We start from the raw sequence: 57,671 nt of genomic DNA on the forward strand, positions 1-57,671 counted from the left end.
TCCTTGTCGTAGGTCACCAGGACCCCGGCTGCCAACAGAATCAGTATGACCAGCGTCAGCTTCAGGGACGCCAGCCTGGTCATCAGGTTCCAGAACAAGGCCATGGGTCAGCTCAAAATTTAAGGGGGCATTCACTGGTGGTAAGGGGCGGTGTCATGGCGGGCTGTCACACACATCCCGCATCCAGTCACGCCCACCCTCGCCAGTGGTAGGTCCGCAATCATTTTCCCCCCAGCTTGAATCTTGGTTGAAGTTACGGATTTTCAGATAGGCGTCGCGGTAGTAGGGGCCGTTGCTGTAGTTTGTGTTCACTTCGGTACCCGGCGCCAGGCCGGCTTCGGGCCCGACATCGTTAAGGTTGACCAGCAGCGCCTTGTTCTTCCAGCCGTGGGGAACCGCCACATGGCACCAGTTACAGCGTATCGGTGATTCGATTTCTCCCGAGTGGAGTGCGTGACCGTCCTCTCCCTCGGTCCGCCAGCCGGTGCCGCCACTGTTACCCCCGTAACTTCCGGAGTCATGGCATTTGAAACACAGGGTATTGCCGGTGCCTTCCCCACTCTCACTGTTGTAAGGGCCTTTGAGAATGAAGTTGTGCTGCGAGCCGTGGGGGCCCCAAGCCTGGCCGGCGGCGGGCTCGTGTTGGCCATTCGGGGTGCTGGCGCCGTGGCAGTCGGAGCAGTACATGGTCTGGTTGCCTACATTGGCGTTCCATGGAGCCTCGAACGAACCGGCATTCATGCCGCTGCGCAGGCCGGTGGTGCGGCCAGTGACATCCATTACCGGGTGCCAGGAGCGGTGATTGTTTGCGTTGTAGTCGGCACCGGCGGCGGTGCCCTGGTCGCCGGGCGCACCCTTGTGAGTGTCTGGCGCCTGGAACTCTCGGGCCTGGTTGGTGTAACGGGTGTAGTTGCTGCGTTCTGTGGCAGAAGCGGGAGTGCCAGGACCGCCCAGTGGCGGTCGGGTGGTGCCGCTGGGGTAGAGGTTGTCGTCCTGGTAGGCAAAATCAGAATGACATTTCAGGCAGATCTGATACTCCCGTGTGACATGGCCGCTGGTCACCGCCGTGCTGGCACCCTCGCCACCGTCACCTTTCTTGACGTCGTAGTCATTGGGCAGGTCAAAGAAACTTTCGCCCAGATAAGCGGGTTCCACCCCGAAGGTGCCGCGCAGTACTCCCGAGGCCAGGTTGCCAGTGGGCCCGCCGACCAGGTGGGTGCGCCGGTCGGTGCCAAGACCGTTGAACAGCGAATTGCGCATCAGCCGGTGGGGGTTGTGGCAGTCGGTGCACTCGGCGTGACGGTTATTCAGGTTGTTAAGGCCCAGGTTGGCCCGGGTCTCGGTAAAATCGGCGTCCAGGATATCGTGCACCTCGGTATTGGCCGGCTGGTTGGCGGTGGTGATTGGCATGCGTCGGGCCCGCTGAAAATCCTGGTGGATATCCGGCACCTCACCACTACCACCTTGCACAATGCTCTGAGTAGGGCTTCTATGGCACTGGTAGCACGTTTCCTCGATGGCAGAGCCGCCCGCCGCCTTGGGTGCGGTCAGGCCTCCGGGTGCGTCCGTACCTTCCCGGAGCAGGCGCCGGGCCCCCTCTGTGGTGTGGGGGTTATGGCAGTTGAGGCAGCCTGCCTGCCAGACCCTGAGGCCCTGATCAAACTGGCGCATGGTGGCGGCGTCAGCCTTGTAGGTCTCGTCAGCAACAGTGTCGTCGGCGTGAGCCGAGGTAGCCCAGGCGGCGCCCAGTTTGTCGTGGCAGGCCAGGCAGATCTGATCACTGGCTTCGGAGAAAGTCCCGCCGGTAGCCGGGTTGACCTGGAAACGGTTGACCCGCAGGAATTTGTTGAACTCCCCCTGCTCGCTGATATGCGGGTCGTGGCAGGTAGTACACTGGACCAGGCCGTCACCGCTGCCGTTGGGATCCAGCGGCAGGGTCGGGTTGTCGGTGGGGCGCACACCCAGGTGGGGGACAGCCGCCGGATCGCGCAGCTCACCGTCGGCGTTGGCCAGGGCGCTGTTGTAGGTGAACGAAATGGGGTGATCATTGGTCAGGTTGACCCCCAGGTCCCGGGTGTTGCCAGTGGTAACTCCGGCATCGCCGGGCATGGTGCCGTCGGCCGCGGTGCCCTGCATGGAGATGCTGCCATCGCCACCGCCGCGGCCCGGCTCGTTGAGTACCGCGCCTATGGCCAGGGTGCCGTCGTGGCAGGACAGGCACAGCCGTGAGGAGCCGATGGGCTCGGCAATATCAAGGGCCTGGATCGAAGAGGAGTCGTAGCTGGTGTAGGTTGCCTCGGAAAGATTCCGGTTCCACAGGGGCGCGGCGGCACTGGTGCTACTGCTGTGGGGAGTATGGCAGAACACACACATTTCTGACTGAGTGCTAGCTTTGACTTCCCCTGAACCGCTGAGGGACAGATTGTGCCGGGTACTGGCAATGTCGGAAACAGGCTGTGCCTCTGTGCCCGAGGCCAGAGCAAGCAGCACCAATATAACCGCCGGAAAATACAGCTTTAGGTTTTTACACATCAACAACTCACCCGGTCTTGCCAGTTCCCACGCACGCGCCCGCAGTCTGAATCCAGCTATTATAGGGCGCCTGCGTCAGGGATTCACCTGGTCAGGGGTCGCCGGGTCCATTTTCTTTCGGCTGATCCAGACTAACGCCCCGATCCGCCAGGTCATCCAGGGCTTCCTGAACCATGCTTTTCGATTCGCTGCCTGCGGCTAGCTGGTCCAGCAACTGTTGCCAGAGCTTACCCGCCTCCCCGTACTCCTTGCGCTGGTAGTGGGCGATGCCCGCCAGCCAGAGCGCCCGGCTGAAATCGGGGCGCATTTCCAGCGCCCGGGTGACCAAAGCCTCGGTGTTCTCATCCACTTTGCCGCCGGCGGCCTGCATCAGGTATTCGGCTTCGCTGGTGAGCAGCTCGGGCGAGTCGCCGAACTGCTGCCGGGCCTGTCCGAAGGCTTCTGCCGCCTTGGCCGGCTGTTCCATATAGGCATAGGAACGGGCCAGCATCAGCCAGCCATCGAGGTTGTCCGGGTCTTCCTGCAGACGTTCCTGCAGAAACTCGACCATACCCTCAAGCTCAGTAAAAGAGCCTTCCTGCGCACCAGCAGGCTCCTGCATCTTCGGGAGGTCAGACTGGCCAGCAGCGGAGACCGGCAGCAGGCACAGAGTCAATATAAGAGTCGCAAATGATATTTTCATAGCTTCAGATTATCAGCATGTACCAGGGTTGAACACAGACCTAGGTCCTACCCCGGGCTCACCCTTTAATGAATTCCTTCCGGTGCCGATTTGACTTATGACAAGAGCAATCGTCGAATGTTTTCGCTATGATAGGCGAAATTTTTGTGGACCCGTGTGATCCGTCGATCTTATGCCGGAACAGCTGATTCTGCTTATTTTTGCTATGGGACCCTGATGTCTGAGCCTTTATTACAGGCCGTAAATCTTCAATGCGAGCGGGATGGTCGAATGCTTTTTCGCGATCTTTCCTTCGCAATCGCGGCCGGAACGCTGACCCGTATCGAGGGCCCCAATGGTACCGGCAAGACTACCCTGCTTAGAATCCTCGCCAGCCTCAACGACAGCTATTCCGGACAGATCATGTGGCGGGGCCAGCCCCGGGCCTGGCGCCGGGAGGAGTTTCTGCGCAATCTGCTTTATATCGGTCACCGGCCCGGAATCAAGCCGCTACTCACGCCACTGGAAAACCTTCGGGCACTGATGGCCGGCCGCCAGCAGACCGAGGACGAGACCCTGAGGAGGGCCCTGGAGGGCACCGGGCTGGGCGGCTTTCAGGATGTTCCGTCGGGTCAGCTCTCGGCGGGGCAGCAGCGCCGGGTTGCTCTGGCCCGGCTGCTGATTTCGGAAGAGCCACTGTGGGTCCTTGACGAAGCATTTACGGCCGTTGATCACACCGGTGTGGCTGCCATTGAGGAGTTGTTGCTGCAGCGGGCCCGCCGTGGCGGTGCCGTGGTGGTGACCACTCACCATGACCTGCAACTGCCGGGCATGGCACGCATTACTCTTGGGGGCGTCGCGGATGACGGCTGAAGCCACAGTAACCATCACTATTCGCAGTGAAGACTCCGCTGTCGGTGTTCTGCCTGCCATGTGGGCGGTGCTGATGCGGGATCTGCGGGGGGCCTTCCGCCAGCGCCAGGATCTGCTCAACCCGTTGCTGTTTTTTGTCATGGTGGTCAGCCTGTTTCCTCTGGGAGTCAGTCCCGAACCCGCATTCCTGAGAGAAGCCGGCGCCGGTATACTTTGGGTGGCGGCACTGCTGTCCGTGCTGCTGTCCCTGGATCACCTGTTCCGCCATGATTATGATGACGGCACCCTGGAGCAGCTGGTTTTGCAGCCCCAGCCCCTGTTTCTTCTGCTGCTGGCCAAAACCCTGGCCCACTGGGTGGTGACGGGATTGCCCCTGGTATTGTTGACACCAGTTCTGGGAGTGATGATGCAGCTGGACGGGAACTCTATTCTGGTTCTGTGTCTAACCCTGCTGATCGGAACTCCGGTGCTGAGTTTTATTGGTTCCATCGGGGCGGCTCTGACGCTCGGGCTCCGGTCTGCAGGGGTATTGTTGTCGCTGCTGATCATTCCCCTGTACATTCCGGTGCTGATATTCGGTACCGGAACTGTGAGCGCAGCGACAGACGGGGCAGCGGTGTCCGCCTATATGGCGCTTATGGGCGCGTTTCTGGTGCTGGCGCTGACGCTCGCACCCTTTGCATCGGCGGCAGCACTGCGCATCAGTCTGTCCAACAGTTAAACCAGGTAGAAAGGTAAATCCCCGATGTGGCAAATTTTTCACAAACTGGGCTCACCCAAGTGGTTTTACGGTATCGCCTCAAAGCTGATGCCCTGGCTGCTCTGGCTCGGGGCCGGACTGTTGCTTGCCGGGCTGGTATGGGGGCTGGCCTTTGCTCCCAAGGATTACCTTCAGGGTAACAGCTACCGGATTCTCTATATCCATGTGCCGTCGGCATTCCTGGCGCAGTCGGTGTACCTGATGATGGCCTCGGCAGCGGTGGTGACCCTGGTATGGAGAATAAAGCTGGCGGATCTGTTTGTGCGGTCAGTGGCGCCGGTGGGTGCGATATTTACCTTTCTGGCCCTGTTTACCGGCGCGGTCTGGGGTAAGCCCACCTGGGGCACCTGGTGGATCTGGGACGCCCGGCTGACCTCCATGCTGATCCTGCTGTTTCTGTATTTCGGGGTGATTGCCCTGAGCTCGGCCATCTCCGATGAAAAATCGGCGGCCCGCTCGACGGCTGTACTGGTGCTGGTAGGGGTAGTGAATATACCTATCATCAAGTATTCTGTGGAGTGGTGGAATACCCTGCATCAGCCGGCAACATTCAAGCTGACGGAAAAGCCTTCGATGTCGCCTGATATGTGGGTTCCGCTGTTGCTGGCAGTGCTCGGCCTCTACCTTATTTTCGGCTGGCTGGCATGCCTGCGGATGCAGACAGAAATACTGACCCGCGAGTCCAGAACGCGCTGGGTTCAGGAACTGGTCCGGTCAGGGGAGGGATGAGCTATGGAATTTGATTCGATTGCCGCGTTCTGGTCTATGGAAGGGCACGGCCCCTATGTGTGGACCTGTTACGCGGTTTTTACTGTATGTCTGGTCGGGCTCATGGTCTGGTCAATGCGCCAGCGCCGGTCAGTCATCAACTCCCAGCGCCGCCGGGCGGGTCGGTCATCGGCCAGACAGGCCCCGGCAGCCGCAAGTTTCACCCCGGTTCAACCTTCGAGAGACTGACAAGCCATGGCTATGCATCCGCTTCGTAAAAAACGTCTTACCATTGTGCTGTTCCTGCTGGCGGGAGTGGCTGTTGCCGTGGGTCTGACAACCTACGCCCTGCGGCAGAACATCAACCTGTTTTACGACCCCACCCAGATCGCTTCCGGGGAAGTACCCCTGGACGTCCGTATCCGGGCTGGCGGGATGGTCGAAGACGGGTCTGTCAAGCGCGACCCTGAAAGCCTGAGAGTCCAGTTCAATGTGACCGACTTCAACTCGTCGTTTCCGGTGGAGTACGTGGGCATTCTTCCGGACCTTTTTGCTGAGGGGCAGGGCATAGTGGCGATGGGCCGCATACGTCAGGACGGTTTTTTTGTCGCCGACCAGGTATTGGCAAAACATGACGAGAACTATATGTCACCGGAGGTCAATGAAGCCCTGGAAAGAGCGAAGGCGGCCAACAAGAGCGCCATGACCGACAGCGTGACTGACAGTCTGCCCGGGCAGCAGCCAGTCGGCGCTTACTGAGTGGCAGCGACACCCAATATCAGATACACGCATTATTAGATGGGAGAAAGCTCATGTATCCGGAACTCGGACAGTTCGCGCTGATACTCGCACTGTTGCTGGCGGTGCTGCTGTCGATCGTGCCGCTGGCCGGCTCGATAACCGGGCGGGAAAGCCTCCAGCTCTTTGCCAGGCCACTGGCGGCAGGTTTCTTTGTGTTCACTGCGCTGGCGTTTGCGATTCTGACCCATGCCTTTATGGTGGATGATTTTTCCGTCGCCTACGTAGCCAATAACAGCAACAGCATGCTGCCCTGGTACTTCAAGTTCAGTGCGGTATGGGGAGGCCATGAGGGCTCGCTGCTGCTGTGGATTCTGATGCTGGCCGGCTGGACCCTGGCGGTTTCGGTGTTCAGCCGGCACCTGCCTACCGTTATGACTTCCCAGGTGCTGTCGGTGCTGGGAATGGTGTCCGTGGGCTTCCTGCTGTTCATTGTCCTGACCTCCAATCCCTTTGACCGGCTGTTGCCGAATGTGCCGGCCGATGGAGCGGATCTTAATCCCCTGTTGCAGGATTTCGGACTGATCATCCATCCGCCCCTGCTTTACATGGGCTATGTGGGTTTTTCCGTTGCTTTCGCTTTTGCCATTGCGGCCCTGATCAATGGCCGTCTTGATGCTGCCTGGGCGCGCTGGTCCCGCCCCTGGACTACCGTTGCCTGGGCCTTTCTCTCTCTGGGTATTGCCCTGGGAAGCTGGTGGGCCTATTACGAGCTTGGCTGGGGCGGCTGGTGGTTCTGGGACCCGGTTGAAAATGCCTCGCTGTTGCCATGGCTTTCCGGCACCGCCCTGATGCACTCCCTGGCGGTCACCGAGAAACGCGGGGTCTTCAAGAGCTGGACAGTTCTGCTGGCGATTGTCACGTTTTCGCTGAGCCTGCTGGGCACCTTCCTGGTGCGCTCCGGGGTGCTGACTTCGGTTCATGCCTTCGCCTCTGACCCGGAACGGGGTGTTTTCCTGCTGGGCCTGCTCGGCATTACCATTATCTCGAGCCTGGCACTATACGCCTTGAGGGCGCCGGTGGTGCATTCACGCTCCCGCTATGGCAGCTACTCCCGGGAAATTTTCCTGATGCTGAACAATGTAATGCTGGTAGCGGCAACACTGCTGGTACTGGTTGGCACGCTCTATCCCCTGGTGCTGGATTTCCTGGATCTGGGCCGCCTGTCCATCGGCGAACCTTTTTTTAACCTGACCTTCAGTCCCCTGGCCATTGCCGCCGGCCTGCTGCTGGGTGCCGGTATTTTCTCTCGCTGGAAGAAGACCGATGGTGGCTGGATCGGCCGTAAGCTGCTCTGGCCTCTGGCTGTGAGCATACTGGCGGCGACCGCTATCATGGTGATCTATGGCGGCTTCGAGCCCTGGGCGTTTGCCGGCTGCTTTACCGCAGTATGGATTACTGCCGCAACCCTGACGGACATCTGGGACAAGTCCGCATCGAAGAAGGGTCGCTGGCAGGGCATGCGCCGCCTGTCCCGCAGCTATTACGGCATGGTGCTGGGTCACCTGGGTGTTGCGATTACCATGCTGGGGGCCTCGGTGGTGTCCAACTATGGCATTGAGCGGGAAATTCGGATGGTGCCGGGAGATTCGGTGACCATGGCCGGCTACCAGTTCAATTTCCTGGGGATGACCCAGCGCCAGGGCGCCAACTTTACCGCGAATGTCGGCAATTTCGAGGTATTCCGGGATGGCCGGGCAGTTTCCACCATTCGCCCCGAGAAGCGCGAATATCAGGTTCGCCGTGACATGATGACCGAAGCGGGTATTGATGCCAGCCTGTCCCGGGATCTGTTTGTCGCGGTGGGTGAGCAGTTGTCCAGCAATGCCTGGGCCATCCGTATCCAGTACAAGCCGCTGATTCGCTGTCTCTGGCTGGGTGCCCTGTTTATGGCCTGTGGTGGTTTCCTGGCAATTTCCGATCGCCGCTACCGGGTACGGAGCAAGCTTGCCGCCAAAGTGGCGGCGCAGGAAGAGGCCGCCGGTGGCAAGTCTGCCCCGACAGAGGCGCTTTCATGAAAAGACTGGTGTTGTTTGTTCCGGTTGTGCTGGTGGTGGTCCTTGGCGTAGTGCTGTTTGCGGGTATCGGCAAGGACCCCAACCATCTGGAATCGGTGCTCATCGGCAAACCGGTGCCGGCCTTCTCCCTGGCGGCGTTGAAACAGCCTGGCCAGTCGCTGGATTCCTCGGTGTTCCAGGGCGAGGTGTCGCTGTTGAATGTCTGGGGTACCTGGTGCCCGGCCTGCCGCGATGAGCACGATGATCTGGTCTGGCTGGCGCGGGAACGCGGTATCCCCATTATCGGTCTGAACTACAAGGACAAACGCGAGGCAGCCATGGCCTGGCTCGACACCCTGGGCGATCCCTACCGGCTCAATATCTTTGACCCCGAAGGCAGGCTTGGTTTCGACCTGGGGGTCTACGGTGCCCCGGAAACCTATGTGATCGACAGTAAGGGCATTGTCCGTTACCGCCATGTGGGCCCGGTTGACGAAAAAGTCTGGCAACAGGATCTTGAGCCTGTTGTCCGCAAATACAGGGAGCAAGGCTGATGCGTCTATTGTTGCTGGCGATTACCCTGGTTCTGCCAGTCTGGGCCGCAGCCCAGCAGGAAAATCCGGCCGCGGTCTACGAGTTTGACTCCAGGTCGCAGGAGGTTCGCTTTCAGAACCTGCTCGAGGAGTTGCGCTGTCCGAAGTGCCAGAACCAGAACATCATCGACTCCAACGCGCCCATCTCCAAGGATATGCGCGAGAGGGTCTACCTTATGATGCAAGAGGGCGCCAGCAACGAGGAAATTACCAACTCCCTGGTGGCCCGTTTTGGTGAATTTGTGCGCTACAAGCCAAAGCTGGAGAGCCGTACCCTGTTGCTCTGGGCAACGCCGGTCCTTGCCGTGCTGATTGGCGTGCTGGTGGTTGGTGGAGTTTTTATCCGCTCCCGCCGCCACGGCGCACAGGCTGCCGAGCTGAGTGATGAGGAGCGGGAAAAAGCTTCCCGTGCGCTCTCGAATTACGACTCGGATGCTTCCCGCTGAACCTATTTCCTGAGTAACCAACGACATAGTTATGATTGATATTTTCTGGATTACCACTGCTGTTCTGATCCTTGTGGCCCTGGCGTTTATCGCCTATCCACTGATTTCCTACGAGCCGGGCAAGCGTGCCGAAACCGATGTCCGCAACCAGAACCTGCTGGCCTACCGGACCCGTATGGCCGAGCTGGATGGTGACTATGAAGCCGGCAATATTGATGAGGAAACCTACCAGCAGCTCAAGGACGAACTGGCCGGGGCCATGCTGGACGATGTACCGGATGCAGACCAGGGGGTTGTCAATACAGCACCGCAGGAAGGTCAGGGACGCGCAGGCGCGGTGGCGATTGTGCTGGTCTCGCTGGTCGCCATCCCCGTGACGTCGGTTTTACTGTATCAGCAGTGGGGAGCCAAGGCTGGTGTCGAACAGTTCCGCGCCATGCAGGAAATGAGCGCCCAGGGAGGCGGGGGCAGTATGGCCGACATCCCCGATCTCGCCGCCCGCTTGCGGGATCGGCTCGAAGCCAGTCCTGACAACCCGGAAGGCTGGGGCATGCTGGCCCGGACCTATATGCAGATGGAACAGTACGCGGATGCAGCCTGGGCCTACCAGAGGCTCGCTGACGTCCTTGCGGCGGATTCTCCGTTCCGCGCTGTGTCGCTGGGGTTGTCAGCCCAGGCCGGCTTTTTTGACAGTCAGGGTGAGATAACTCCCACCGTCCGGAGCAGGATTAACGAAGCCCTGGCGATCAACCCCGACGAAGTCAATGCCCTGGGCCTGCTGGCCTTCAGCGCTTTTCACAAGGGTAATTTCGAGGAAGCGATAAGCCGCTGGGAGCGGATTGTCGAAGTCGAGCCGGACCATCCGCGCATTGCCGATATACGCCAGGGCATTGCCCGTGCTTATCAGGAACTCGGTCGTGAAGCACCGGCGCCGGTCGCCAGTTCCCGGCCAGTCGAGGATGAAGCCGGTAGCGCGGGTGTAACGGTACGGGTTGAGGTGGCTGATGCGTTCAACGATGATATTCCCCGGGATGCCGTTCTGTTCCTGTTTGCCCGGGAAGCCGGTGCCGCAGCAAATTCACCCCCGCTGGCGGTGGCACGGCTTTCCGCTGCGGAGCTGCCTGCGGTAGTAAGACTGGATGACCGCTACGCCATGCGGCCGAGTGTGAAGGTATCCACGGCCTCGGAGGTAATGGTCGCGGCCCGGGTCTCGCGCTCAGGTAATGCCATGCCTGAAGCAGGTGACTGGCAGGGCTCCCTCGAAACGCCGATTGCAGTCAGCGACGAGGAGAAGGCGCCGACAACTCTGGTGATTGATCAGCAACTGACAGACTGAATGTCTTCCAGGTCCGTGCTTTTATTGACAAACTTGATCAATGTCAAGAAAACAGCAATATGTCCAGATGGGGTAGGACCTAGGTCTGGCAAAGAGAAGACCTAAGGACCTCAACTTCGTTGCCTCAATAACGTTAATATCCGATAATCATACGTGTCATTCCTCCTGTCGGATCTGGAATTGACAGCTCAGGCTTTGCATCTGGTGCAGAAGTAGCTGGAAAGGTGACGATTGAAATATGGTTAAAGGGCGTTCGTTGTTCTCTCTTTCAGGACTGGTGCTGAGTGTGTTGCTCACCGCCTGTGCCTCGGCGCCGCCGGAGGCGCCGCAGAAAGAATACGTCTTTCCGCCACCCCCGGATCCGGCGCGGTTCGTGTTTGAGACTACTCTGGTCAGCACGGCACAGGTGCAGGACGTTGACAGCAAGAGTCGCTTCCGGATGATGGTCACCGGTGAGAGACAAAAGGGCAAAATGATGCCCAAGCCCTTCGATGTCGCCGTTTGTAAGGGCCGTATCTATGTCAGTGACACCGTGGCGCGGCGTGTGTTTGTTTTTGATCCGGTCGAGGGGGTCAGTTTTGATATCGGTGGCAGTCGGCCCGGGATTCTGAACAAGCCCATGGGGGTGGCGGTGGACGCCAACTGCAACCTCTATGTGGCGGACATGTCCCAGTCCCGGATTGTGCTTTATGACCGGGACGGTGGTTACATTACCGCCATGGGTGGCTCGTCGATGTTCAACCGCCTCACCTATGTTGCGGTAGACCCGGCGGGTGAAAGAGTCTATGCGGTGGATACCGGGGGAGTGGGTACTCAGGAGCACAGGGTGCGGGTATTCGATGTGGCCAATGGCAACCATCTTTTTGATATCGGCACGCGCGGCACCGGCGACGGTGAGTTCAATCTCCCTCGCGGTATTGATGTCGCACCAGACGGCACGGTATATGTTGTCGACGCCGGCAACTTCCGGGTCCAGGCGTTCAGCCGCGATGGCGAGTTCTTGCACAGTTTCGGCTCCCTGGGGCGACAGATGGGCCAGTTTGCCAGGCCCAAAGGTATTGCGGTAGACCCGGATGGCAATGTGTATGTGGCTGATACGTCCTTCGGTAATTTTCAGATCTTCGATGCCGAAGGTAATTTGCTCCTGTTCATTGGCGATCGGGGCAGTAGCGGTGGTCCGGCAGAGTACATGCTGCCCAGCGGGATGGCCGTTGACGAAAATGGCAGGATTTACATGGTCGACCAGTTTTTTCACAAGGTGGATATCTTTCGGCCCGCGCAGCTGGCCACAACAGATGGGTACCTGGGGGCCTGGTTCCGCTAGGTAGACATGGCTGGCTGGTGGAAGTGACTCGGCCAGTGTAAGTTCGATAAAGGGGATGCAGTGCCGATGCCGTCAAGCGGCGGACGACTGACAGAGCAAGAAAAGCTGAAACAACGATGAGGGAAACTACAATGAGACTTTTCATATTGAGGGGCGCCTCTGGGCGTCCGCAAAATCTCCTCCTGGCGCTGGCGCTTGCCACGGCCGGGTTCCTGTTGGCGGGCACGGCGCAGGCGCAGAGCATTGCCGGTACCAGCCATGACCTGACCACGGCAACGGAAGGTCAGCAGGCCGGCAATATCCTGGGCGCGGGCACCGGTGAAATCTGTGCCTACTGCCATACGCCGCACGGTGGTGACACCTCGGCGCCTGCGCCGCTGTGGAACCGCAGCCTGGCATCGGTCAACATCCAGCAGCGCTACTCTGATCTGAATACCACCACCCTGAGGGGCGAAGAGGCTCCGGTGGGCTCAGTATCCCTGGCCTGCCTGTCCTGCCACGACGGGGTCCAGGCCATGGATACCGTCATCAACGCCCCGGGCCGCGGGAATTCGACCAATACCGGTACCGCCGTTATGACCGGCGCAGACAATAGCCTGGCGGTCATCGGTACCGATCTGCGTGATGATCACCCGGTCAGTATCCAGTACTGCGGTGGTGGCATTGATTCTACAACCGGCCTTACCGCCTCCACACTCTGTGCTCATGGAAGTGACTACAACGATCCACAGACTGACACTATTAACGGCAATCAGGTCTGGTGGCTGGACACCAGCACTACGGCTGGTGATGGTACCGCCAACCTCGGTGCAGCCGATGACGGGATTCGTCAGCGGACCGACATCTTCCTTTACAGCCGCTCTGATTTCGCCGGCAGTGCTAACGTGCAGCCCGCCGTCGAGTGTGGCAGCTGCCACGACCCTCATGTAGACTCACCAGATACTACTGCTGAGGTCAACTTCATGCGGATCAGTAACGAAGCCAGTAGTGTCTGTCTGACCTGCCATAACAAGTAAGCGGTCGGCCGGCAGCAGGGCCCCGGCAGGGGCCCTGTTTCGCTGCGTTACGGATAACTAAAGTTTGTGAGAGAGCTGGGAGTCATTATGTGGCAAGGCATCGGGCGTGGGCATTCCCGGGGCGGCATCCAAGCCGCCCTGATGGCGTTCTGGCTGGTGTTCCCGGCACAGTCGGTGCTGGCCCAGCAGGAAAATGAACAGGAAAGCAGTGAACAGAAGCAGACCGCAAGCGGGGATATCGACCCCGGTTCTGCTTTTGCCACCATTAACCAGACCGTTATCACGGTGGCCGAGTATGCCCGCGAACTTCGTCGTGAGGCCCGCGAAACTTTCTATCATGGCCAGCCCCCGGGTGGGGATATGGCCAGGTTCCAGAGAGAGGTGGCCGACCGGTTGGTAGAACGTGTGTTGATGGCCAGCGAAGCCCGCCGCCGGGGGCTGGAACCGGACACTGACCGGGTGCAGGAGGCGCTGGGGCGTCTGGCCGCCAGGGGGCTCGGTGAAGAGGCCCTGACTCATGAGCGCTGGCGCCTGGAACAGAAAAGCCTGGTGGACCAGCTTGAAGCCCGTGTGCGGGCGGTTGCCAATCCATCCAAGGAAGAGGTTCGTAGCTTTTACGAGGCAAATCCGGAACTGTTTACCGAACCGGCCAAGCTGAAACTCTCGGTGATTCTGTTGAGGGTGATGCCGGAGGACCCGCAAACTGTCTGGAAGGCCGCCCGGGAAGAGGCGGAGGGTCTGCTGGAGCGCTTGCGCGATGGTGCGGACTTTGCTGAAATGGCCCGTATCCACTCCGGTGACAATACCGCGGAGGCGGGGGGCGATATGGGGTATGTCCATATGGGTATGCTGGCGCCTGAAATCGAGAAAGCGGCCCGGGAGATGGCCCCCGGCGAGCTGTCGGAGCCATTGATGGTGCTTGAAGGTATTGCCCTGGTGCGTCTTGAGGCTCGTCAGGAACCCCGGCTCCAGGATTTTGCCAGCGTCGCCGAGCGTGCCGAAGGCCTGTTGGAACGGGAGCGTGCGGAAGCTGCGGTAGCAGCGCTACGCAATAATTTGCGGGAGGCAGCTGAGGTATCCCTGCGTGAAGAACTGCTCGAGCCCGATGGAGACGCCCCTGGCGTGCCGGCCTCGGGGTAACTCCCCGCCATGTCGTGCCAGATGTGTCCAGAAGTCAGCGACTCCGGGAAAGCAAGGGCACTGGAGGCTGGCGTCCTTTGCCCTGTTCCTGGCTTCGGCAGCAGCTTCCATCGGAGCGGCCCCGCTCAGTGGTGAACTGGAGTACACGGGCCGTTATTCCCGTTTTGACGGCGGCGGAACCAGTAGCTCGAGCACCAGCAATGCGGGCACTCTCCGGCTCGAAAAAAACATGTACCTCTGGGAGCCCTGGTTCGCCCAGTTTTCGGGTTCAGTAGGATTTTCGCTGACCAGAAGCAAATTCTGGGGCGGACGGCAGGAGCCACGGTCCCAGAACGGTGAGTTGACCACTGGCGAGGCCCGGCTCGGGTTGTTGCCGCAGTCAGATGTGCCCCTGAACCTCTGGTTCCTGCGTGATGATACCCGCCTGAACAGTGACGCCCTGACGACGAGTGCCCGGGAAACGGATCGCACGGTTACCCGCTACGGATTTCAGCAGAGTTACCGGAGCTCCAGCCTGGGCCGATATCAGTTACGCTACGAAGAAACAACTGTAGACCAGGCCACTGGCGAACCGCTTCGCAATGAACGGCAGAACTGGCAGTTCACTGGCCGCAAAAACTTCAGTGAGCATGACCTGGACCTGACGGTCGAGCAGAATGAAGTGCGCCGGTCCCTGGGCGACATCGGCTCCGACGAACGCGAGCTGATCAACTTCCAGCATCGCTATAACCCCCAGGACAGCAATCTGACCGTCAACAACCTGGCAAGCACGACCCGGCAGCAGCGGGACACTCAAAGCAGCGTTTCCAGTACCGACCGTGACCAGGTCAGCACGACCACCATATGGACCAGTGGCGGGGAGCGACGGCTCAGGTTAAGCGGCAACCTGCGGGCGCTGGAGTTCAACAATGAGTCCGCCTCCTCTCTCGGAACCCAGCAGTTGGTCGCCACCAATCTTGGCGCCAGCTATCGTCTGAGTGATCGCTGGACCACCAGTGTCAACTCCGGGGCTACCTACCAAGAGACTTCAGTCGATACCAATACCGGCCTCAGCAGGCCGGTTAATGTGGCCCAGCGTTTCAGCCAGCAGCATAACGTCCGGCTCGGTTTCAACTCCGGATCACGGAATTTTGCCGACCTCAGCCATAGCTGGAATGCGGATCTGAGCGGCGGCTACCAGAGCGTAGAGACTGAAGAGGACAATACCGAATTTGCCAATGGCTCTGTCCGGATCGGTCATGACCTGCGCAAGCCCCTGGCGACGGGTGATTTCGGACGGCTGACCGGGACCTTGCGTCAGTCCGCCTCCCATCAAATCTCCAATACCGGGGAGCCGCTCTCGGGCCTGCAGAATGGCGCATCAATCAGGCTGGACAGCCCGCTGGAACTGGGTAGCGCCTATGGTGAATTTCAGGTCTCGGATTCAAGGCAATACCGTGACGGCGAGGTTGAACAGATATTCCAACTGGTGAATCTGCAGCTTTCCCTGCGTCAGAATTTCAGCCGGAACCAAACCCTTTCTCTCAGTGCAACCCTGCAGACCAGCCGCAGCAGCGACAATGAGGGTTTCAGCGACTGGAATCCGAGTACCAATATCAGTATGTCTTACCTGCAGAGTGCCGTGTTTGGCATCAATCGCCTGAGCTGGCGATCGGACCTGCGCTATACCAGCGATAACCTGCTGTACCTGATCGAGCAGAATGACTCACTGGAGGCAAACGATGATACCCGTTGGGAAAACCGCCTGGATTACCGCATTGGCCTGCTGGTAACCGAGCTGACCGCGAGCCTTTCAGAGTCCGACAACACCCTGAACCAGAGCTACCGCCTCTCGGTTACCCGGCGGTTCTGAAAACCCGGTCAGAGACTGGTGCTGGCGTTCGTTCAGGAGCAGAGCGATCCGCGGGTCAATCAGCGGATCGGCATCAGATCCGCAGTTGCACCATCCCGTCCCGCACCCGTACCTCAAGTACTTGCAGCGCCTGCGTGGCGGGCGGCGCGACGGGCTTTCCATCGCGAATGTCAAAGGCCCCCTGGTGCAGCGGGCATTCGATCACGTGATCGTCGAAATAGCCATCGCAAAGATCAGCGCCGTTATGGGTGCAGAGCGCGAGCGAGGCATAGATGCCGCTGGGCGTGTCATAGACAGCGATGGTCCGTTTTCCGGCCTCGACCCGGGTGACCCAGTCCTTTTCCAGCTCGTTTACCGCAATCAGGTCGCGCCAGGATTTGTCGCTCATGCCCTCGCCTCGCGGATCTGATGCAGGATGTCGAGATGGGCACCGAGATAGCCACCCGGCTCGACATGAATATGGTCACGCAGCTTTTCGTGCAGGCGTGGCAGGGTGTGGTAGGGAACCAGGGGAACATAGTGATGTTCTGCGTGATAGTTCATGTTCCAGCACAGGAACCTCAACGGGGCGGAGACGAGGTTGGTGCGGGTGTTTTCACTCATCCGGGTAACGGTCGGACGACCCACATGTTCCGTCATCCGGATGAAACGCATGACCGGTTCGCCGAGAAACAGCGGAATGATCCAGTACCAGATCAGCCCCCACCAGCCGGTGACCGCCATACCGATAAAAATCAGTGCGTATATGCCCAACATCGTCCGCGCGTCCCGGAACACCGCGGCATGTTCCTCTTTCGGGATGAAGCGCTTTTCGATGTCCGAAAGCCGACCCATGGCGTGGCGTGAAATCTCGGTGAACTTTGCCTTCCAGTAAGGGATCGCGGACAGGTAGAGCAGGTATTCACCATAGGTCTGCGGCATCGGGATCAATTCCGGGTCCTGGCCGGTCTGTTGCGTATAGGTGTGGTGGTCGCAATGCTCATACCGGAAAAAGCGATGTGGCAGTATGATAATCAAGCCACAGATCTGCCCGGCGATATTGTTCAGTTTGCGGGTGCGGAATACGGTGTAATGCACGCATTCGTGCTGTAGAGAGAAATGATGCACCAGCACGATTCCATGCAGGAGCATGGCGGGCCAGATCAGCCAGCTGTTCCATGCCAGGGTGACCAGTGTTGTGGTTCCGGCCAGCACCAGCAACCACAGCGCCAGGTGGCGCAGGGCGGGCCTGTCGGAGCGCTGCATCAGGGATTTCATTTCGTCCCGAGTCAGCTTGCCCTCTGCAAGCGCCTGGGTCAGGGGTGTGACAATGCCGTGTGTCATCGTTGATGATCCATCAGCTCTGTCGGTACACGGGTCTTTACGCCGGAGCTATTGTGAGCAGGACAGGGATCTGAAAGCGACATCACTACACCATAGCACGTCCCGATTCGGCCCTGCAAAAAGCTTCCCAATGGTGTTTTTCCCGCAATGTCTCCAGCCCGGTGCTGACCTGCTGGTGAAGTATCCTGGCCAGTTCGCGTGGGCTCTCTGTGACCGAAACCGCGACTGGGGGATGAAACATGACATCTACTTGCACCGCAGGTTTTGCCAGCAGACGGCACAGGTGGGCGACAAAATCGTCGTCGCCGATAAAAGGTACCAGGCAGTCGGGTTGCCCGTCCCGGTGGTAGGCAATCGTTATCGCCTGCACCGGACACCTGGCCGTGATCGCCGCGCCGAGCAGGCGCGGGTGAAACGGTCGGACGCCTGCACCGGCCGTCGTGGTGCCTTCAGGAAACACCAGCACGCATTCCCCCGCTGCCAGGACCGAGGTCAGTTTCTGTCGCACTGCAGCGCAGTCGCCGGCCCCACGTTTTACAAAAATAGTACCGACCTGACGCGTGATCCAGCCAATCAGTGGCCAGGAAGCCACCTCACGTTTGGCAAGAAACCGCAAAGGAAGGCCCGCCGCCAGAATCGGGATATCCGTCCAGGAAACATGATTGCATACATGCATTCCCGAACACTCCATTGCCTGGCCGTGAGTCTGAATATGCATGCCCAGAATCCGGCACAGGCGGATGCAATAAACATTGACCAGAGTGGCCCGATCGAATCGGCGCCCGCTGCAAAGCTCGACAATCCGCAACAACAAAAGGGTCGTCGTGCTGAGCATCAGAAACCCGACAAACGCACTCAGCCGTGTAAACAGCCGGAGGCTTGCAGCAATAGGCTCCATTGGCTTCAAGCAGTCCTGGCCTCAAGTTTATAGCGCCGCGCATAACGGTGTGCCAGTTTATCCACGTGCAAAAGTACCAGCAGGTCGGCACAGCGGAAAGCCGGGTCCCAGCAGGGCTCACCGCACACTTCTGCCCCCAGTCTCATATAGGTGCGGAGCAATGGTGGAATCGCCACTTTGTCTGTCTTCAACTGATGGCTGGCAAGATGCGGCAGCGTGCGTTTCGGAATGACACGGAAGTCGTCTGCAGCCAGGTGCTCCTGCTGTACCTGCTGGGTGATTCGCCAGGCTTTGTAGCCGCCGTCCAGCATACTGATACTGGCGCAGCCCAGCAGATAGTCGATGCCTTCCTGAACCAGATACTTTGCCACCTCTGACCAAAGCATGCTCAGCGCCGCTCCCGAGCGGTAATCGCTGTGAATGCAGGTCCGGCCAAGCTCCGCGAAGACGCCCGGGTTGCGTTTCAGGCGATCGAGATTGAATTCGTCTTCAGAGTAAAAGCCGCCGATTCTGGCTGCTACGTCTCCATGCAGCAGGCGCGTAGTGGCCACAACCTCGCTGTGCTGGTCCATAACCACGAAATGTTCGCACCATGGGTCAAAGCGGTCCTGGTCGATACCACCATCCGTTTCCAGATCGGCACCATATTCGCAGGTGAATATCTGGTGCCGTAGTCGCTGAGCCGCGACGATCCGGGCCGGTTCGGTTGTCACGCCGGAGGTAAGCTTTCGGCCGCTGCTGGCGACTGCGGATTGAATTTGCATGTTCTGATCCCTTTGACTGGCTGATTTGTTGCCGCCACTGATCTATAGCAGGCTCGTTCAATCAGACGTTAAGGGAGGGATATTGCAACCAGATGAAGGGTTTGCGACGATTCCATGACAACTCAGTCGGGGTCGGCCTGGCAGCAGTGATCGGCTGAAAAGTAGGTATTGAGCTGTGCGGTCAGCCACTGGGGATCGTCCAGTGGCAAGTCGTGGCCAGCGCCGGGATGCACTGCCAACGGGCATTCAAGCGATTCGGCCAGGTCCCGACTACAGCGCCAGTCCATCAGCCGGTCACCTTGACTTGCCAGCACCAGGGTTGGCATCGGTGGCACCTTGTGTGGCGGCTTGTAGCGGGAGGCGGCGTATAGCTGGCGAATCACATCGAGCCGCCGCACCGGACGCTCTCGCTGAATCGCCTGCCACTGCTCAGTAACCGCAGTGTTGATGGGGCGGTTGCTGGTAAGGGCCAGAATGGCCTGTTCCCGCGCATCGCTGTCGGCCTGGGTCAGCATGCGCATTACCTGCGGCCATTGGCCCGGGCGCAGGCGGCGCCAGGGCGCGCTCAGCCCGGAACTGGAAGAAATCAGTACCAGACTCGCGCAGTCTCCCGGCCGATGGAGCGCCCAGTCCAGCGCCACCATGCCCCCGAGAGACAGCCCGATCAGGCCTAGCGGGCGTGGAAGTTGGCGAGTCGCCCTCTCGGCAAATTGGCGCACGCCTTCAATGGAGGTAGGCGAGCGCAAATGCCGGGCAAGCCCGGTGCCGGGAAGATCCACTGTATGGAAGCTGTCCTGAGGGCGCGCCTCTCGAAGCTGTTCTGGCCAGTCGCCCCAGTGAGCACTTTCCCGTGCCAGCCCGCGAATTAGCAACCAGTCCATTACAGGTTCTCACTCTTGCTGTACCAGTGCATTCTGGCCGCGGCCCGCAGCCATTCCTCCCCGGACTTGTCCGGCATCCAGTTGCCGTAACTGGCGCTGGCGTGGAGCAGAAAATCCAGCAGGATCATATGGCTGCGCAGAACACGCTGATGGCGGTGTGTGGCGAGGGGGTTGAATAGCCCCTCACGACTAAACAGTTGCCGGGGCCGTTTACGCACCCAGCGCCAGGAGCCCATCTCCAGGGTCAGCGGCAGCCAGGGGGCGCTGGCCTCGCGATTATGGCGCTTGTAAAAGTAGTCCCACAGATCGCCATGGGTCACATAATGCTCTGATTGCGGCTCGAACTGATAGTCGTGATGAGGATAGGCCTGCTCCCAAAGCAGTTTCAGAGCCATGACGGACGCAATGTTACGCATTGGGCGGCGTCGGTAAGCGTAGGGAAACCAGATCTGATCACGCCAGCCGAAGCCCGAGTGGCAATCAAGTGATAGGTTGAAAGGCCGGCCCGGCAATACTTCTTCAATGATGCTCTGCAAGGCCAGATTTTCCGGCTCCATGCCCTGGTCGGGTTTGCCTCGATACCATGGAAGCGTCGGCGACAAACTCTGCCCACCAACTAAAAAGGTACTCTGGCTCTGGGCGGAAATGGGCGCATTGCGCATCAGATCGACGCCAGCGGGGTTGCTGCGCCGGTTCAGCAACATGCCGCCAGGATTGAGAATGGGCACAACGACCAGCCGCACCTGCTTCAGCAGTTCAGACAGATGCTCGTCCCAGCGTAGCCGGTTGGCAATATTGCGCAGCCATGCCAGAACCACCTGGGTACCGATCCGCTCGAGCCCGTGCACGCCGCCCAGCAGCAATAGCGCTGGCCGGTCCGCCGGGGCTTCGCCCACATCGACACGGTAAATGGGCAGCTCAAACGAGTCCACCGGAATGCTCGCGCTCACCTGCGCGGAAAACTGCGGCGGTGACTCGGCCAGGATACGCTCCAGCTCAATCAGTTCCGGTAACTTGCGCCGCAACATGCGTCGTTGCTTGGCATCACGCAGACCCTGCTGTTCAGGGATCACCTTTATGTGAGTGAGGTCGCTCAGTTCAGTCATGGATCTGCCTCACCAGTCTACACCTCATTACGGAATGACCTGTCTTCGTACCAGTCGTCCATGGTGTCGTACATTTCACCTTTGAGGATGTAGTAAGGCGCTTTCTGGTAAATCTTGATGTCGTGGAAGGGGTCGGTGAGAATCTTGGTCATCCATACCAGGCCAGACTGAACGCCCATGAGTTTGAACAGATGTACTGTCCTGAACAGAACCGCGCCCAGACCGATAGATAGCCACACCAGCGCCGTGTTGCTAATGAATCCAGCCATATCGGTTGCCGGTGCCAGCAGGCCGAACAGGTCGGGGCCAAGTAACAATGCCACCGGGGTCAATGCCCAGATCGAAAGCAGCACAATCTTTCGGTTCAGGTTGTAGCCAACTTTCACGCTTTCCTTGTAGTCGTGGCTGGCCCTGTTCACGTCGTCATAGGTTTTGGGCTCGAAAAAGAAATGCCCGGTCTGGCGCAATGTCATCGCCAGTAGCCAACCAACCAGGGCGGCGGCCGCCGGGTGAAAAAACACCAGAACATAGCTGACCAGAAAACAGCTGGCACTGAGCAGATGCAGAAACTGGTTAATCCGGTTGTGGTGGTAGTAACGGTGGTCGTCCCAGCGTTGTTTTTGTAGTTCCTCAAGAAAGGTCATGGCAGTTTCCTTAAAGATCGAGTGTTGCAACGGGTTCTTCGGACAAGCCGGACTCAGAGTGCAATGCTTCCGGCAGTGGATGGCCGGACAGCAGGGCCTGCCCGGCTTTTATCGAGATTCCTTCATTGATTTCCGGGCAAAGTCGGTAGTGCTCAGAGGCAAAAACAATGATGGTGGAGCCGTGCTGGAAATAGCCCATCTCCTCGCCTTTGCGAAACGCGGCATTGCACGGAATCAAATTGGTACCACGGTATTTAAGGTCCAGCGGCTGCGGCAGAAAATGGAATTTCATGCTGGCCACCAGAATGGCGGCTACCGGCACCAGAGTCAGACTGAAGTCCGGGCGCCCTGATTCCAGCTCAATAACCGCCCTTTCATTCCTGCAGTACAGCTTCTCGACTTTTTTCAGGGCAATAGGGTTCACGTTCCAGGTGTCTCCGGACACATAGTTCACTTGTCGAACCCGGCAGTCCACGGGCGCATGGAATCGGTGATACATGCTGGATTTCAGGCGCAGGGTGACAAAGTGGCCGTTGCGGTACCTCAATGCCAGTTCGGCATCCGGAATCAGTTCTTCCAGGGTGTAGGGAAAGCCCTTGGCCTGAAACAACTGGTTGCCCGCGATACGCCCGCAAGCTCCGACAATGGCATCACAGGGACTGCTGACAATGTCGGGTCGGGCGTCTGTCGGGCGCAGACCCGGCTTGAGCTGCCGCGTGAAACACTCCTGCAAACTGCGAAAGTGCTTCTTGTTTGCGTCCTGTAACCGGAGATCGTCAGCGAAGCATTGCCAGACAGAGATTGAGAGCCTCGTAAGCGCAGGGCTCTCAAGCTGGCTGAACCAGCCCATGAACAGCGTTAACCAGCGTCTTGGTAACCGGTTGGTCAGCAGGAAATTCAGCTGCTCACCGGCGGTCAATTGGGGAGTTGTCCTGTTCGCTCGGTTCACTAGGCCACCGTGACTTCAGCGTGCGCCTGTTCCGGGTATTCCAGGCCCAGATCCACAAGGAACTGACGCATGATAGGCTCTGCCTGGAACCGGGCGGCACGTTGGCGGGCGTTTTCGACCATGCCAGTACGACCGTCGCGGTTGCCGAAGAAACCCACGATCGCCTCCGCCATGCCCTCTATATCTTCAACCAGGTAACCGCTCTGACCGTTCTCAATGATGTCTTTCGGTCCCTTGCAGTTGTATGCCACTGCGGGCATCCCATGGGTCAGAGCCTCAAGCAGAACGTTGCCGAAGGTGTCAAAGCGTGAGGGAAACACGAACAGGTCCAGCCCGAGGTAAAGCGATGCCAGCTGTTCCGGGGTCTGCCAACCCAACAGGACAGCATCGGGCATGGCCTTTTGCAGCTCTGCTCCGGCCGGCCCTGACCCGGCAATCACGATCCTGAGCTCCGGAACCGACAGGCGCGCCTGTCGCACAATCTCTGGCAAATCAAAGATGCCCTTTTCACGGCTCAGCCGACAGGCAATAAACAGCACCGGGGTTTTATCGTTGGCGCCGGGAATCAGCTCCGACTTGCGCGCCGGCTGGACTCTGAGATCTCTCGGCGCCGTGTGGTGGGCCGTTAGCAACACCTTTTCTGCCGGCAGCTGCATCTCATGCCCGGTCAGCCAGTCCCGGTGTTCACGGTTAAGCACGAATACGCCGTCAAACCGGTTGTACAGCGCCCGCATCATGCGGCGAACCCGGTCTCTTTCATGTTGGTTCAGGTTAGTGGCATGGGTAATGAAATCGATCCAGTCCGTGTGCATGAAAAAGTAGCTGGGAACGTTGAACATCTGTTGCAGGAACAGGGCAACCAGGGCCATTGGCCCTTCGGTGGAACAGACGATGCGGTCGTAGCCACCTTCATAAAAGATTCGGGCAATTTCCATCACATCCGGAACTTGCAGGGTTTGCTCGCCGAAGGGATGCAGGTCAATGTCGGCAACAGGCTGGACGATATGCAGGTGAGGCTCGGGCACTGCCTCGGGGTGGCAGATCAGAAAATCAATGGGTAGATCAGTGCGCTTGATTTCCTTGAGCTTGCCGCTGAGCGAGGTGGATACTCCATTCTTGTCCAACAGGGTGTCGGTCAGATACAAAGCCCGTCGCGAATGTTGGTTCTTACCAAGCTGACAGGCAAACCGGTTGAGCAGGTCGCGGTTCTGGTAAAGCACACGGGTGGAGGCAAGAGTCGATCCGGCCAGCACGGTACTGATCAGAACCGGGAAAGACAGGCTGTCCAGCGCCTCGGCCAGGTTGACGTTACTCATGTTGTCCTGGCGTTTGCCGTCCCCCAGGAACAGCGACGTAAGCTGGCTCGGAATTTCCAGTTTCCGGGTCAGCTCTTCGGTTGAGAAATCCTTCAGGCTGGCGCCCTGATGCTTGTCCAGCGCCTTACGAATCCGTTTGGCGATGAGCCTGTTCAGGTGGTTGAACAACTCGCCGATGCTATCGTTGACGGTATCCACGAATTCTTCGGGGCGATTACGTCTGCTCTCGGCGATCTTCTCCAACTGGATAATACAGAATTTATAGTCTTTCGCCGCCTGCCACTTCAGGAATCGCCGGGGTTTCTTGCCCTGGAGCGCGTCGTGAATAAATGAGAAGAATTTCATGGTTTTCTTGTGCTTCTGCATTTCCAGAAACAGATTGGCGACTACAAAACAGCCCATCTTGTCCCAGGTGGAACCCCGATGAAGCAGGATGCGCAGCAACCCCGGATCCTTGAGTTTGGTGGCAACCTGCGAAAAGTAATCCAGCAGTGCAATATTAAGCTTCTGGTTTTCGCCCACGGTGCCGAAAGGCGCAATCTGTCCATTGCGGAGTGCTTCGAGGGCCAGATCTGAAGCCGCTTCGGTTTTCAGGCGTTTTTGCAGATTTGGCACGTAAAGCTGGGAGCCACATAGCCCGGCGAAAATACCGGTGTGGTCATCAGAGCCACCAGTAACCACTTTCGGCTGGTCAGGATCGACACCGAACTCCGTCGGGTCCAGGTTGTGCTTTTGGGCGCACTCGCGGATGCGTTCCGGCGTCAGACTCTGGATCCAGTTCAAAGTCAGTACGCTCTGCCACAGATCCCGCTGGCCGTTCAGCCCTTCAAAGCGCCAGAACATCACCGCCAGCTTTTCGAACAGGCACAGGTCAATGTGGTCGTTGCGGCTATAGAGATAGAGCGGATGAGGAAGAATCACCGGGATGTCGTAAAGGGCAGCGTAGCGCAGGAAGTCATAAATATTCTGGCGTTTCTGATTGAGCACCGCTTCCTGTTCGCGGGTGAAGCCGTAGGTGAGTACGTGAATGAACAGGTCGTACTCGGGAAAAAAGCAGGTAAATTCGCAGCCGACCAGAACGTCCACGCCCTTTTCCTGGAGTTGCCAGCAGGATCGGGCATTGTTGTGGTTGGTGACGGTAACCACGGAGCTACCGTTCTGCTCCAGAACCTTCACCAGTTTCTTGGTTTTCAGCCAGGTTTCCGGTAGCCGCAGTATCCTGCCCCATAGTTCGTCCGGCACGTCGCTGTTGTGATCGTGACAGTGGAAGTCGATGCGCAGGCAATTCTCAGGGTCGAAACGTTGTTTCTGCTGTGCCATGAAGCGGTCGAATTCGGCTCTCAAGTCCTGACGGAAACCGGGGTCGCCGTAGCCGTGCTGTTGAACTGTCATACTCAACCCACCTTGCTGGAGTATTGGTCCCGATCGGATACCCGACCGGTTATGCTCTTTCGCCTGGAAGCGATCAGCGGGCCGTGAATCCGGCCAGCCAGCGCCGGGAACCTTGCCGTCAGCATGTCGACCAGGAACTGTCGTTTGATTGCCTTGTTGGTCAACGCCGGGCTTTGCCACCACCAGCCGTCTTCCTGCATCCGGTGTGCAGCGCTCACAAAACGCTCAATAACTTCGTCGAACTCAGCATCGGTAAAGCTGTAACTCATTATCAGCCGACCGGTGCCGGTCCAGCTCAGCTCCAGCCCGGCCTCTCTCAGATAGAACTGGAACATCCAGTTGTAGCGGCCTGGCTGGGTATAGAGTACCGAGAGAATGGAATGCAGGTTGGTGATCTCAAGTGGAAGCTTTTCGCTGCGCAAACGTTGATTGAACTCATCCACGCGTCGATTCCAGAGATTCTCGGATTCACGATACTGCTGCTGCATCTCTGGCTGGCGGACACGCTCCAGAAACGCATTCATCGCGCCCATAACATAGGGGTGGGAGTTGAAGGTGCCGCGCGCAAACGACACGTTAACCGGCTGATCATCCTTGAAGCGACGCATCAGCCTGTGGGTGCCCGCCAGAGCCCCAATAGGGAGGCCGCCGCCGAGGGTTTTGCCATAGGTCACCATATCGGCACGAACACCGTAGAATTCCTGGGCGCCGCCGTAGGCAAGCCGAAAGCAGGCAAACACTTCATCGAATATAAGCACGATGCCCCGCTGGTCGCAGACCGCTTTCAACCGCTGAAGCCATTCCGAATATTCACCTTTGCTGAAGCCGTTGGCGCGGTCGCTGGCAATCAGCGCCGTATCTGATGGTGCGTCGCTGTTGGGGTGAAAAGCCTGAAGCGGGTTGATCAACACACAGGCGATGTTATCCCGAGACTTCAGAATGCGCAGACTTTGCTCGCTCAGGTCTGCCAGCGTGTATACGTCCCGGGCCTTGCGGGTGTTGCCGATGCCCGGCTGAACGCCGTCCCACCAGCCGTGGTAGGCGCCGCAGAAACGAACCACGTGAGTCTTGCCGGTGTGGTAGCGGGCCAGTCTTACCGCCTGCATGACCGCTTCGGTGCCGGACATGTGAAAGGACACCTCATCCAGCCCCGAGATCTGGCGAATAGCCTCGACGTTTTCGGCGATCAACGGATGATAGGCGCCGAGCACCGGCCCAAGAGCCCGGGTTTTTGCTATGCCCTCGTCCATGCACTGCTTGTAAAAGTCGTAGCCAAAAACATTCACGCCGTAGGACCCGGACAGGTCGTAACGCCAGTTGCCGTCCAGGTCCTTGATCTGGGAGCCGCGGGTTTCATCCGCCATGGACCCCAGCCTGAAGCACTCAGGCAATTGCTCGCTGAATGGAAAGGGCACTCTGTAACGGCTGGTGAACTGAACGTCCGATACGCTGTTTTGAATAGTGCGACAATGAGCCAGGGTTTTGGCGCACTGCTGTTCGGTGCGCGTCCGTAACTGGTGAATTGCGTTACGGCGCTGTTGAACTATGGCAGGAGGCGCACCATCGCAGGCGAAAAACCCGGTCTCATCGTAGCTGAAAAAAGGAATCAGCCGGGCCACTCGCCGTGACCAATTGCTGTGGCCACGGAGAGAGGGGTGTTTCGCCCGTGAGAGCTGCAACCTTATCAGGGCCTTGTAGGTAATATAAGAGCCTGCAACTACCGTGAGAGCGTAAAGGCTGATGGCGGACATCCTCGACCTTGTTCCTGCTGGTTTCCTCAAAACTAAACGAACAAAGTGAAACCCATGTGGCAGTTTTCCTACAGTTGTGTGACATGCTCGGCCGCAATCAACACGATCTGATGAAATTCTATTGCTGGGAAATACCAGGACTGATTGATTTGAAATTGGTAACCAATCGAAAGTCACAGGGGTAGTGGTTCTACCTCTATCGGCAGATTTCAGAGGTCCAATGTCCTCTTACTGCGCTAGCCCCTAATTGGCGTTCGCTCCCGCCCTGAACTGCATGTTGCTAGGGTAAAAGGGAAAGTTGGACAGGATGGGAAATTTGCTGAGAGAGTTGTTAGCAGGTCGTAGCCCTGATCCCGTTTCAGTAACGCTCATCGTCGGGAAAATCCGGTCGGGTTACTCAGACACAAAACCCATCAGGAACGGATGATGCCGCCATCCTTACGGGTTATAACAACCGTTGCGTCCCTTGGGATCTTGCCACTGCCCGGGGCGCGGGAAAACTGGTCCGCGCCGGGTCGCCGTTCCCTGGATGCTGCAGGTCAGGACCTCTACCGTCCATGCTGACGCTCTTGACCATGGCGCGCTCGGTCATGCTCATGAGCCGCTTCTTCACCGCCTCCTGCTGTCGACCGGCCAACAGGTCTGACAGGGGCTCAGTAGATCAGCGGATTAACCAGACGGGACACTGACTACATGGTGATGAGAATGCCGCCACTGGCCAGGATGACCACCACCGTCCAGGCGGGCAGTTTCCAGACGCTGAGTAAAAGGAAGCCCGTCAGCGCCAGGGCGAATTCATGGGGACCAAGAATGGCGCTGGTCCAGACCGGCTGGTACAGGACTGCACCCAGAATACCCACTACCGCCGCATTGGCGCCGCGCATCAGCGCCTGAGCGCGATCCCAGCCGCGGAACCGGTTCCAGTGGGGCAGCACCGCCACCAGCAGCAGCATCCCTGGCAGGAAAATCATCACCAGCGCCATGGCGGCCCCGAACAGGCTACTGCCGAGCGGCGTCATCACCGCGCCCAGATACGAGGCGAAGGTGAATAGTGGCCCCGGCACAGCCTGAGCCGCGCCATACCCCGCCAGGAACTCGTCTGCACCGACCCAGCCGGACTGCACCACTTCGGCTTCCAGCAGCGGCAGCACCACATGCCCACCGCCGAAGACCAGAGCGCCGGCACGATAGAAGGCATCCATTGCCGCCACGGCTGCGGAGGTATTCGCCCAGGCCAGCAGCGGAAGACCAGCCAGCAAAGTAACGAAAGCCAGGCTTGCCAGCTGGCCGGCACGTGCCGAGACAGGCAATGGCAGGTCGTGAACTTCAGCCTCGGCATGGGCCCGGCATAATGCCATACCAGCCAGAGCGCCAATCACAATGGCTGCCACCTGGCCCAGCGGGCCGCTGACCAGCACCACGGTGAACACTGCGGCCAGGGCGATGCCGGCGCGCCGCCGGTCAGGGCAGAGACTGCGCGCCATACCCCAGACGGCGTGGGCGACGATGGCTACCGCTGTCACCTTGAGGCCGTGGATAATGCCCTGGCTGACGGATCCTTCGAGCACGGCAGCGCCCAGGGCGAACAGCACCAGCAAGATGGCGGAGGGCAGGGTGAAGGCCGTCCAGGCCGCCACTGCACCCCAGGGGCCGGCACGCATCAGCCCCAGGGCGAAGCCAACCTGGCTGCTGGCGGGTCCCGGCAGGAACTGGCACAGCGCTACCAGATCGGCGTAGGCCTGCTCGGAGAGCCAGCGCCGACGCTCCACGAACTCGGTGCGAAAGTAGCCAAGATGGGCGATCGGGCCACCGAAAGAGGTCAGGCCCAGCAGCAGAAAGGCACTGAAAACTTCTCTGATATGATCAGCAAAGCGTGGTGTATCGCTCATCGCCCGGATTCCCTGCCACCTTTGCCTGTAGCACAATTCTCTTCATTCATGGCATCACCGGTAAGTTCCCGCAGGTTTCAAGGTTTTTACCTCTCAGCATCTTCGAGCCTGATGTCGAAATTGCGAAAACCGGGGTGCGAAGGCAGCAAGTCCAGATACGCGATATTGACGGCCGAGACTGTTTTCCCAACCCCGCCAGTTTAACCACACTTCAGATTGCTGAATATGACAGTGGTGTTAAACCTGGTGTCCCGATATCGGCATTTATATTCGGCCCGTGATGCTGGATTTTTCAAGTTTTGAATGGACCAAAATTCCGGGGTAGGGTCAGCCTCGGAACTGAGTGCCCAGACCGGTTCCCAATACAGCGTGGCTAAGGAGGAGCAAATCAACATGCCGATGCGGGTTTATCGCTGGTGCAAAAATGCGAAACAGTAAACTGGTGATGACCTTGTGTTTTCCTGCGAGTTTTCGGCCTCCGTGTTAGGCTGACTCTTGGTCTCCTGCAGTTCAGCAAAGAGAGCCGAATATGATCAAAGACCTGACGCTTCATAACCGCGCTCAACAAGTAATGCAAGCCATCACCGAGAACAACGCAGACCTGGATGCTGCGGCCCGAAAGAAGAAGTTCGCCGCCATGTCCGAGTCTGCTTACCGGTTTTTCAGGGGCACCAGCCACCTGTTCTGGCAGGACATGTACAACGACTGGCGGTTTGCACTGTTTGGCGGGGTACCGGGCACCCAGACCTGGATACAAGGCGACGCCCATGTGTATAACTTCGGGGCGTTTGCCAACCATGACGGCGAAGTGATCTACGGCCTGGATGACTTCGATGATGCCGTGGTGTCTGACTACCAGTACGATCTGTGGCGCCTGGCCGTGAGCCTGGTACTGGACACCCGGTCCAATGGCACCTTTGACAACCCGGCCTGTACCAAGGCCCTGAAAGCGCTGGTGAAAGGCTATCTTGAGACAGCAACCCGGTATCGTATGGATGACCAGGAACAGGAAGTCCATTTCACTGCGGATACGGCCTGCAAGCCTCTAAGGAAGTTTCTGGAAAAAGTCGGCAAGCAGAAAGGTCGAAAACGCATGCTGAACAAGTGGACGCGCCTGCAGAAGAACGGCAAACGGGTCTTCGATGCCACCAATCCGAAGCTCAAGCGTCTGTCCCCGGTCGCCCGGAAACAGTTCATGGCCGCCTTCGAAGTCTATCGCCAGCAGAAGGAGTCGGGCGGCGAGGGTAAGTTCTACCGGATCAAGGATGTGGTCCGTCGGATCAGCGCCGGCACAGGCTCACTTGGCACCATGCGATTTTATGCTTTGATCGAAGGTGAGGAAGGTGCGGAGCATGACGATATCATTCTGGATATTAAACAGCAGGACGGGCCTTCGCTGTTGCTGGCGATGCCCGAAGCCGAGCAGCAAGCCTACCGGCGTGTCTATCCCAACGAAGGTGTCCGCCATGCAGCAGCCTTCCGGGCTCTTGCGGAACATCCGGACCGCTACCTGGGCTGGCTGGAATTCGACGGCGCGGTTTTCTCAGTGAGAGAGCGGTCGCCGTTCAAGGACGATTTTCCCACCGACAAACTTGAGAAGAAAAAACAATTTTGCAAAATGGCGGCCACCTGGGGCGAAGTTCTGGCCACCGAGCACAAACGCGCCAGTCGTTCGCTTAACCCGGAACAGCCATACCTGCTCGAAGAGTCCCTGAAACAGCTGACAACTGATAGGGAAGGTGAGTTCGTCACTCTGGTCGTAGCCATAGCTACCCACTATGCGGAGTGTGTTGAGCGAGACTTCGGCACATTTGTTGACGCTTTTTGATTCTTACCGGACCGGCTTTGGCGAGGGTGCCGAGGTACGCTTCGGCGTAGAGTGACTCATGAGGGTAGCGATTTCAGCAAGACTGATGAGTTGCTTGAGAGGCAGGCCTTGTTGCCGGCACCAAATTTTGTGAATCGAAAACTTAAAGGGAGGATTATATGAACGTTGCATTTATCGGTCTCGGCATCATGGGCAGCCGCATGGCCAAAAACCTGCTTAAGGACGCTGGCATTTCACTCACGGTATTCAATCGATCTCCTGAGGCCATGACCGTTTTGGAAACGGCCGGCGCAAAGGCCGCTGACTCTGCACGTGCAGCCGTGGCTGGTGCGGACGTTGTATTTACTATGCTCAGTGCGCCGGAAGTGGTGGAAAAGGTTGCTTTCGGTGATGACAGTTTTATCGATGCGATGGGGGAGGGTGCGTTGTGGGTGAATTGCTCCACTGTGAATCCGTCCTACACCCGTGAGTGTGATGACCGGGCTCGTGCCCTTGGCCTACGCTTTCTGGATGCGCCCGTGGCAGGAACAAAAATGCCGGCGGAAACGGGGGAGCTGACGTTCCTGCTCGGCGGTGAATCCGCTGATGTGGAGAAGGTTCGGCCTTTGCTCGATCACATGGGCCAAAAGATCCTTCATGTCGGTCGCGCTGGCCAGGGTAGTGCTTTCAAGATGTTGGTGAACGCTCTGCTGGCCCAGAGCATGCTGGTGTTTTCAGAAACCGCTCTGCTGGGCGAAAAACTGGGTTTCAGTCGGGATTTCCTGATGAATACCTTGCCGAACCTGCCGGTGACCGCGCCTTTCCTCAAAGGTAAGGCCGGGCTTATCAAAGAGGGCAATTATGAAGCCCAGTTTCCGCTGGAGTTGATGCTCAAGGATCTGCACCTGCTGGATCTGACTGCATTCGAGGAGAAGCAGCCGCTGTTCCTTGCGGGTCTTGCGAAATCCATTTATGGGCAGGCCAGCAGCGCCGGTCTTGGTCGGGATGATTTTGCCGCGGTTTTCGATTACCTGGGAAGGCTGGATTAGCCCCAGCCCTTTTTGATTTTTGCGTATGGTTTTCGCCAACTGTTCTAAACGTCAATGGGTTCTGCCCCGTTTCCATGGACGGTTTTAAAACCACTTAAAGTATCCGTTTTCAAGTTGATGTGAAATTGCGACCAGATTATGGTCACCTGATTACTCAGGACCGTTGAGGTGGGTTGGTAGAACTGAGCGCGGTCAAAACTCCCGACGTATGTCACCATAATGTGGCCAAAGCGGCCAAATTATCGTGACCTGACCAATTCTGGCCAAGTCGTTGAAAATAATGGTGGGCCCAGGTGGACTCGAACCACCGACCAAAGGATTATGAGTCCTCTGCTCTAACCAACTGAGCTATAGGCCCTTATCAGCGAGTGCTGTTTTAAGGTCTGCTTTGATCGGGGTGCTGCTCCGGCTGATCCCGGAACGACAGTAGCAAAGCGGGCGCCATTATACCGGTGAGGCAGGGTGCCCGCTACCGTTTGGTGCGATTATCCCTGATTGCCCTGGTCGTCAATGAAACCGCGCAGATGGTCGGAACGGGAAGGGTGGCGCAGTTTGCGCAGGGCCTTGGCTTCGATCTGGCGGATTCGTTCACGGGTAACGTCGAACTGTTTGCCGACTTCCTCCAGGGTATGGTCGGTGTTCATTTCGATACCGAAGCGCATACGCAGTACCTTGGACTCCCTTGCGGTCAGGCCGGACAGAACCGAGCGTGTGGCTTCGCGCAGGCCTTCGGCCGTGGCGGAATCAACCGGCGACAGGGCCTGGATGTCTTCGATGAAATCACCCAGGTGACTGTCTTCGTCGTCACCGATCGGGGTCTCCATGGAAATCGGCTCTTTGGCGATTTTCAGAACCTTGCGGATCTTGTCTTCCGGCATTTCCATGCGCTCGCCGAGTTCCTCAGGCGTGGGCTCGCGGCCCATTTCCTGCAGCATCTGGCGGGAGATGCGGTTAAGCTTGTTGATGGTTTCAATCATGTGCACCGGGATACGGATGGTGCGGGCCTGGTCCGCAATCGAGCGGGTGATGGCCTGACGGATCCACCAGGTGGCGTAGGTCGAGAACTTGTAACCACGGCGATACTCGAACTTGTCGACGGCTTTCATCAGGCCGATGTTGCCCTCCTGGATCAGGTCCAGAAACTGCAGGCCGCGGTTGGTGTACTTTTTCGCGATGGAGATAACCAGACGCAGGTTCGCTTCCACCATTTCTTTCTTGGCACGACGGGCCTTGGCTTCGCCGATGGAAACGCGGCGGTTGATTTCCTTGATGTCCACCACGTCCAGATCCACTTCGGTCTGGATGTTCTGGATGCGCTTCTGCAGGCGAATGATTTCGTCCAGGCGCTCGCCGATCAGCGGGCCATAGGCTTTCTTGCTCTTGGCGAGCTTGGGCGCCCAATCCAGATTTACCTCATTGCCGGGAAAGGCCTTGATGAAATCCTTGCGCGGCATCCGGCATTCGCGCACGCAGATTTTCATGATAGCGCGCTCGTTCTCGCGAATCAGATCATTGGTCGAGCGAACGACCTTGACCAGCTCGTCAAAAGCCTTGTTGCCAAGCTTGAAGGGGGCAAATACCTGGCCGAGCTCGTTGAGCGCTTCCTGGGTTTTCTTGTGGCCGCGGCCGTATTTCTCCAGCGCTCGCTCGGAGCTTGCCAGTTTTTCTTTCAGCAATTCAAAGCGCAGGCGGGTTTCTTCAGGGTCCGGGCCGCTCTCGGATTCTTCTTCGCTGTCGTCATCGTCGTCATCGGAAGAACTGTTCGAGTTGCTGGATGTATCTGTGGAAGTGTCTTCGTCCATGAAGGGCTCGGCACCATCCGGGTCAAGAAAGCCGGCCACGATGTCGCTGATGCGACCTTCGTTTTCGATAATCCGGTCGTAGGCCTGAATAACAGTGCCGGTAATGCCCGGGAAGTGGGCAACCGCCGCCATTACATCGCGGATGCCTTCTTCAATGCGCTTGGCGATAACAATTTCGCCTTCGCGGGTCAGCAGCTCAACCGTGCCCATCTCCCGCATGTACATGCGCACAGGGTCGGTGGTGCGACCAGCGTCAGATTCAACGGCGGCAAGTGCTGCGGCTGCCTCGGCGGCTGCGGCTTCGTCTGCGGTGGAATCGCCATCGGTCATCAGCAGAGTGTCTGCATCTGGTGCAATTTCCGAAACCTGAATGCCCATATCGTTGATCATACGAATGATGTCTTCGACCTGGTCCGGATCTGCGATATCCTCCGGGAGGTGGTCATTCACCTCGGCGTAAGTCAGGTAACCTTGTTCCTTGCCCCGTGCAATAAGGTCTTTAAGCCGTGATTTTTGCGAATTGCCTGACATAGACACCTGTGAACTCGCTTATAGAAAGGAAAAAAGTTAAACAGCCATTATAGCCGTCGCCTGTTTGCTCTGCCACCGGGTGGTTAGATGGTGTTCAACACCGCAAGTTTCAAGTGCTGTATTATTGCAAAGCAATCGATGTGGTTATCAATTCTGCTCGGAGTCACCAAGCGTTATCTGCCTCTTGAATTCGTTCCGTTCCTGTTCTGTCAAGTTCGCCAGGTCAATTTTGCCCTCACGCATGAGCGCAAGCTTCCGTTGAGCGAGCTTTGTTTTATCCATTGGCCTGATGTTGTCCTGAGCGTCGGCCAGAATACTGGCTCGAGAGGGAATATGCTCAATTCCGTCGAAGATTCCATAAAACCGGTCGTGTGCTTTCGAGTCGGTGGCCAGATGCATCATGACCTGCGTTCTGGACTTGGCTTTTTTTTCCAGAATCAGTTCTGACAGATCCTTTGCATTCGGCAGATCCCTGAGGGTCTGCGAAAACTCGAATATTTCGGAAGCCATATCCGGTGCTTCCAGTAGCGCCAGACAAAGCTGCGTATCCTTGTTCAGGCGGACGTCAATCCGCTCTTCCCGTTTTCGTTGTTCGCCACCCTTGCCACTCCACTGGCGACGATCCTGCCAGTTGTTCTGATGGCACAGTCGCAGCATTTCGTGCCACATGGCGTCCCGCAGGGTGCTACGGGGCATTTTCCTGAGCAATGGCTCCAGCCGGGCCTTCAGTTCGCCCCGATCTTCTGGCAGCGTCAGGTCCAGTCCCTCGCTCTGCCGGTTAAACAGATACCGGGAGAGCGGCGTGGCGCTGTCGATGCGTTTCCTGAACGCCTCGGGACCCTCCTGGCGAACCAGGGTGTCCGGGTCTTCGCCGTCTGGCAGCATCAGGAACTGCAGGTGCATGCCGTCAGCCAGCAGTTCCAGGGCATTGTCCAGAGCGCGGTCGGCGGCCCGGAAGCCCGCCGCGTCGCCGTCGAAACAGAATATGATGTGCCGCGCCTGTCTCAGCAGTGCCGACAGGCTGTCCTGATTGGTCGCTGTGCCCAGGGTGGCAACCGCAAACTGGATGCCACTCTGCGCCAGCGCAATCACGTCCATGTAGCCTTCAACCACCAGCAGACGATCGACCTGCCTGAGCGCCTGCCTGGCTTCGTAAAGGCCGTAGATTTCGCGACTTTTGTGAAACACATCGGACTCCGGAGAGTTGATGTATTTTGCCTTGTCGTCCCCCAGAGTGCGGCCGCCAAAAGCAATGGTGCGGCCGCGGCTGTTGCGGATGGGGAACATCACCCGGTTCCGGAACAGGTCCCTTGGAGGCCCATAGCGGTCAGAGACTGTGCCGGTTTCAATCAGCGGGCCCTGAATGTCCCTGCTGGCGCTGTCATAAAGTGCCGTCCCCGTGCCCGGGGCAAAGCCGATCTGGTACTGGTCAATAATTGTCTTGTCCAGGCCCCGCCGCTGCAGGTAATCCCGGGCAAATTCTCCCTGCTGGCCCTGCAGGGCGTTGCGGTAGAACTGCGTGGCGTAATCCAGTGCGTCAGTCAGCGTCTTCGCCTGCCGCATCTCCTGTTTGGCGTTTTCGTCGTAGGGCACTTCCAGCCCGGCACGCCTTGCCAGGTCCTCTACGGCGTCGGTAAAACCCAGCCCGTCGAATTCACGGACAAAACTTATGGCATCTCCGTGGGCGCCGCAGCCGAAGCAGTGATAAAAGCCTTTATCGGGTCTGACGTTGAAAGACGGAGTTTTTTCGTCATGAAATGGGCAGCGGGCCTTGTAGTTACCCCCGGCTTTTTTCAGAGTGATCCTTGACCCTATCAGCTCGGCCAGGTCAGTCCGTTGCAGCAGGTCTTCAACAAAACGTTGCGGGATCAGTCCACTCATGATGTCTCCGATGGCCCCGGAACAGGCCGGTGCTGCAGTACAGCCAAAAATGCCGCCGAAGCCAGGCCTCGGCGGCATTGATGTTGCCGTTTAACCGGCAACGCCGGTAACGGCAGTCACTTGCAGTGGAGTGTCCGGTAAAACCTAGTACAGACGCTCAAACTTACGCTGTTCACGCTGAAGCTTCTTGAGATGACGCTTGACAGCAGCCGCCGCCTTGCGCTTACGCACGGCTGTCGGCTTCTCGTAGTGCTCACGGCGACGCACTTCGGAAAGCACGCCTGCTTTTTCGCAAGAGCGTTTGAAGCGACGAAGGGCTACGTCAAACGGTTCATTCTCTTTCACTTTGACAGCTGGCATTCGAAAATCACCTACCTTGTTGATTCGGTCTCGGTTTTGATTGGCCAGTCGGTTAAAACCTGACCAGTACTCTTTTAAGGGCGGTAATGATAGCGCTAGCGGACGGGTAAGGTCAACGTTTGTTCGATGAAACTGCCGGGCGGTTTCCGGTTTCTGCTAGAATACAGCTCTTGATATCATCCGCCTCAGGGGCTTGGTCTTTAATCATGCTTGTTCTCGGTATTGAAACTTCCTGTGATGAAACCGGCGTCGCCCTTTACGACAGTGATCGGGGCTTATTGGCTCATGTCTTGTTCAGTCAGATCGACATGCATGCGGATTACGGCGGCGTGGTGCCGGAACTGGCCTCCCGCGATCATGTCCGCAAACTGCTGCCGCTTTGTGATCAGGTACTGGCCGATGCCGGCAAAACCCGCAGCCAGATTGAAGGCGTCGCCTATACGGCCGGTCCGGGCCTGATTGGTGCCCTGATGGTTGGCGGTGCAGTGGCGCATGCGCTGGCTTTTGCGCTGGGCGTACCGGTGCTGGGCGTGCACCATATGGAAGGCCACCTGCTGGCACCGATGCTGGAGCCGGAGCCCCCGGCATTCCCCTTTATTGCGTTGCTGGTGTCCGGCGGTCACACCCAGCTGGTCCTGGTCAAAGGCATCGGTGAATACCAGATGCTGGGTGAATCGGTTGATGATGCTGCCGGTGAAGCCTTCGACAAGACCGCAAAAATGCTGGGCCTGGATTACCCCGGGGGCCCGAGGGTCGCCGCGCTGGCAGCAAAAGGAACGCCCGGGCGCTACCGTTTTCCCCGTCCGATGACGGACCGGCCGGGGCTGGATTTCAGTTTCAGTGGCCTGAAGACTTTCACATTGAACACCGTAAACGCAGCAGCAAGGGCAGATGAGCTTGACGATCAGACCCGGGCCGACATTGCGCTGGCCTTCGAAGCAGCGGTGGTCGACACCCTGGTGATCAAATGTCGCCGGGCGCTGGAGCAGACCCACAGCAGGCGGTTGGTGATTGCCGGTGGTGTCAGTGCCAACAGGCGTCTTCGGGCCGGGCTTGAGACCATGGCCGTCAGCAAGCAGGCGAGGGTTTTCTATGCCCGACCAGAATTCTGCACGGATAACGGCGCCATGATCGCGTACGCGGGTTGTCAGCGTCTGCTGGCGGGGCAGCGCGATGGTGACAGCATTGTATCGCTGCCACGGTGGCCGCTGAATACCCTGCCGCCACTGGCGGAAGCCAGGTCCGCGGGGCTTGTAGACTAGTGTCCCGCTAGAACCCCGGCTCCCGGCCCTGGGCCATGCGAATCAGGTTGTCACGGTGGCGCACGACAATCAGCAGGGCCAGCAGTCCGAACAATGACAGGGTCTCCGGCTCAAGAGTGGCGCTCAGTAAGGGGCCGCTGAGGATGGCGATAATGGAAGCCAGTGCCGAAATGCGCCATCGCCACATCACCAGAGCCCAGACAGCGCTCATCATCAGCGTTGTCAGCGGGGCCAATGCCAGCCCGGCACCCAGCGCCGTGGCGACGCCCTTGCCCCCTTTGAAGCGATAGAAAACCGGAATCATGTGTCCGGTTACCGCACACAGGGCGACCATCGCCTGGGCGAGAATGGACAGGCCGGCAATACCCGCCAGCCAGACCACAAAGCCACCCTTGGCTGCATCCAGCACCAGTGTTGTCGCTGCCGGTGCCCAGCCCCCGGTGCGGTAGACGTTGGTGGCGCCGGGATTGCCAGAGCCCTGTGCTCTCGGGTCCGGCAGACCCCAGACCCGGCACACCGGCAATGCAAACAGCACCGACCCGGCCAGGTAGGCCAGGGTGCAGAGCAGCACGATCAGTACCGGGTCGCTGATATGGGTCATGGCGGCAAAGACGTATCAGGGTGATCTGTGAGAAAATGCAGCGCGGATGCAGGCGCAACAGGCGTGTGACCCAGAGTATCCCTTGCCTGTACGTTATTCAATCAGCCGAGAGTCGAAGCCCCGAGGGCGCGAGCCAGTGACAGGAGTCAGCCAGTGGCAGACAGTGTATTGATCGAAGGCCTCGCCGTGGAAACCGTCATTGGCGTTCTTGACTGGGAACGTGAGGTCAGTCAGCGCCTGCTGATTGATCTGGAGATGGCCTGGGATAACCGTGTGCCGGCGGCGTCTGACAATGTCGCCGATGCGCTGGATTACGCGGCGGTGACTGAGCGGGTTACCGGCTTTCTCTCCGGTATCGGGCCACAATTGCTGGAAACCGCGGCAGAGGGAATCAGTGATCTGCTGCAACAGGAATTCGGGGTGCGCTGGCTCAAGCTGGTGATACGCAAGCCCGGGGCAGTACCAGCGGCTGCTTCGGTGGGTGTTTCGATTGAGCGGGGTGTTCGCTGATGGCGCGGGTCTATATCAGTATTGGCAGCAATATCGAGCGTGAAAAAAACGTACTGTCCGCGCTGGATACGCTCCATCAGTGGTTTGGCGACCTGCTGTTGTCTCCGGTTTACGAAAGCGAGGCCGTGGGTTTTGTCGGCGAGTCGTTTCTGAATCTGGTGGTGGGTGTGGATACCACCCTGAGCGTGGGTGAGCTGTCTGCCCGCCTCCGGCAGTTGGAAGCGGACAATGGCCGCCGCCGCGGTATCGATGTGCCGAAGTTCAGCGGGCGAACCCTGGATCTGGATATCCTGATCTACGGCAATGAGGTGGGGCAGATTGCGGGCGTTGATCTGCCGCGTGGCGAGATACTGCAAAACGCATTTGTGCTCAAACCCCTGGCAGATGTCGCGCCGCAGGATTGCCACCCGGTCTGTGACAAGACCTATTCCGCGCTCTGGCAATCCTATGACCGGGACCAGAAGCTCTGGCCGGTAGATTTCACCTGGCAGGGGCAGACAATTTCCCGGGCTGTCTGAAACCAGCGCCGGTTCAGCGGGAGCGGAACAGTCGGATCAGGTTATCGGTCGAGCTGTCGCTGGCCTCTGTTACCTGCCCGGATTCGCTTAGCAGGCGATCCAGAATGCCTTTGCCCAGCTGTTTCCCCAGCTCAACTCCCCACTGATCAAACGAATCCAGGTCCCAGATGATGCCCTGTACGAAGGTGCGGTGTTCATAAAGTGCAATGAGCGCTCCCACACTTTCCGGCGTCGCCTTTTCCATTAGCAGGGTGTTGCTGGGCCTGTTGCCGGGTATGACCTTGTGGGGGGCGAGAGCTTCGATATCGGCCTCGGGCAGACCTTCCTGTGCCAGTTCGTCTTTGGCCTGCTGCAGTGTTTTCCCCGCCATCAGCGCACGGGACTGACTGAGGCAGTTGGCAAACAGGGCGGCATGATGGTCAGCGATGTTGTTGTGGCTTTTCAGAGGAATAATGAAATCCGCGGGAATAAGCCGGGTGCCCTGATGCAGAAGCTGATGGAATGCATGCTGGCCGTTGGCGCCCACGCCGCCCCAGATCACCGGGCCGCTGTGGCAGGTGAGTGGTTCGCCGTGCTGGGTTACCCGCTTGCCGTTGCTCTCCATATCCACCTGCTGAAGATGCGCCGGCAGGCTGCGCAGGTAATGGTCGTAGGGCAGGATGGCATAGCTTTCGGCGCCCCAGAAATTGTTGTACCAGATACCGAGCATCGCCATGACAACCGGCAGGTTCTGTTCCAGCGGCGTTTTGCGGAAATGGTTGTCCATGGCGTGAGCCCCGCTGAGTAGCGCGCGGAAATTGGCCATGCCGATGGTCAGCGCCACGGGCAGGCCAATGGCCGACCATAGCGAATAGCGCCCGCCAACCCAGTCCCACATCGGAAACAGGTTTTCTTCGGCAATGCCAAAGTTGACGGCCTCGCTGGTGTTGGTAGTGACTGCGATAAAATGGGCGGCAATATCATCTATTGTGCCGCCCTGGCGCAGAAACCAGTCGCGGGCGGCTTTGCTGTTTTCCAGGGTTTCCTGGGTCCTGAAGGACTTGGACTGGATCAGAAACAGCGTGGTTTCGGGATCAACGCACTTGAGCACCTCGGCAATCTGAGTGCCGTCGATATTGGCCACATAGTGGGCGTTCAGCCTGCCATGCCAATAGGGTTTCAGCGCTTCGGACACCAGCTTGGGGCCAAGGAAGGAGCCGCCGATGCCGATACTGACCACGTCGGTGAAGGCCTTGCCGGTGCGACCGGTACGGCGCTGGTGACGAATATCCTCAACAAATTCCTCCATGCGCTGGAGGGTGTCGCTGATCTCCGGAGTGATATCCTTGCCGTCAACCATAATGGGCTGGTCGCCGGGGTCCCGCAGCGCCACATGCAGGGCCGGCCGGTTTTCGGTCAGATTGATGATTGCCCCCCGGAACATGGCCTCAATGCGTTCCGGAACGCCGCAGGCGTGCGCCAGGGCTGTCAGTTTGCCAAGGGTGGCATCCGTTACCCGGTTCCGTGAGTAGTCCAGTGACAGCCCTGCGCCCTGAACGAAAAACCGGTTGGCCCGTGCCGGATCGTCCCTGAACAGGTCCCTCATGTGGATTTGCTCAAGTTCCTGTTGATGGCTGATCAATGCCTGCCACTCCGGCCGGCTGGTCAATGAGGCAGATCCCTCAGGCGGCATGTCCTGGTTCCTTTTCGTTAGCGACTGAGTGAAAGGTTGTCGATCAATCGGGTAGCGCCCAGAAACGCCGCCACCAACAGGGTAACTTCGGCGTCTTCTTCAGTGGCGGGTTTCAGGGTCAGGCTGTTGGCAATATTGAAGTAGTCAGGCCTCAAACCGGCGTAAATCAATGCCTGACTGGCTTCCCATTCAATCATGCTGAAGTCTGTTCGCCCCTGGCGGATCTTCTCGGCCGCGTCCTGCAGGGTCTGGTAAACCACCGGGGCGATCGCGCGCTCTGGCTTGGAGAGGTAGCCGTTGCGGGAGCTTTTGGCCAGGCCGTCATTTTCACGAATCGTTGGCGCGCCGACAATTTCCACTGGCATCATCAGATCCCGGGTAAGCTTGCGGATGACCGCCAGTTGCTGAAAATCCTTTTCGCCAAACACCGCAACATCCGGCTGAACCATGTTGAGCAGCATGGTGACGACCGTGGCAACACCCTCGAAATGTCCGGGCCGGCTGGCGCCGCAGTGGCCCTCGCTGACTTCGGGAACAATCACCCGGGTATGTCGGGCCAGGCCATCGGGATAGATCTCGCTGTTGGCTGGCGTGAACACCAGGGTGCTGCCTGCCCGTTCCAGCGCCTCCTGGTCTTCCTGCAGGGTGCGGGGGTAATTGTCCAGATCCTCGAATGCCCCGAACTGCATAGGGTTCACAAATATGCTGGTGACCACAATGTCGGCGGTTTCGCTGGCTCGCCTGACCAGCGAAATGTGGCCTTCGTGCAGGTTGCCCATGGTAGGCACAAGCGCGACCCGTTTGCCCTTGAGGCGGTAGCCGCGAAGCATGGTCCGGAGTTCTTTCAGCGTGTGTACGGTTCTCATGCTTTGAACGTATGCTCCTCGGCAGGAAATGTGCGGTCCCGAACGGCGGCCACATAGGCTTCAATGGCGCCCCTTGCGGAACCGGTCTCCGCCAGAAAGTCTTTCACGAAACGCGGTTTGCGGCCGGTAGTAATGCCCAGCATGTCGTGGACAACGAGCACCTGACCATCGGTATCCGCGCCGGCACCAATGCCGATCACCGGCGCCTGAACAGCCTGGGTAATACGGGCGGCCAGTGGTGCCGGTACACATTCCAGCAGGATGACGTCGGCGCCGGCCGCAACCAGTTCGCTGGCATGCTCAATCATCAGTTCGGCGTGTTTTTCGTCACGCCCCTGCACCCTGTAACCGCCGAATTTGTTGACGAACTGGGGGGTCAGTCCAAGGTGGGCACAGACCGGAACGCCCCGTTCGCTGAGGGCATGGATCGTGTCTTTCATCCAGGCGCTGCCTTCCAGCTTGACCATGTGAGCCCCGGCACGCATCAGCTCCGCAGCGTTTTCCAGGGCGGTCTCCACTGTGCCATAGGTCATGAATGGCATATCCGCCATGATCAGCGAGCCCCTGTTGCCCCTGGCCACCGAAGTCACATGGTACACCATCTGATCCATGGTGACCGGAAGGGTGCTGTCGTAACCCTGCAGAACCATACCCAGCGAATCACCAATCAGAATCACGTCAACGCCAGCTTCGCTGACGATCTGGGCAAATGTAGCGTCATAAGAGGTCAGCACGGCAAACGCTTCGCCCTTCTGCTTGTATTCACGCAGGGTATTGATGGTAACAGCCATAGAATCCTTGCCTTGTGGTTGGACCGTTGATGGACCGGCTACTCAAGGGTAATCCGGGGGTGTATTATAGGCAATAGCCAGCCGGGGTTTGCCGTGGCCGGGTTATTCGCCCGGCAATGGTGTCTGGGCAACGGGATGAAGTTTCCGAAGCTGGTTGTCCGGGCATCCGCGCCGCAAATCCGCGATGTTTCTGCCGTCCGGGAGGGTCAGAGCGGGGTTCAGATCCAGCAGCGGTTGCAGCACAAAATCGCGGTTTGGCAGTTCCGGATGGGGAACGTTCAGCCTTGGCCCGGAAAGCGTTTCGTTGCCGTAGATCAGCAGGTCGAGATCCAGGGTGCGAGGCCCCCAGTGTCTGCCGCGCTCACGCCCGTGAGCCTGTTCAATACCCTGGAGGTGGTCCAGCAGGGTCAGTGGCGACAGGGTTGTGCGTAACCAGACAGCGCCATTGATAAAGTCAGGCTGGTCCTGCGGCCCTACCGGGCGGCTGCTATAAAAAGGAGACTGGGCCACCAGTTCGGTGTCCGGCAGCGCCGCCAGTCCGACCAGGGCTTGTGCAAGCTGTACCGATGGCTCAGCCAGATTACTGCCCAGACCGATAAACGCATCCGTCGCCATCACCGGTCAGTCCTTTTTGGCGGGCTTCTTGCGCTTGCGCTTTTTCGGCCCTGTGGCACTGCCGAGTTCGCTCAGCATCCGTTCCTGACCCTTCTCGTCCAGCTCCTGGAACTCGGTCCACCACTGGCCCAGCCCCGGTTCGATTTCGCCGGCGTCTTCACGCACCAGAAGGAAGTCATAGGCGGCGCGGAACCTGGGATGTGAGAGGGTTACAAGCGAGCGCTTGCCCTGGCGGCGGGGTAACCGTATCTGCAGTTCCCAGATTTCTTTCATGGGGCCAGAGAAACGCCGGGGAATGGATGTGGCCTGAACCTGCTGGCCAATGACCCAGCCGATTGCCGAGTGCAGTGCCGGCTGCACCGGATCACCGTTATCCTGGCGGCGGCGCCACTCAGCCTGGAGGGCGGGCCAGAGCAGGGCGGCAAACAGGAAGTAGGGCGTGACCGATTTGCCCTGGGCAATACGTTTGTCGGTGTTTCTCAGGGCCTGCCGGATCAACTGGTCGCTCTCGCCGTTGGCAATGGCTGCTGCCGTTTCCGGAAACAATGGCGCCAGCAGGTTGTAGTCACTCAGCAGGTCATAAGTGACTTCGCCATAGCCTGCAGAAAATAACTTCAATACCTCCTCGAACAGCCGGGCGGGAGGTATATGAGTCAGCAATGGTGCCAGTTTGTGAATCGGTGCTTCGGTTTCCGGCTCAATGGTAAAGCCGAGTTTGGCGGCAAAGCGGATGGCCCGCAGCATTCGCACCGGGTCTTCGCGATAACGGGTTTCGGGGTCGCCGATCAGTCTCACCTGGCGCTTTTTCAGATCGCTCATGCCGTTGGTGAAATCCACCACGGTGAAGTCCCGAATGCAGTAATAAAGAGCGTTGACCGTAAAGTCCCGGCGAACAGCATCTTCCTGCATCGAGCCGTAGACGTTATCGCGGAGCAACTGACCGTGTTCACTGGTGCGACGATCGTCATCGTCATCCTCCTCGTCTGCATCGGCGGCATTGCCGCGGAAGGTCGTCACCTCGATAACTTCACGTCCGAACAGAACATGAACAATCCGGAAACGCCTGCCGATAAGTCGGGAATTACGGAACAGTTCGTGGACTTCCTCTGGCGTTGCACTGGTGGCGATATCGAAATCCTTGGGCTGGCCGCCCAAAAGAATGTCGCGCACGCCTCCACCTACCAGATAGGCTTCGTAACCTGCGTTGTTCAGTCGGCTGAGGACTTTTTTTGCGGGTTCGCTGATTGCCGACCGGGACACATTGTGCTGGTCCCGGGGGATATCCTGACGCTGCTCGGGACCGGACCGGTTTTCGTCCGTCCCGGAAAAATAAGTGGTGACTTTGTCGATAAGGTTATTAAACATTGAATTCCGTCAATTGCGCTGGAGCAAAAGCGAGAGTTTACCGCTTTGAACAGCTTTTGAACACGTCTGGCAGGTTGAGGCGGGTAATAAGGGTGAATGCCGCTTGGGCGAGGGTCGCCAGAAAAATTTCGGGCATCCGATAATAAGAAGGCGGACTCATGCTGACGAGCCCGCCCTCAAATCGTTGACGATCGCAATTATTGTTGTTTTGTCGGGATTTTTTTGGTGTTTTTACCCCAATCGTGCTCCCACTATCGGGAACGATCTCAAGCAAACGGAAGGCTTTGAATACATAGAGTAGTCAGGAGCATAGAGCGTGTTATCAGAATAGGTGCAGTGCCGTCTGGTCAACGATTCTTGTCTGCATCTACAACTCGCTCGTGCCGTAGGACCACTAAAAAGCAAGTACCCAAAACACTCAGTTCGCACACGTTCTCTTACTGTTTTTGTTGATGAACGTTGCTCCGCAGCTTTTTGTTTTTGTTTTGGCGCTGCCAGATCATTGCTGTTTTTGTTTTTAGTTCCGAAAAACTGCAGCAGGGTATGTGCCAGCTTTTAAACGTGCTTTACTAACAACAGGTTAGTATTCCGCAACCTTTATAAAGCACTGCCGGGATGGCAAAGGTGTTACTGGTCTTAAGATAAAACTGAAAGCAAGTGTTACCGTGAGGAACACCTGGTAACAAATGAGCGACCGTTCATATTTTGCGGTAATGGGTTACCGACACAGGCCGGCTCAGTTCGCTGCATTCTTTTTACGGGGAATGCCCAGACGCTGCCGACGCTCCCACAACGACTTCCGGCTGATACCCAGTTTCTGGGCCAGCTCGGTCTCGCTCATGCGGTCCTGGTTTTCAAGCACGAAATGCTGGAAATAGTCCTCCAGCGAGAGGTCGTTTGAGGCGTCAGTATCCCGGCAGCGAGCCTGTTGATGATTGCCGTCCACCAGGGTTTGCGGAATCTCGACGTCGTCAGCGGCGTCCTCAAGGTCCAGCAGTGCAGGTGTAATCAGACCCTCGTCGCAGAGAATGGTGGCGCGCTCAATGGCGTTCTCGAGTTCCCGTACATTCCCCGGCCAGCGGTGACGCTCCAGGACCCTCATGGCTTCAGGGGTCAGATTCAGCGAAGGCTTGCCCATCTTTTCACCCTGGCTGCGCAGAAAATTCTGCGCCAGGCCAAGGATGTCCGGCAGGCGTTCACGCAGCGGTGGTATGCGAATCTGCATGACGTTCAGGCGGTAATAAAGATCTTCCCGAAACCCCCCTGTTCTGGTCATGGCTTTCAGGTTGCGGTGGGTTGCCGCAATCATCCGCACGTCCACCCGGCGGCTCTGGGTTGAACCAACCTTGCGGATTTCACCCTCCTGTAACACCCGCAACAAACGGGCCTGGGCTTCTGCCGGCAGCTCGCCGATTTCGTCGAGGAACAGGCTGCCGCCATCCGCAGCTTCGATCAGGCCGGTTCTCTCCGATACCGCACCGGTAAAGGCGCCTTTTTCATGACCGAACAACTCGGATTCGATCAGGCTCTCCGGAATAGCGGCACAATTGACTGAAATCATCGGGTTGGACGCTCTTGGGCTCATCAGGTGAAGTGCGCGGGCCGCCAGCTCCTTGCCGGTGCCGGACTCCCCGCGGATCAGAACGGTGGTTTCGGTGGGCGCCACTTTGCGAATCAATGTGAAGACTTTCTCCATGGCATCGCAATTACCATACATCAGGCTGGCAGGATCACTGTCGACTGGTCCCGGCTCGTTAATCGCTTTGTCCGGGGCTGGCGGCAGCGCCCGCTTCGGCTTCTGGCGTGCCAGTATCTTGCTGACGACTTCCAGCATTTCGTCGTGGTCAAAGGGTTTGGCAAGGTATTCAACCGCGCCCATTTTCATGGAATCCACTGCCGATCGCAGGCTGGCGTAGCTGGTCATGATCAGAACCGGCGTATCCGGTGCACGTCTGATCAGTTCTGTGCCGGGTGCGCCGGGCAACCTGAGGTCCGAGATAATCAGGTCAAACTGGCTTGGCTGCTGGTGCTCGGTGGCTTCTTCCACCGAGTCTGCATCAGCAATGTCGTAACCGGCGTGAGTCAGAAGCTTACGTATCGCTGAACGTATAATCTCTTCGTCTTCCACTATCAGAATGCGAGGCATAACCGTTTATGACCTTTGGTTCTGGCTGATGATGCGACCTGTATCCGGTTCGTAGGCGGGCAGCCTTATCCGTAAAGACGTTCCGCCGGAGCCGGGACTCAGTGGGCTGTTAACCTGAATGTTGCCGTAGTGCTCTTCTACAATGCTGTAGACCAGTGATAATCCCAGGCCGGTTCCCTGGTTGGGCGCTTTGGTGGTGTAGAAGGGCTCGAAAATATGGTCCAGTTGTTGCGGCGGAATGCCGGAGCCGTTATCGGAGACTTCGATAATAGCGGAGTAGCCGTCCCGCTTTCCACTGATTAAAACGTCCCCGCCCTCGGGTGATGCATCCCGGGCGTTTGCCAGCAGGTTGATGAATACCTGAACCAGCCGCTGCTCATCCCCCAGAACCATGAGGTCGTCCTGGCAGTCGTTGCGGTATCGGATGCCGAGGCCTTTGTCGCTCAGGGACAGCAGGTTAATGGATTCGTCGACACAGCGGCGGATCTGCACAGGCTCGTAGCGATTGGCGTGAGCGTGATTACCGGTGCGGGCAAAATTCATCAATGACTGCAGAATGGTTGAAATCCGGCGGGTCTGCTGCTGGATCTGATCGGCGGCCGACAGAATGTCGGGGTCGTCGGTTTCCAGTTTCAGATTCTGGGCGAGGGAGGAGATACCGGTGACGGGATTGCCGATTTCATGGGCAACGCCCGCTGCCAGCCGTCCGACGGATGCCAGGCGCTCGCTATGCATAAGCTCGCCTTCCAGCAACCGGATTTCGGTCTGGTCTTCCACCATGATGATATTGCCGCCCTCGGGATGATCCGGGCCGCCAAGAGCCGCTTTATGCAGGTTCAGCCAGTGCGGACGGCCGCCCAGATCAAGACGGTGCTTATAGCGGTGCAGATCATCCCCGCCAATGAAATCGTCCAGCAACAGGTGCCAGTGTTCTGGCAGCGCCAGCAGTTTTGCCCCCACGACGTCCTCAGCGGTGATGCCCGTTAGTGTCTCCATGGCGTTGTTCCACATCAGAATCTCGCCGTCATCGCCCATTGAGCAGGCAGGAATCGGCAGGTTGTGAAGAGTCTGGCGATAGTGTCGACGCAGGTTGTCGAGTTCCCCGGCAAGGCCGGTGAGACGGTTCGCGTAATCGCCCAGGGCGCGTTCCACATAGCGGATGTCCTGACCGGTTCCGCCCCCGGCCATGGGTTTGAAATCCAGGTTCCGCTTCACCAGATCCCGGGCGACGGCTGGCCCGAAGAGTCCGGAGAGATTCGCTTCTATCCTGTCTCTGAGGCGGCGAAGCTGGTATGGACGGTATTCGATGCGGGGCAGCCTGAGCTGCTGCAGCGCACGTTCAACCTCCCGCCTGGCGACATCCATGCCCAGGGGCGTGGCAAGCTGGATGATGAAATCCTCAGAGGAGGTGGCCAGCAGTTCCCGCCGCCGTGGGCGTGACAGTGCGCCTACCGAACAGGCTTCTGCGGCGCTGGACTCTTCTGGTGTGCTGGCACTGATTACCGACACCAGAGCAAACACCAGGATGTTCGACGCCAGGCTCAGGAAGATAAAGATATGAGCGTTACCGGGGTCGGGGGTCAGCGGTGAACCCAGCACGGCCAGAACATCGGCGGTGTCCGACAGGGGCAATACCAGCGTCAGCAGCCAGATAGCCAGGCCGGCGCAAAGACCCGCGTTCAGGCCGCGGCGGTTACCTTCCCGCCAGTAGATGACGCCGAGCGCGCCGGGCAGCAGCTGAAGCACTCCGGACAGCGATATGATGCCGAGGACCGAAAGTTGAAGATGCTTGCCAAGAGTTTCATGAAACAGAAGCGCCGTGAGAATCGTTGCGGCAATGAGAACGCGTTTGACCCTTCGCAGCCAGTGGTAGATGTCGCCCTGGTCTTTCGGGGTGCGCAATGGCAGAACCACATGGTTGAGCACCATCCCTGCCAGCGCCAGGGTACTGACGATCATCAGGCCACTTGCGGCGGACAGGCCGGCAATGTACACCAGCAGCGTCAGCGCCGGGCTCTGCACCGCCTGGGCCACGGCAATGGCAAAAAACCCCGGATCGCTGCCGGCTGCCACCGCCTGGCCGCCCCACAGCACCAGTGGTACCGGCAGCCCGAGCAGCAGCAGGTAAAGCGGCAGGCCCCAGCTCGCTTTGGCCAGTGCCCTGGGAGAGGGGTTTTCACTGAAAATCATATGGTACATGTGCGGCAGTACCAGAGCCCCGGCGAAAGACATCAGCATCAGGGCGCGCCAGCTTCCCTCGTCACCCCGCAGCGCCATCGCATTATCGGGATGGGCATGATTCGCCAGCCAGTTTTCCAGTCCGGACATGCCTCCGAAAACACTGAACAGTATGACTCCGCCCAGCAATAGCAACGACACCAGTTTGACCAGAGAATCAAACGCGATGGCGACCACCAGCCCTTGATGACTGTCCGAGCCCTGGTCCCTGTTGGCACCGAAAAGCATGGCAAACAGCACCACGATCAGGCTGAACGCGACGCTGATCAGCAACGGTGGAGTATCGGGCGCCAGCAGACTGGCGGAAGTCGACACGGCCTTGATCTGCATGCTGAGCAGAGCCAGCACGGCGGCACCGGAACAGAGGGTAACCAGTGTGCCCGACCACTGGCTGCGGTAGCGGTAGGCAAACAGATCCGCCAGCGAACTGAGCTGATAGGCGCGGCCGATGCGCAGGATGGGATTGAGCAGCACCGGTGCCAGCAGAAACGCACCGCTGATGCCCAGGTAATAGGCCAGAAAACCGTAGCCGTATTCCGCCGCCGCGGCCACGGCAGCGTATACCGCCCAGATCCCGGCGAAGACACCGAGGCTGAGGGTATAAACCAGAGGGTGTCGGGCCCAGCTTCGTGGCAGTAGTCCCCGTTCTGTTATCCAGGCAATGCCGAACAGCAACAGCAGATAAAAAAAGCTGGCAGTGAGCAGGCTGGAAGCACTAAAACTCATTGGGGTCCCGCCGCCATTCGAGCCAGAAGCCCATGGCAATCAACCCGCCCCAGATAATATAGGGTTTGTACCAGGCGCTCCCCGGGGGAGCCCACCAATCCACAATGTTGGGCGAGAAAAAATAGATGGCCAATACCAGAAGAAAGACCAGACGGTAGATATACATCAGAAGAGATATCCCCACTGCCGCATGAGTGAAAGGTTATAACACGCGGTTTACCGGGCTGTCAGGTGAATCCGTGATGGCTGCCAGCGGGCCGCGGCTGTCTGCAGAATATGGGCCACCGGGTCGGTTGTGGTAAAGTCGGACACGTCCTGTGCCAGCGCGACAAGGGCAGATAGCAGGTTTTCGCCAGGCCTGAGATTGTCCAGCGCCGGCGCCAGGTTCTGTTTGCTCAGTTTCTGGCCCTGTCCGTTAAGGATCACCGGTATATGCAGCCAGGCAGGTGCTCTCGAACCCAGGGTCCGGTAGATCTGGCACTGCTGGGCAGTCATGTCCAGCAGGTCTGAACCGCGAACCACCCGGGTGATCTGCTGATCAATATCATCGGCCACCACCGCAAGCTGGTAGGCATAAAAACCTTCCTTGCGACGAATGACAGGATCGTCGATTTCGCCACGAATCTGCTGACATTGCGGTCCCAGCAACTGATCCTGCCAGTGGGCATCCTCGTCCTCAAGCGCAAACCGGACGGCGCAGGGTTGGTGGTTAACCCGGTCAGCAGTAATGGAGCCTTTCCGACACCGGTTGGGGTGCCTGCCCTGACTTTCCTGAAGCTGCCGGCGGGAACAGATGCAGCGGTAGGCGCGACCGTGTTGCAGGAGGTTATCAATGATTTGCTGGTAACGCTGGTGGTGCCGGGACTGGAGTCGCACGGGCTCGTCCGATTCCAGGCCGTGGGCTGTAAGGCTGGCGAGAATCTGCTCAGTGGCTGCGGGAGACTCCCTTAGCGGGTCCAGATCTTCAATCCGCACCAGCCAGACCCCATTATGGGCGCGGGCATCAAGATAGCTCGCCAGGGCCGTGACCAGGGAGCCGAAGTGCAGCGGGCCGGTGGGTGAAGGCGCAAAACGCCCCCGGTACACTTCAGTCACGGCAGGGCCGGTCAACTGCCGCCCGGTCAAATGCCGGTCTGGCGCTCGCGGATCTCGGCGAGGGTTTTGCAATCAATGCACAGCGTTGCTGTTGGACGGGCCTCGAGCCGGCGAATACCGATTTCAACGCCGCACTGGTCACAGAAGCCGTAGTCATCCTTGTCGATATGGTCGATGGTCTGGTCGATCTTCTTGATCAGCTTACGCTCGCGGTCCCGGGTGCGCAGTTCCAGGCTGAATTCCTCTTCCTGGGTTGCGCGGTCGCTGGGATCTGCGTAATTTGCCGCATCTTCCTGCATGTGATGCATGGTGCGGTCAACTTCTTCCATCAGTTCCTGCTTCCATTGCATCAGCAGGCCTTTGAAGTGCTCGAGCATTTCGGCACTCATGTATTCTTCCCCCTTCTTCATTTCATAAGGGGTAAAGCTGGTAATCCGTTCGCGTGGTTTTTCTGCAGTCTTAGCCATAGCACCGGCCTCTTGTTAATACTCTATTGGAACGGCCTGCTTGCCACCGCATAAGCCTCGTGGTCAAGCGGTTTGAATCCGGATCAAGCACTCGCTCTGGAATGGGAATTGGCGGAAAATAGCAGATTAGTTACGGCGGTACCAGTCTTGTCGTAACGAGTTTGGAACGGAGACACAGATGAAGATACCCGGCCCGATAATCGAAGCGCGACTGAACCGCCGTTACAAGCGTTTTCTCGCGGATGTGACCCTTTCAGACGGCAGTGAAGTAATCGCCCATTGCCCGAACACCGGGTCCATGCTCGGGTGCCAGCCCGCCAATGCCCGGGTGATTCTGAGCGTCAGTGATAATCCGAAGCGCAAGCTGAAATATACCTGGGAACTGGTGGAAACCGCTCCGGGCGTTTGGGCCTGCATCAATACTGCACGTCCCAATGCCCAGGCCCGGGAAGCGATTGAGAGGGGAGCTGTTGAAGAACTGGCTGGCTATGCGATGTGTCGTTCTGAAGTGCGTTACGGCAGCGAGAAAAGCCGGATTGACCTTCACCTTTCGGGTCATCAATGCAGGGCTGATGCCTGGGTCGAGGTAAAAAATGTGACGCTGTGTAAGGACGGTACCGGCTACTTTCCCGACGCTGTGACAAGCCGGGGCCAGAAACACCTCAGGGAACTGATCGCCCAGGCCGCAGCCGGTGCCCGGGCTGTGTTGTTGTTTGTGGTCAACCACAGTGGCATTGAGGTCGTAAAACCGGCGGATCAGATTGATCCCGCCTATGGCAAATTGTTGCGACAGGCTCAGGCCGCCGGGGTGGAATTGCTTGCTTATCGGGCCGCGCTTTCAGATGAGGGAGAGCCGGAGCTCGATCTCTCCCTGGTCGGACCGGTGCCGGTCAGCCTGCAGCCCTGATCAGCTGCCGGGTATTCCGAAATGCTGGCGGATGCGATCGGCGACGGCTTCAGCGAGGTGGCCCTGATCAGTGTAGAGATGCACTGTGTGGGTTTTCTCCTGGTCCGTCAGCGGCTCGAACCAGCCTGCCTGAGCTTCCAGAAGCTCTTCGGAGGCTTCCGAGGCATCCCCGGCCCGTTCCCGGATCCATTGCCTGCGGGTTTGTTCCGGCGCCTCGCAGTGAATCAGAGCGAACGGCAGGCCGAGGCTTTCTGCCACTTCCGTCAGCAATTCCCGTTCCTGCTGTTTCAGGCAGGCGGCATCGACAATCACCGGCATGCCGGCGAGCAACAGCTCCCGGGCCAGTTCTGCCAGCCGCTGGTAAGTGCGCTGATTGGCTTCTTCAGTGTAAAGGTTCTGGCCGATGCCTGATTTGCTGTCATCCAGCGGTCCAAGGCCATAAAGGCGCTTGCGTTCGACGTCTGAACGCAGCCGCACCAGCCCGAGTTCCGCTGCCATATCTTTGCTGATGGCGGACTTTCCGCTGGCAGATAAGCCCGTTGTTGCCAGCAGATAGGGGTTGGGGATGCTGCTGTATGCTTCAGCAAGCCGGGCATATTCCCGGAAGCGCTGCATCAGATCAGCCTTTTCGGAGTCACTCAGTGACGGATTGGCCATGGTAAACAGCGCAATTTTGCCGCGAACCATGGCCCGGTAGGCCTTGTACAGGTTAAGCAAGGGTAGTGCCTGGAAGTCGCCCCGATATTCCAGGTAATGGTTCAGCACCACACTGGCCAGACGATTTTCACCGCGGGATTCCAGGTCCATCAGCAGAAACGCCAGATCATTGATCACGTCGATCCAGCGAAACGGCTCGCTGAATTCAATGCAGTCAAAAACAGTGACTTCGCCCTCGTAAACCGTAATGTTTGCCAGGTGCAGATCACCATGGCACTCGCGCACAAAGCCTTCGGCGCGGCGCTGTTCGATCAACGGCTGGAGGCGCTCAAAAGTGGCCCGGGTCCAGGCCTCCAGATGATCAATCTGGTTCAGCAGAGCCTCGTCATCAATCATCGGGCGGATCTGATCAAAGTTTTCCTGCATGCCGGCGAAAACCGCAGCGGGTGTTCCCAGGGGCTTGTCGTCGGGCACAGGTGGTAGTGTTTCGTGAAATTCGGCGACCTGCCGGGCCAGACTGGCAAGCTGCCCGGCGTCAAGTTCGCCCCGTTCCTGCTGCTTGTCAAACAGTTCATGCTGATCAAACTGGCGCATCCGGATGGCGTATTCGAACGCCTCGCCGCTGCCGCCCAGTAAAGGAGCACCGGCAGAACCGGTAATTGGCAGAACTTCAAGGTAGAGTGAATCCGCCAGACGTTTGTTCAGGCGCAGCTCTTCTTCGCAGAAATGCTTGCGACGGTCCAGCGTGGAGAAATTCAGGAATCCGAAATCCATCGGTTTCTTGATCTTGTACGCGTAGTCACCCGTGAGAATAACCCATGAAATGTGGGTTTCCAGAACCTGAAACCGCTGAACCGGGTGGTCGTACAGTTCAGGATTCTGCAGGGCCCTGATCAGGTCATTGGATGGTACGTCAGTCACTTTCTTCTCCCTGGAATGGTCAGTAATGTCATGTTTGGCGGCATTAGCATGGTGACCATCATAACGGTCAGGTTACATAAATGACACAAGGATGCGTTGCCGCAGCGGACATCCGATTCGGTATAATCCCGCCATGAGAAAAAACGCCCCCGCAAAGAGAACGCCGCGCAAGCGCTCCGGCAGCCGCAATAAACAGCCCTGGTTCTGGCGGCTTGTTGTTCGTGTCTCCCTTGTTGTCCTGGTACTGCTTGCTGCCTGGACGGCCTATCTCGACGCGGTGGTGACCTCCCGCTTTGAGGGTCGGCGGTTCGAAGTGCCCTCGCGGGTATACGCCCGACCGCTGGAGCTGTATGACGGCGCCAGCGTTACCGCAAGCGGGCTGCAACGTGAGCTGGAGCTGGCAGGCTATCGCCTCGGCCGGTCGGACTCGGGCGGAACCTACCGTCGCAACGGCGGGCAATTCGAGATTTACACCCGCGGTTTCCGCTTCAGCGATGGCCAGGAACCCCGGCGGCGCCTGTCTCTGGTCATCTTCAATGACAAGGTCCGGGAATTCACCGTAACGGCCGGGCCGCCATCGGCCATCGTTCGCCTGGAGCCGGCGCAGATTGGCGGTATTTACCCGGCGCACAAGGAAGACCGGGTGCTGGTGCAGCTTCAGAACGTACCGGAACTGTTCCGCGGTGCCCTGTTGGCGGTTGAGGATCGTGATTTCTATGATCACTTCGGCATTGCGCCGCTGTCGATCGGGCGGGCAATGCTGGCCAATATCCGTGCCGGCAGTATTGTTCAGGGCGGCAGCACCCTTACCCAGCAACTGGTCAAGAATTTCTTCCTGACCCGGGATCAGACTCTGCTGAGGAAGGCTAACGAAGCGCTGATGGCACTGTTGCTGGAACTGCACTATGACAAGGACGATATTCTCGAAACCTACATAAATGAGGTCTACGTCGGCCAGGCCGGCACCCGGGCGATTCACGGGTTCGGGCTGGCAAGCCAGTTCTATTTCGGCGAGTCGATTACCGACCTGAAAAGTCATCAGATCGCCTTGCTGGTGGGACTTGTAAAGGGGCCGTCCTATTACAATCCGCGACGGCATCCGGACCGGGCCAGGTCCCGCCGTGACCTGGTGCTTCGGGTGATGGCCGACACCGGTCTGATTAGCGAGCAGGAAGCCTCCCGTGCCCGGGGGCAACCGCTGGGGGTATCCGCCAGGGCCTCTTATTCCGAGAACCGGTATCCCGCCTATATCGATCTGGTGCGGCGCCACCTTGCCCGTGATTACCGCCGGGAAGACCTGGAGAGCGAGGGCCTGCGGATTTTTACCACCCTCAACCCGGACATCCAGTACGCTGCGGAATCTGCTGTCAGTGACACGCTGACATCCATGGACCCGGATTCCGAACGCGCGCTGGAATCGGCAATGGTCGTTACCGCAAGAGACAGCGGTGAAGTGCTGGCCCTGGTGGGTGGGCGTGACCCGCAGTTCGCCGGTTTCAATCGTGCGGTGGATGCGATGCGGCCCATCGGCTCACTGGTCAAACCTTTCGTTTATCTGACGGCATTGCAGCATCCGGACAAGTACACCCTGGTTACCCCGGTCGAGGACAGGTCCTTCTCTCTGGTGTTTGACGATGGCCGCCGCTGGGAGCCAAAAAATTACGATGGGGAGGAGCGGGGCGAGGTGCCGCTGCACCGGGCATTGTCGAATTCCTATAACCTGCCGACCGTCAGGGTGGGTCTGGATGTCGGGGTAGATACAGTGCGAACCACGCTGCAGGATTTTGGTGTTGACGGCGAAATTTCCGGATACCCCTCGCTGTTACTGGGCTCGGTTTCGATGGCGCCAGTGACCGTGGCACAGATTTATCAGGGGCTGGCGACTTCCGGCTTCAACACACCGCTGCGAACCATTCGCCAGGTCACCGACGCTGGCGGTGAAGCGTTGAGTCGCTATAGTCTGAAGGTAAAGCAGGTGGCGGATGCGGGGTCTGTCCACCTGATCCAGTATGCCCTGCAGGAAACCATGCAGGAGGGTACGGGGAGCTCGGCTTACCGGACCGTACCGGAAGCACTGACCCTGGCGGGGAAAACCGGCACCACAGACGGCGGCCGGGACTCCTGGTTTGCCGGCTTCAGCGGCGATCTGCTGGCGGTGACCTGGGTGGGCCGGGATGATAACGGGCCCACGTCGCTCAGCGGCGCAACGGGTGCCTTGCCGGTGTGGGCCGGGTTCATGGCCCGGGTGCCGCAGCACGGATTTTCACCGGTGGTTCCGGACGGCGTTGGCTATCACTGGGTCAATTCGGAGCAGGCTGCATTAACGGATGAAGGCTGCCGGAATGCGCGCCTTATGCCATTTATCGTGGGCAGCGAGCCCGAGATTGAAATCTCCTGTGGCGGCAGTATTCAGCGCCGTGTGCAGGGCTGGTTTGAAGGATTATTCAGATGACGTCAAAACTGATCAGACACTCCGCCGTATTGGCAATGGCAGGTCTCCTGTCGGCCTGTGCTGCGGGGCCGGGCGGCGGTTCGATCTATGTCCCGGCCAGTTCGGAAGAACCCGAGGCACCAAAACCGCCGCGGATCGAAACCGGCGCTGGCGAACCGAGAGTGGAGCGTAAAAGTGAACAGCCGGAAGACGAGCGCATGGCGCCGGCTTACCAGCAAGAGGGTGATGCCCTGCCACCGGCAGCACGGGGCCTGATTCAGAGGGCAGACAGCCTGCTGGCTTCCGGTGATGCCCAGGCAGCGGTCAGTCAACTTGAGCGTGCACAGCGAATTGCGCCGCGGTCGTCGACTGTCTATTTCAGGCTGTCGGAGGCTTATGTGGCGCTTGATCAGCTCGGGTCCGCTGAACAGTTTGCGCTGAAAGGTTTGTCGCTGGCCGGAAACGATGCGTCGCTGCAGCGCAATGGCTGGCTGTTGCTGGCGGATATTCGCCGGGCTCGTGGCAATGTGGCAGGCGCTGATCAGGCAGAGGCTCGTGCCGCCAACCTGTGAAGCCTCGGAAATGGCGGTCGGCTGCGGTAAGGTCAGCCGACCGGGTTTTCGGGGTTTTATTGTGAACTCTGGATGTCAAGGTCTACGGCTGTTATCGCATCGGCCATAACGGTGACTGTTTGCACATCAACAAAGCTGATGTCGTCGTCATTCTCGACAAGGTCATTGCCGCAGGAGTAGCTCACTTTGTAATCGCCAGCCGGTATAAACGCTGCTACGAAAGTCCCTTCCCCATTCGCTTTGACTGGAGCGACAGTCAGCGGCTCGTTTGCGCTGCCGATGTCATCTGGTTCAAGGCTGGTGTCTGCATGAACGTAGACGTTGCCTGCGAATTGATCAGCGATAAACGCATCACCGCACTCCTGATCGATCAGATTACCGAACACTTGTCCCTTGATCCTGCCGACTTCCGAGTTGTCGACCAGTCTGAGCACGGGCTTGAGCTTGTAGCTGCCTTTGCCACCTGGGTTGACCAGTGACTTGCGCACATCGAAATCAATGGTGAGACTGACTTCCCCTCCGGCCGGGACTGTAAACTTCGAAGTCTGAACGCCCCTTGCCGATGGCGTCGTGAGTGGATAAGAATTTCTGGCAGCACTGCCGTCGGCGACCTCATCGATAACGACCGTGTTATTACTGCCAAGCTCAAGTCGCATCCAGTTGTATCGGCCGGCCTGCACTTCTTCATCGATTATAAGGTTTTCAAATTCGCCACCCTGAAGGTCCAGTAGGTTTATCGGCTGCGGGAACTCGAGTTCAAACCTGATGTGCTTGCCGCCGGCGGGGTTGAGTACCAGCGCAGTTACCTCGATGTTGACTTCCTGCGCGCTGTCTACTGGTGCGTCCGTCAGTCCAACGCTCAGGCTGCCAGTTTCTCCGGCGGTGGCACTGCCGCTTACACTGCCATCGCCACTGCCGCCCCCACCGCAGGC

At 58.5% G+C, this 57,671-nt stretch carries 51 protein-coding genes and 1 tRNA gene (2 of these 52 running past the window's edge); 21 read left to right on the forward strand and 31 right to left on the reverse strand.

Going from position 1 to position 57,671, the window contains the following annotated elements:
• From VJ956_RS05325 to VJ956_RS05335, 3 genes are all read right to left on the reverse strand, one after another.
• Positions 1–83, reverse strand: the start of a protein-coding gene (locus VJ956_RS05325; protein ID WP_324082464.1) for a cytochrome c biogenesis protein ResB. 916 nt of this gene lie to the left of the window's left edge; 83 of the gene's 999 nt are visible here — the first part of the coding sequence; it begins with the start codon at positions 81–83; the stop codon falls past the left edge of the window.
• 70 nt (positions 84–153) lie between these two features.
• Positions 154–2,532, reverse strand: coding sequence for a cytochrome c3 family protein (locus VJ956_RS05330; RefSeq protein WP_324082467.1), 2,379 nt, complete (start codon positions 2,530–2,532; stop codon positions 154–156).
• Positions 2,533–2,623: 91 nt separating this feature from the next.
• A complete protein-coding gene (locus VJ956_RS05335) occupies positions 2,624–3,214 on the reverse strand; it encodes a tetratricopeptide repeat protein (RefSeq protein WP_324082468.1) in 591 nt (196 codons plus the stop codon).
• A 216-nt stretch (positions 3,215–3,430) separates the two neighbouring features.
• On the opposite strand from VJ956_RS05335, the gene ccmA reads away from it, so the two are divergent.
• The 13 genes from ccmA (at position 3,431) to VJ956_RS05400 (ending at position 16,036) form a co-directional block, all read left to right on the forward strand.
• Positions 3,431–4,066 (forward strand): cytochrome c biogenesis heme-transporting ATPase CcmA, encoded by a 636-nt coding sequence (ccmA, locus tag VJ956_RS05340; RefSeq protein ID WP_324082471.1) that lies wholly within the window; start codon positions 3,431–3,433, stop codon positions 4,064–4,066.
• Positions 4,056–4,787, forward strand: a complete 732-nt coding sequence (ccmB, locus tag VJ956_RS05345; protein ID WP_324082473.1) for a heme exporter protein CcmB — start codon at positions 4,056–4,058, stop codon at positions 4,785–4,787. The genes ccmA and ccmB overlap by 11 nt, the downstream gene beginning before the upstream one ends.
• Before the next feature lie 24 nt (positions 4,788–4,811).
• Positions 4,812–5,555 (forward strand): heme ABC transporter permease, encoded by a 744-nt coding sequence (locus VJ956_RS05350; RefSeq protein ID WP_324082475.1) that lies wholly within the window; start codon positions 4,812–4,814, stop codon positions 5,553–5,555.
• A 36-nt stretch (positions 5,556–5,591) separates the two neighbouring features.
• Positions 5,592–5,783 carry a heme exporter protein CcmD gene (gene ccmD, locus VJ956_RS05355; RefSeq protein ID WP_324082622.1) on the forward strand — a complete coding sequence of 64 codons (192 nt, stop codon included), beginning with the start codon at positions 5,592–5,594 and terminating at the stop codon, positions 5,781–5,783.
• Positions 5,784–5,795: 12 nt separating this feature from the next.
• Complete coding sequence (ccmE, locus tag VJ956_RS05360) at positions 5,796–6,293, forward strand: cytochrome c maturation protein CcmE (protein WP_324082624.1); 498 nt, start codon at positions 5,796–5,798, stop codon at positions 6,291–6,293.
• A 53-nt stretch (positions 6,294–6,346) separates the two neighbouring features.
• Positions 6,347–8,350, forward strand: coding sequence for a heme lyase CcmF/NrfE family subunit (locus VJ956_RS05365; RefSeq protein WP_324082477.1), 2,004 nt, complete (start codon positions 6,347–6,349; stop codon positions 8,348–8,350).
• A complete protein-coding gene (locus VJ956_RS05370) occupies positions 8,347–8,883 on the forward strand; it encodes a DsbE family thiol:disulfide interchange protein (RefSeq protein ID WP_324082478.1) in 537 nt (178 codons plus the stop codon). The genes VJ956_RS05365 and VJ956_RS05370 overlap by 4 nt, the downstream gene beginning before the upstream one ends.
• On the forward strand, positions 8,883–9,368 hold the full coding sequence (locus tag VJ956_RS05375) for a cytochrome c-type biogenesis protein (protein WP_324082479.1): 486 nt from the start codon (positions 8,883–8,885) through the stop codon (positions 9,366–9,368). The genes VJ956_RS05370 and VJ956_RS05375 overlap by 1 nt, the downstream gene beginning before the upstream one ends.
• Before the next feature lie 31 nt (positions 9,369–9,399).
• Entirely contained in the window at positions 9,400–10,704 is a 1,305-nt protein-coding gene (gene ccmI, locus VJ956_RS05380) for a c-type cytochrome biogenesis protein CcmI (protein ID WP_324082482.1), read from the forward strand.
• Positions 10,705–10,942: 238 nt separating this feature from the next.
• Positions 10,943–12,028 carry a 6-bladed beta-propeller gene (locus VJ956_RS05385; RefSeq protein ID WP_324082483.1) on the forward strand — a complete coding sequence of 362 codons (1,086 nt, stop codon included), beginning with the start codon at positions 10,943–10,945 and terminating at the stop codon, positions 12,026–12,028.
• A gap of 131 nt (positions 12,029–12,159) precedes the next feature.
• On the forward strand, positions 12,160–13,044 hold the full coding sequence (locus VJ956_RS05390; protein WP_324082485.1) for a hypothetical protein: 885 nt from the start codon (positions 12,160–12,162) through the stop codon (positions 13,042–13,044).
• Positions 13,045–13,131: 87 nt separating this feature from the next.
• Positions 13,132–14,184 carry a peptidylprolyl isomerase gene (locus tag VJ956_RS05395; protein WP_324082487.1) on the forward strand — a complete coding sequence of 351 codons (1,053 nt, stop codon included), beginning with the start codon at positions 13,132–13,134 and terminating at the stop codon, positions 14,182–14,184.
• Between the two features lie 229 nt (positions 14,185–14,413).
• Entirely contained in the window at positions 14,414–16,036 is a 1,623-nt protein-coding gene (locus tag VJ956_RS05400; RefSeq protein ID WP_324082489.1) for a hypothetical protein, read from the forward strand.
• Positions 16,037–16,109: 73 nt separating this feature from the next.
• Here VJ956_RS05400 and VJ956_RS05405 read toward each other — a convergent pair whose 3' ends face one another.
• From VJ956_RS05405 to chrA, 11 genes are all read right to left on the reverse strand, one after another.
• The gene (locus VJ956_RS05405) at positions 16,110–16,424 is read right to left on the reverse strand and encodes a non-heme iron oxygenase ferredoxin subunit (protein WP_324082491.1); all 315 of its coding nucleotides are present in this window, start codon (positions 16,422–16,424) and stop codon (positions 16,110–16,112) included.
• On the reverse strand, positions 16,421–17,359 hold the full coding sequence (locus tag VJ956_RS05410; protein ID WP_324082492.1) for a fatty acid desaturase family protein: 939 nt from the start codon (positions 17,357–17,359) through the stop codon (positions 16,421–16,423). The genes VJ956_RS05405 and VJ956_RS05410 overlap by 4 nt, the downstream gene beginning before the upstream one ends.
• 85 nt (positions 17,360–17,444) lie before the next feature.
• Complete coding sequence (locus VJ956_RS05415; RefSeq protein ID WP_324082494.1) at positions 17,445–18,257, reverse strand: lysophospholipid acyltransferase family protein; 813 nt, start codon at positions 18,255–18,257, stop codon at positions 17,445–17,447.
• A 5-nt stretch (positions 18,258–18,262) separates the two neighbouring features.
• The gene (locus VJ956_RS05420) at positions 18,263–19,021 is read right to left on the reverse strand and encodes a GNAT family N-acetyltransferase (RefSeq protein ID WP_324082496.1); all 759 of its coding nucleotides are present in this window, start codon (positions 19,019–19,021) and stop codon (positions 18,263–18,265) included.
• Positions 19,022–19,143: 122 nt separating this feature from the next.
• Complete coding sequence (locus VJ956_RS05425) at positions 19,144–19,902, reverse strand: alpha/beta hydrolase (protein WP_324082498.1); 759 nt, start codon at positions 19,900–19,902, stop codon at positions 19,144–19,146.
• Positions 19,902–21,008: a M14 family zinc carboxypeptidase gene (locus VJ956_RS05430; RefSeq protein ID WP_324082500.1), complete on the reverse strand. Its 1,107-nt coding sequence runs from the start codon at positions 21,006–21,008 to the stop codon at positions 19,902–19,904. Before VJ956_RS05430 ends, VJ956_RS05425 begins: the two co-directional genes overlap by 1 nt.
• A 17-nt stretch (positions 21,009–21,025) precedes the next feature.
• Entirely contained in the window at positions 21,026–21,652 is a 627-nt protein-coding gene (locus tag VJ956_RS05435) for a hypothetical protein (RefSeq protein ID WP_324082502.1), read from the reverse strand.
• A gap of 10 nt (positions 21,653–21,662) precedes the next feature.
• Positions 21,663–22,571 carry an archaetidylserine decarboxylase gene (gene asd, locus VJ956_RS05440; protein ID WP_324082504.1) on the reverse strand — a complete coding sequence of 303 codons (909 nt, stop codon included), beginning with the start codon at positions 22,569–22,571 and terminating at the stop codon, positions 21,663–21,665.
• A gap of 29 nt (positions 22,572–22,600) precedes the next feature.
• Positions 22,601–25,309: a glycosyltransferase gene (locus VJ956_RS05445; RefSeq protein ID WP_324082506.1), complete on the reverse strand. Its 2,709-nt coding sequence runs from the start codon at positions 25,307–25,309 to the stop codon at positions 22,601–22,603.
• 2 nt (positions 25,310–25,311) lie between these two features.
• Positions 25,312–27,060 carry an aminotransferase class III-fold pyridoxal phosphate-dependent enzyme gene (locus VJ956_RS05450; protein WP_324082508.1) on the reverse strand — a complete coding sequence of 583 codons (1,749 nt, stop codon included), beginning with the start codon at positions 27,058–27,060 and terminating at the stop codon, positions 25,312–25,314.
• A gap of 689 nt (positions 27,061–27,749) precedes the next feature.
• Positions 27,750–28,949, reverse strand: coding sequence for a chromate efflux transporter (gene chrA / locus VJ956_RS05455; RefSeq protein ID WP_324082510.1), 1,200 nt, complete (start codon positions 28,947–28,949; stop codon positions 27,750–27,752).
• A 529-nt stretch (positions 28,950–29,478) separates the two neighbouring features.
• On the opposite strand from chrA, the gene VJ956_RS05460 reads away from it, so the two are divergent.
• Both VJ956_RS05460 and VJ956_RS05465 read left to right on the forward strand, forming a co-directional pair.
• Positions 29,479–30,777: a DUF2252 domain-containing protein gene (locus VJ956_RS05460; RefSeq protein WP_324082512.1), complete on the forward strand. Its 1,299-nt coding sequence runs from the start codon at positions 29,479–29,481 to the stop codon at positions 30,775–30,777.
• Between the two features lie 158 nt (positions 30,778–30,935).
• On the forward strand, positions 30,936–31,805 hold the full coding sequence (locus VJ956_RS05465) for an NAD(P)-dependent oxidoreductase (RefSeq protein ID WP_324082513.1): 870 nt from the start codon (positions 30,936–30,938) through the stop codon (positions 31,803–31,805).
• 281 nt (positions 31,806–32,086) lie between these two features.
• Here VJ956_RS05465 and VJ956_RS05470 read toward each other — a convergent pair.
• The 4 genes from VJ956_RS05470 to rpsU form a co-directional block, all read right to left on the reverse strand.
• Positions 32,087–32,163 (reverse strand) — tRNA-Ile (locus VJ956_RS05470).
• A gap of 127 nt (positions 32,164–32,290) precedes the next feature.
• A complete protein-coding gene (rpoD, locus tag VJ956_RS05475; protein ID WP_324082515.1) occupies positions 32,291–34,138 on the reverse strand; it encodes an RNA polymerase sigma factor RpoD in 1,848 nt (615 codons plus the stop codon).
• Between the two features lie 147 nt (positions 34,139–34,285).
• Positions 34,286–36,019 (reverse strand): DNA primase, encoded by a 1,734-nt coding sequence (gene dnaG, locus VJ956_RS05480; RefSeq protein WP_324082517.1) that lies wholly within the window; start codon positions 36,017–36,019, stop codon positions 34,286–34,288.
• Positions 36,020–36,163: 144 nt separating this feature from the next.
• Entirely contained in the window at positions 36,164–36,379 is a 216-nt protein-coding gene (gene rpsU, locus VJ956_RS05485) for a 30S ribosomal protein S21 (protein WP_007153483.1), read from the reverse strand.
• A 206-nt stretch (positions 36,380–36,585) separates the two neighbouring features.
• Here rpsU and tsaD point away from each other — a divergent pair, with 206 nt between their 5' ends.
• Positions 36,586–37,641 (forward strand): tRNA (adenosine(37)-N6)-threonylcarbamoyltransferase complex transferase subunit TsaD, encoded by a 1,056-nt coding sequence (tsaD, locus tag VJ956_RS05490; protein WP_324082573.1) that lies wholly within the window; start codon positions 36,586–36,588, stop codon positions 37,639–37,641.
• A 7-nt stretch (positions 37,642–37,648) separates the two neighbouring features.
• On the opposite strand, the gene plsY is transcribed toward tsaD, so the two are convergent.
• The gene (plsY, locus tag VJ956_RS05495) at positions 37,649–38,242 is read right to left on the reverse strand and encodes a glycerol-3-phosphate 1-O-acyltransferase PlsY (RefSeq protein ID WP_324082575.1); all 594 of its coding nucleotides are present in this window, start codon (positions 38,240–38,242) and stop codon (positions 37,649–37,651) included.
• Between the two features lie 153 nt (positions 38,243–38,395).
• On the opposite strand from plsY, the gene folB reads away from it, so the two are divergent.
• Positions 38,396–38,752: a dihydroneopterin aldolase gene (gene folB / locus VJ956_RS05500; protein WP_324082577.1), complete on the forward strand. Its 357-nt coding sequence runs from the start codon at positions 38,396–38,398 to the stop codon at positions 38,750–38,752.
• On the forward strand, positions 38,752–39,270 hold the full coding sequence (gene folK / locus VJ956_RS05505) for a 2-amino-4-hydroxy-6-hydroxymethyldihydropteridine diphosphokinase (RefSeq protein WP_324082579.1): 519 nt from the start codon (positions 38,752–38,754) through the stop codon (positions 39,268–39,270). The genes folB and folK (VJ956_RS05505) overlap by 1 nt, the downstream gene beginning before the upstream one ends.
• Positions 39,271–39,283: 13 nt before the next feature.
• Here the strand turns inward: folK (VJ956_RS05505) and pgi are convergent, their stop codons facing one another.
• The 10 genes from pgi to dksA form a co-directional block, all read right to left on the reverse strand.
• The gene (gene pgi / locus VJ956_RS05510) at positions 39,284–40,942 is read right to left on the reverse strand and encodes a glucose-6-phosphate isomerase (RefSeq protein WP_324082582.1); all 1,659 of its coding nucleotides are present in this window, start codon (positions 40,940–40,942) and stop codon (positions 39,284–39,286) included.
• A 17-nt stretch (positions 40,943–40,959) separates the two neighbouring features.
• Positions 40,960–41,808, reverse strand: a complete 849-nt coding sequence (gene panC / locus VJ956_RS05515) for a pantoate--beta-alanine ligase (RefSeq protein ID WP_324082584.1) — start codon at positions 41,806–41,808, stop codon at positions 40,960–40,962.
• The gene (gene panB, locus VJ956_RS05520; protein ID WP_324082585.1) at positions 41,805–42,599 is read right to left on the reverse strand and encodes a 3-methyl-2-oxobutanoate hydroxymethyltransferase; all 795 of its coding nucleotides are present in this window, start codon (positions 42,597–42,599) and stop codon (positions 41,805–41,807) included. The genes panC and panB overlap by 4 nt, the downstream gene beginning before the upstream one ends.
• 102 nt (positions 42,600–42,701) lie before the next feature.
• Positions 42,702–43,214, reverse strand: a complete 513-nt coding sequence (gene folK, locus VJ956_RS05525) for a 2-amino-4-hydroxy-6-hydroxymethyldihydropteridine diphosphokinase (protein WP_324082626.1) — start codon at positions 43,212–43,214, stop codon at positions 42,702–42,704.
• A gap of 6 nt (positions 43,215–43,220) precedes the next feature.
• The gene (gene pcnB, locus VJ956_RS05530; protein WP_324082587.1) at positions 43,221–44,579 is read right to left on the reverse strand and encodes a polynucleotide adenylyltransferase PcnB; all 1,359 of its coding nucleotides are present in this window, start codon (positions 44,577–44,579) and stop codon (positions 43,221–43,223) included.
• Positions 44,580–45,315: 736 nt separating this feature from the next.
• Positions 45,316–46,725, reverse strand: coding sequence for a sigma-54 dependent transcriptional regulator (locus tag VJ956_RS05535; protein WP_324082589.1), 1,410 nt, complete (start codon positions 46,723–46,725; stop codon positions 45,316–45,318).
• 6 nt (positions 46,726–46,731) lie between these two features.
• Positions 46,732–49,689 (reverse strand): ATP-binding protein, encoded by a 2,958-nt coding sequence (locus VJ956_RS05540; RefSeq protein WP_324082591.1) that lies wholly within the window; start codon positions 49,687–49,689, stop codon positions 46,732–46,734.
• Positions 49,679–49,855, reverse strand: coding sequence for a hypothetical protein (locus tag VJ956_RS05545; protein ID WP_324082593.1), 177 nt, complete (start codon positions 49,853–49,855; stop codon positions 49,679–49,681). Before VJ956_RS05545 ends, VJ956_RS05540 begins: the two co-directional genes overlap by 11 nt.
• 50 nt (positions 49,856–49,905) lie before the next feature.
• A complete protein-coding gene (gene gluQRS, locus VJ956_RS05550; RefSeq protein WP_324082596.1) occupies positions 49,906–50,784 on the reverse strand; it encodes a tRNA glutamyl-Q(34) synthetase GluQRS in 879 nt (292 codons plus the stop codon).
• A 26-nt stretch (positions 50,785–50,810) separates the two neighbouring features.
• Entirely contained in the window at positions 50,811–51,251 is a 441-nt protein-coding gene (gene dksA, locus VJ956_RS05555; RefSeq protein ID WP_324082598.1) for an RNA polymerase-binding protein DksA, read from the reverse strand.
• Positions 51,252–51,429: 178 nt separating this feature from the next.
• Between dksA and sfsA the strand changes: the two genes are divergently transcribed.
• Positions 51,430–52,158, forward strand: coding sequence for a DNA/RNA nuclease SfsA (gene sfsA / locus VJ956_RS05560; protein ID WP_324082601.1), 729 nt, complete (start codon positions 51,430–51,432; stop codon positions 52,156–52,158).
• On the opposite strand, the gene VJ956_RS05565 is transcribed toward sfsA, so the two are convergent.
• Entirely contained in the window at positions 52,159–53,736 is a 1,578-nt protein-coding gene (locus VJ956_RS05565) for an AAA family ATPase (RefSeq protein ID WP_324082603.1), read from the reverse strand.
• A gap of 133 nt (positions 53,737–53,869) precedes the next feature.
• Between VJ956_RS05565 and mrcB the strand changes: the two genes are divergently transcribed.
• On the forward strand, positions 53,870–56,188 hold the full coding sequence (mrcB, locus tag VJ956_RS05570) for a penicillin-binding protein 1B (protein ID WP_324082605.1): 2,319 nt from the start codon (positions 53,870–53,872) through the stop codon (positions 56,186–56,188).
• Positions 56,185–56,739, forward strand: coding sequence for a tetratricopeptide repeat protein (locus VJ956_RS05575; protein ID WP_324082607.1), 555 nt, complete (start codon positions 56,185–56,187; stop codon positions 56,737–56,739). The genes mrcB and VJ956_RS05575 overlap by 4 nt, the downstream gene beginning before the upstream one ends.
• A 56-nt stretch (positions 56,740–56,795) precedes the next feature.
• Here VJ956_RS05575 and VJ956_RS05580 read toward each other — a convergent pair whose 3' ends face one another.
• Positions 56,796–57,671: the 3' portion of a DUF4382 domain-containing protein gene (locus VJ956_RS05580; RefSeq protein WP_324082609.1), read on the reverse strand. 54 nt of this gene lie beyond the right edge of the window; 876 of the gene's 930 nt are visible here — the last part of the coding sequence; its start codon lies off the right edge, out of view; it ends in the stop codon at positions 56,796–56,798.

It is taken from the genome of Marinobacter sp. (genome assembly GCF_035268745.1).
Lineage (GTDB): Bacteria > Pseudomonadota > Gammaproteobacteria > Pseudomonadales > Oleiphilaceae > Marinobacter.

Coding starts and splice junctions, on each gene's coding strand:
- VJ956_RS05330 (WP_324082467.1), bottom strand. CDS start 2,532: ATGTGTAAAAACCTAAAGCTGTATTTTCCGGCGGTTATATTGGTGCTG.
- VJ956_RS05335 (WP_324082468.1), bottom strand. CDS start 3,214: ATGAAAATATCATTTGCGACTCTTATATTGACTCTGTGCCTGCTGCCG.
- ccmA (WP_324082471.1), top strand. CDS start 3,431: ATGTCTGAGCCTTTATTACAGGCCGTAAATCTTCAATGCGAGCGGGAT.
- ccmB (WP_324082473.1), top strand. CDS start 4,056: ATGACGGCTGAAGCCACAGTAACCATCACTATTCGCAGTGAAGACTCC.
- VJ956_RS05350 (WP_324082475.1), top strand. CDS start 4,812: ATGTGGCAAATTTTTCACAAACTGGGCTCACCCAAGTGGTTTTACGGT.
- ccmD (WP_324082622.1), top strand. CDS start 5,592: ATGGAAGGGCACGGCCCCTATGTGTGGACCTGTTACGCGGTTTTTACT.
- ccmE (WP_324082624.1), top strand. CDS start 5,796: ATGCATCCGCTTCGTAAAAAACGTCTTACCATTGTGCTGTTCCTGCTG.
- VJ956_RS05365 (WP_324082477.1), top strand. CDS start 6,347: ATGTATCCGGAACTCGGACAGTTCGCGCTGATACTCGCACTGTTGCTG.
- VJ956_RS05370 (WP_324082478.1), top strand. CDS start 8,347: ATGAAAAGACTGGTGTTGTTTGTTCCGGTTGTGCTGGTGGTGGTCCTT.
- VJ956_RS05375 (WP_324082479.1), top strand. CDS start 8,883: ATGCGTCTATTGTTGCTGGCGATTACCCTGGTTCTGCCAGTCTGGGCC.
- ccmI (WP_324082482.1), top strand. CDS start 9,400: ATGATTGATATTTTCTGGATTACCACTGCTGTTCTGATCCTTGTGGCC.
- VJ956_RS05385 (WP_324082483.1), top strand. CDS start 10,943: ATGGTTAAAGGGCGTTCGTTGTTCTCTCTTTCAGGACTGGTGCTGAGT.
- VJ956_RS05390 (WP_324082485.1), top strand. CDS start 12,160: ATGAGACTTTTCATATTGAGGGGCGCCTCTGGGCGTCCGCAAAATCTC.
- VJ956_RS05395 (WP_324082487.1), top strand. CDS start 13,132: ATGTGGCAAGGCATCGGGCGTGGGCATTCCCGGGGCGGCATCCAAGCC.
- VJ956_RS05400 (WP_324082489.1), top strand. CDS start 14,414: ATGTACCTCTGGGAGCCCTGGTTCGCCCAGTTTTCGGGTTCAGTAGGA.
- VJ956_RS05405 (WP_324082491.1), bottom strand. CDS start 16,424: ATGAGCGACAAATCCTGGCGCGACCTGATTGCGGTAAACGAGCTGGAA.
- VJ956_RS05410 (WP_324082492.1), bottom strand. CDS start 17,359: ATGACACACGGCATTGTCACACCCCTGACCCAGGCGCTTGCAGAGGGC.
- VJ956_RS05415 (WP_324082494.1), bottom strand. CDS start 18,257: ATGGAGCCTATTGCTGCAAGCCTCCGGCTGTTTACACGGCTGAGTGCG.
- VJ956_RS05420 (WP_324082496.1), bottom strand. CDS start 19,021: ATGCAAATTCAATCCGCAGTCGCCAGCAGCGGCCGAAAGCTTACCTCC.
- VJ956_RS05425 (WP_324082498.1), bottom strand. CDS start 19,902: ATGGACTGGTTGCTAATTCGCGGGCTGGCACGGGAAAGTGCTCACTGG.
- VJ956_RS05430 (WP_324082500.1), bottom strand. CDS start 21,008: ATGACTGAACTGAGCGACCTCACTCACATAAAGGTGATCCCTGAACAG.
- VJ956_RS05435 (WP_324082502.1), bottom strand. CDS start 21,652: ATGACCTTTCTTGAGGAACTACAAAAACAACGCTGGGACGACCACCGT.
- VJ956_RS05445 (WP_324082506.1), bottom strand. CDS start 25,309: ATGACAGTTCAACAGCACGGCTACGGCGACCCCGGTTTCCGTCAGGAC.
- VJ956_RS05450 (WP_324082508.1), bottom strand. CDS start 27,060: ATGTCCGCCATCAGCCTTTACGCTCTCACGGTAGTTGCAGGCTCTTAT.
- chrA (WP_324082510.1), bottom strand. CDS start 28,949: ATGAGCGATACACCACGCTTTGCTGATCATATCAGAGAAGTTTTCAGT.
- VJ956_RS05460 (WP_324082512.1), top strand. CDS start 29,479: ATGATCAAAGACCTGACGCTTCATAACCGCGCTCAACAAGTAATGCAA.
- VJ956_RS05465 (WP_324082513.1), top strand. CDS start 30,936: ATGAACGTTGCATTTATCGGTCTCGGCATCATGGGCAGCCGCATGGCC.
- rpoD (WP_324082515.1), bottom strand. CDS start 34,138: ATGTCAGGCAATTCGCAAAAATCACGGCTTAAAGACCTTATTGCACGG.
- dnaG (WP_324082517.1), bottom strand. CDS start 36,019: ATGAGTGGACTGATCCCGCAACGTTTTGTTGAAGACCTGCTGCAACGG.
- rpsU (WP_007153483.1), bottom strand. CDS start 36,379: ATGCCAGCTGTCAAAGTGAAAGAGAATGAACCGTTTGACGTAGCCCTT.
- tsaD (WP_324082573.1), top strand. CDS start 36,586: ATGCTTGTTCTCGGTATTGAAACTTCCTGTGATGAAACCGGCGTCGCC.
- plsY (WP_324082575.1), bottom strand. CDS start 38,242: ATGACCCATATCAGCGACCCGGTACTGATCGTGCTGCTCTGCACCCTG.
- folK (WP_324082579.1), top strand. CDS start 38,752: ATGGCGCGGGTCTATATCAGTATTGGCAGCAATATCGAGCGTGAAAAA.
- pgi (WP_324082582.1), bottom strand. CDS start 40,942: ATGCCGCCTGAGGGATCTGCCTCATTGACCAGCCGGCCGGAGTGGCAG.
- panC (WP_324082584.1), bottom strand. CDS start 41,808: ATGAGAACCGTACACACGCTGAAAGAACTCCGGACCATGCTTCGCGGC.
- panB (WP_324082585.1), bottom strand. CDS start 42,599: ATGGCTGTTACCATCAATACCCTGCGTGAATACAAGCAGAAGGGCGAA.
- folK (WP_324082626.1), bottom strand. CDS start 43,214: ATGGCGACGGATGCGTTTATCGGTCTGGGCAGTAATCTGGCTGAGCCA.
- pcnB (WP_324082587.1), bottom strand. CDS start 44,579: ATGTTTAATAACCTTATCGACAAAGTCACCACTTATTTTTCCGGGACG.
- VJ956_RS05535 (WP_324082589.1), bottom strand. CDS start 46,725: ATGCCTCGCATTCTGATAGTGGAAGACGAAGAGATTATACGTTCAGCG.
- VJ956_RS05540 (WP_324082591.1), bottom strand. CDS start 49,689: ATGAGTTTTAGTGCTTCCAGCCTGCTCACTGCCAGCTTTTTTTATCTG.
- VJ956_RS05545 (WP_324082593.1), bottom strand. CDS start 49,855: ATGTATATCTACCGTCTGGTCTTTCTTCTGGTATTGGCCATCTATTTT.
- dksA (WP_324082598.1), bottom strand. CDS start 51,251: ATGGCTAAGACTGCAGAAAAACCACGCGAACGGATTACCAGCTTTACC.
- sfsA (WP_324082601.1), top strand. CDS start 51,430: ATGAAGATACCCGGCCCGATAATCGAAGCGCGACTGAACCGCCGTTAC.
- mrcB (WP_324082605.1), top strand. CDS start 53,870: ATGAGAAAAAACGCCCCCGCAAAGAGAACGCCGCGCAAGCGCTCCGGC.
- VJ956_RS05575 (WP_324082607.1), top strand. CDS start 56,185: ATGACGTCAAAACTGATCAGACACTCCGCCGTATTGGCAATGGCAGGT.